The organism is Micromonospora sp. CNZ303 (assembly GCF_004345505.1).
The window spans coordinates 396142-451824 of the sequence record NZ_SLVT01000004.1; the positions used below are offsets into that span (position 1 = coordinate 396142).

A 55683-nucleotide genomic window follows, 5' to 3' on the forward strand; every position below is an offset into this window, starting at 1 on the left:
CCTCGGCGGCGGCGATGGCCAGGAAGTCCGCGGCGAAGCCGAGCGGCGCGCCGTGGAAGTTGCCGGTCGACTCGACGCGGCCGTCGGGCAGCACCACCGGGTTGTCCACCACCGAGACCAGCTCCCGCCCGGCCACCGTCCGGACGAAGTCCAGCGTGTCCCGGGCCGCCCCGGCGACCTGCGGCGCGCACCGCATCGAGTACGCGTCCTGCACCGCGTGCGCGAGGTCGTCGCGGTGCGAGTCCATCACCCGGGAGTCCTGGAGCAGCCGGTGGATGTTCGCCGCCGAGGCCGACTGCCCGGGGTGCGGCCGGATGGCGTGCAGCTCCGGCAGGAACGGCCGCTCCGAGCCGAGCATCGCCTCGATGGCAAGGGCGGCGGTGACGTCGGCCATCGTGAACAGGTGCGTGGCGTCGTGGATCGCCAGCAGCAGCATGCCGAGCATGCCGTCGGTGCCGTTGATCAGCGCCAGGCCCTCCTTGGCGGCCAGCTCGACCGGCGACAGCCCGGCCCGGCGCAGCGCGTCGGCGGCAGGCAGCCGCTCGCCGGCCGGGCCGAGCACCCAGCCCTCGCCGAGCAGCACCAGCGCGCAGTGCGCCAGCGGCGCCAGGTCGCCGGAGGCGCCCAGCGAGCCGTGCTCCGGCACCCACGGCGTCACGTCGTGGTTGAGCAGGTCGACCAGTGCCTCGGCGAGCAGGGGCCGGACCCCGGAGCGGCCGAGCGCCAGCGAGCGGACCCGCAGCAGCATCATGGCCCGCACCACCTCGCGCGGCATCGGCGCGCCCACCCCGGCGGCGTGCGAGCGGATCAGCGCGTGCTGGAGCTCGGCCCGCCGCTCGGGCGCGACGAAGGTGTTCGCCAGCGCGCCGAAGCCGGTGGAGACGCCGTAGACCGGGCGGCCGGCGGCCTCGATGCCGTCGACAATGGACCGGCTGGTGGTCATGGCGTCCACGGTGGCCGGGTCGAGGACGACCTTGGCGGAGCCGCGCGCCACGGCGAGCACGTCGGCGGGGGAGATCCCGGTGGGCAGGATGGTCACGGTCATTGCGGCACTCCGTTGCGCAGAACCTGGCGGATCAGTGGCACCCCCGGCCGGTAGGCCAGGTGCAGGTGGGACGGGGCGTCGAGGACGATCAGGTCGGCCCGCGCCCCCACGCCGAGCCGCCCGATGTCGTCGCGGCGCAGCGCCCGCGCGCCGCCGGCGGTCGCGGCCCAGACGGCCTCCGCCGGGGTCATCCGCATCTCGCGTACGGCGAGCGCCACGCAGAACGGCATCGACGACGTGTACGACGAACCGGGGTTGCAGTCCGTCGCCAGCGCCACGGTGACGCCGGCGTCGAGCAGCCGGCGGGCGTCCGGGTAGGGCGAGCGGGTGGAGAACTCGGCGCCGGGCAGCAGGGTCGCCACGGTGGTGGTGTGCCGGCCGTCAGCGCACATGCAGTCGAACCGGGCGGAGGCCAGCGCGTCGACGTCGGCGTCGGTGAGGTGGGTGCAGTGGTCGACGCTGGCGGCGCCCAGCTCCACACCGAGCTGGACGCCCGGCCCGGGGCCGAGCTGGTTGGCGTGCACCCGCACGCCCAGCCCGACGGCCTGCCCGCAGGCGAGGATCGCGCGGGCGTGGTCCACGTCGAACGCGCCCCGCTCGCAGAAGACGTCGATCCAGCGCGCGTGCGGCGCGGCGGCGGCCAGCATCGGCCCGCAGACCAGCCCCACGTAGTCGTCGGGGCGGTCGGCGTACTCGGCCGGGACCACGTGGGCGCCGAGGAAGGTGGTCTCCTCGCTGACCTCGGCGGCGATCCGTAGCGAGCGGGCCTCGTCGGCGACGGTGAGGCCGTACCCGCTCTTGATCTCCATGGTGGTGGTGCCCTGCCGCAGCGCCTCACCGTGCAGCCGCCGCACGGTGGCCCGCAGCTCGTCGTCGCCGGCCGCCCGGGTGGCGCCGACCGTGGTCCGGATGCCGCCGCCGGTGTACGGCTGCCCGGCCATCCGGGCGGCGAACTCGGCGGCCCGGTCCCCGGCGAAGACCAGGTGGGCGTGGCTGTCCACGAAGCCGGGCAGCACGGCGGCGCCCTGCGCGTCCAGGCGTCGGTCGGCGGCCGGCGCGTCGCGGGACGGCCCGATCCAGGCCACCCGCCCGTCCTCGACCAGCAGGGCGACGTCCCGCCGGATGCCCAGCGGTCCGCCCTCGCCCCCGGGCTCGTTGGTCACCAGCTCGCCGATGTCGTCGACCAGCAGACTGCTCATGCGGTCACCTCCTCGATCGCCGTGGTCAGTTCGGCCGGCACGTCGACCGTGAGGTGCCGGCCGTCGCGCACCACCGGCCGGCCGTCCACCACGACGTGCGTGACGTCGGCCGCGCCGGCCGCGAACCAGACCCCCACCGGCGGTACGCCGGCCGTGCGCGGGCTGTCCAGCCGTACGGTCACCAGGTCGGCGCGTGCCCCCACGGCGATCCGCCCGGCGTCGCGCCAGCCCAGCGCGGCGTGACCGCCCACGGTGGCCGCGTCGCGCAGCTCGGCGGGGGCGAAGTGGCCGCGCTGGCGGGTGCGCAGCCGCTCGTCCAGCTCCACCGCGCGGGCCTCCTCGAAGAGGTCGATCACGGCGTGGCTGTCGCTGCCCAGGCTGAGCGGCAGGCCGACGTCGGCCATCCGCCGGGCCGGGCCGATCCCGTCGGCCAGGTCCCGCTCGGTGGTCGGGCAGAGGCAGACGCCCGTGCCGGCGTCCCCGAGCAGCGTGAGGTCGCCGCCGGTCAGGTGGGTGGCGTGCACGGCCGTGGTGTTCGGGCCGAGCGCCCCCCGGTCGGCGAGCAGCCGGGCCGGGGTGCAGCCGTGCGTGGCCCGGCAGGCGTCGTTCTCCGCCGGCTGCTCGGAGAGGTGCACGTGCAGCGGCGCCCCACGCCGGTCGGCCCACCCGGCCACGGTGGCGAGCTGCCCGGCCGGCACCGCCCGCACCGAGTGGATCGCCGCACCGACCCGGACGTGGTCGTCGGTGGGCCGGAACGCGTCGACCCGCTCCGCCCAGCGCAGCGCGTCGCCGTCGCCGAAGCGCCGCTGCGGCCCGGCGAGCGGCTCCCCGTCGACCGTGGCGGTGAGGTAGCAGGTGTCCAGCAGGGTGATCCGGATCCCGGCGTGCGCGGCGGCCTCGACCAGCGCCGCACCCATCGCGTTCGCCTCGGCGTACGGGGTGCCGTCCGGGTCGTGGTGCACGTAGTGGAACTCGCCGACGCAGGTGACGCCGGCCAGCGCCATCTCGGCGTAGACCGCCCGGGCCAGGGCCAGGTACGAGTCCGGGTCCAGCCGCTGCGCCACCGCGTACATCCGGTCGCGCCAGGTCCAGAAGTCGCCACGCCCGCCGTGGGTGCGCCCGCGCAGCGCCCGGTGGAACGCGTGCGAGTGCGCGTTGGCCAGCCCGGGCAGGGTCAGCCCGGGCAGCCGCTCGACATCGGTCATGACCTCGACCCCGGCGGGCGGCGTGCTCCCGGCCGTCAGCGGGGTCACCCCGGTGATCCGCCCGTCGGTCGTCTCGATCAGCACGTCGGCGGTCGGCTCGGCGTGGCCGGGCAGCCAGGCGTACTCGGCCAGCCAGTGGGTCCCGGTCATGTCGTCTGCCCCCTGTCGAGCTGAATCGTCTGCGACATCAGTCGATCACCGCGGAGGCGAATCGTCTGCGACATCAGCTCGACAGGCCGCCGACGGACCTCCCGGGCCGCGGTCAGCGGCACGTCAGCTCCTCCAGCACCCAAGCCAGGGCGGTGACCCCGGCCGCGCAGTCGGCGTCGCTGGCCGACTCCGCCGGCGAGTGCGACACCCCCGTCGGGTTGCGCACGAAGAGCATCGCCGTGGGCAGGTGCGCGGCGAGCACGCCGGCGTCGTGCCCGGCCCCGGTCGGCAGCACCGGCGCGTCGAGCAGGGTCGCGAGCCGGTCGGCCAGGCCACCGTCGAAGGAGACCAGCGGGGTGGCCGACTCCTCCGTCAGCGCCACCTCCGTACCGTCGCGGCGGGCCCGCTCGGCGGCCTTCGCGCGTACCGCGTCGACCAGCCCCGTCAGCGTCTCCGGCTCGGCGGCCCGGGCGTCCAGCCAGCCGGTCACCTTCGACGGGATCGCGTTGGTGGCGTTCGGCTCCACCGCCACCCGGCCGACGGTGGCGTGGGCGCCGCGCAGCCGCGCCTCCTTGTTGGCCGCCAGCACCGTGAAGGCGTACGTCAGCATGGGGTCGCGGCGGTCGGCCATCCGGGTCGTACCGGCGTGGTTGCCCTCGCCGGTGAACTCGAAGCGCCAGCGGCCGTGCGGCCAGATCGCGCTCGCCACCCCGACCGGCGCGCCGGCGTCCACCATCGCGCGGCCCTGCTCGACGTGCAGCTCGACGAAGGCGGCGAAGCCGCCGAGCAGCTCGGGCCGGGCGCCCGCCGGCCGAGCGCCCAGCGCCTCGGCGAAGCTCACCCCGCCGGCGTCGCGCAACCCGGCCGCGCGCTCCACCGCGATCTCCCCGGCGAGCAGGCGCGACCCCAGGCACGGTACGCCGAAGCGCGCGCCCTCCTCCTCGACGAACGCGCCGAGCACCACGGGTCGGGTCGGCGCGACGCCGGCCGCGCGCAGCTCGTCGACGGCGAGGAACGCGCTGACGATGCCGAGCGGCCCGTCGTAGGCCCCGCCGTGCGGCACCGAGTCGAAGTGGCTGCCCGTCAGCACCGCGTCGCCGGCCTCCGGGTCACCCCACCGGGCGAACAGGTTGCCGTTGCCGTCGTCGGTGACCGGCATGCCCCGACGGTCGGCCTGCTCGCGGAACCACTCCCGCAGCCGCAGCTCCGGCTCGGTCAGCGCGTACCGCAGGTAGCCGCCGCTGCCCTCGTCGCGCCCGACCGGTGCGATCTCGTCCCACAGCGCCCGGAACCTGTAAGGAAGGGACCCTTCCTCTACCAAATCCGTTAACAAGGTGCCCTTCCTCACGCCTCGGCCATGGGGGTGCGGACGCCGGTGCGGGTCGCGACCTCGCGGGCGGCGTCGTAGCCGGCGTCGACGTGCCGGATGACGCCCATCGCCGGGTCGTTGGTCAGCACCCGCTCGATCTTCTGCCCGGCCAGCGCCGTGCCGTCGGCCACGCAGACCTGCCCGGCGTGGATGGACCGGCCGATGCCGACCCCGCCGCCGTGGTGGATCGACACCCAGGACGCCCCGCTGGCGGTGTTGACCAGCGCGTTGAGCAGCGGCCAGTCGGCCACGGCGTCGGAGCCGTCGGCCATCGCCTCGGTCTCCCGGTAGGGACTCGCCACGCTGCCGCAGTCCAGGTGGTCCCGCCCGATCACCACGGGCGCGGACAGCTCGCCGGAGGCGACCATCTCGTTGAACCGCACCCCCGCCCGGTCGCGCTCGCCGTAGCCGAGCCAGCAGATCCGCGCCGGCAGGCCCTGGAACGCGACCCGCTCGCCGGCCATCCGGATCCACCGCGCGAGGGACTCGTTCTCCGGGAACAGCTCCAGGAGCGCACGGTCGGTCGCGGCGATGTCGGCCGGATCGCCGGAGAGCGCCGCCCACCGGAACGGGCCCTTGCCCTCGCAGAACAGCGGCCGGATGTACGCGGGCACGAAGCCGGGGAAGTCGAAGGCCCGCTCGAACCCGCCGAGCTTCGCCTCGCCCCGGATCGAGTTGCCGTAGTCGAAGACCTCCGCGCCGGCGTCGAGGAACCCGACCATCGCCTCGACGTGCTTCGCCATCGACGCCCGCGCCCGGTCGGTGAACTCGGCGGGCTTCGCCGCCGCGTAGTCCCGGGCGTCGGCCAGCTCCACCCCCTCCGGCAGGTACGACAGCGGGTCGTGCGCGCTGGTCTGGTCGGTGACGACGTCGATGTCGACGCCCCGGCGCAGCAGCTCCGGGAAGACCGTGGCCGCGTTGCCGACCACGCCGACGCTCAGCGCCCGCCGGTCCCGCTTCGCGGCGAGCACCCGCTCGACGGCGTCGTCCAGGGAGTCGGCGACCTCGTCGAGGTAGCGGTCGTGCACCCGGCGGTCCAGGCGGGTCCGGTCCACGTCGACGATCAGGCAGACACCGCCGTTCATGGTGACCGCGAGGGGCTGCGCCCCGCCCATCCCGCCGCAGCCGGCGGTCAGCGTCAGCGTGCCCGCGAGCGTGCCGCCGAACTTCTTCGCGGCGACCGCGGCGAACGTCTCGTAGGTGCCCTGGAGGATGCCCTGGGTGCCGATGTAGATCCACGAGCCGGCGGTCATCTGCCCGTACATGGTGAGGCCGAGCTGTTCGAGGCGGCGGAACTCCGGCCAGGTGGCCCAGTCGCCCACCAGGTTCGAGTTGGCCAGCAGCACCCGGGGCGCCCACTCGTGGGTACGCATGACGCCCACCGGCCGGCCCGACTGCACCAGCATGGTCTCGTCGTCGCGCAGGTCGGTCAGGGTGCGCACCAGCGCGTGGTACGACGGCCAGTCCCGCGCCGCCTTCCCGGTGCCGCCGTAGACCACCAGGTCGTCGGGGCGCTCGGCCACCTGCGGGTCGAGGTTGTTCATCAGCATCCGCAGCGCGGCCTCCTGGGGCCACCCACGGGCGGTGCGTTCGGTGCCGCGTGCGGCGCGTACGGGCTGGGTCATCTCGGCTCTCCTCCGGGTCATCCGAGGAACAACTGGCGGCGGGCGGCGGAAGCCTCGAAGGCTTCCAGCCGGCGCTGGGTGTCGGTCGGGGTGGCGTCGCAGATGGCCTGGAGCAGCACCATGGCCAGGGTCATCGGCGCGGTGTGCAGGTCGAAGACGAGCTGCGCGCCGACCGCGGCGGGCAGCACCACGTCGGCGTGCTCGGTGGCCGGGCTGACCGGCGAGTCGGTGATGGCCACCACGGTGAGGCCGGCGGCCCGGGCCTCGCGCAGCGCGTCCAGGGTCTCCCGGGGATAGCGGGGCAGGACGAAGGCGAGCAGGGCGCCCGCCCCGGCCTCGGCGGCCTGTTCGAGGCGGTCGGTGAGCAGGCTGCCGCCGTCGTCGAGCACCCGCACGTCGGGGTGCACCTTGGCGGCGAAGTAGGCGAAGTAGGCGGCCAGCGGGGCGGCGGCGCGCAGGCCCAGCACCGGCAGGGGGCGGCTGGCGGCCAACAGCCTCCCGGTCTCGGCGATCCGGTCCCGGTCGGCGAGCTGTCCGGCGAGGCGGTCGAGGTTGCCGATCTCGGCGCGTACCGCCTGCTGGAGCTCGTTGCCGGTGTCGGTCGCGTCGCCCGGGGCGCCGGCGGACAGCTCGCGCAGCCGGCGGCGCAGCGCGGGGTAGCCGTCGTGGCCGAGCGCGACCGCGAACCGGGTGACCGACGGCTGGCTGACCCCCGCCAGCTCGGCGACCTCGGCCGCCGACAGGTACGCGGCGGCCGGCGCGTGCTGCACGAGGCAGTGCGCGATGCGGCGCTGGGTGGGGGTGAGCCGGACCCCCTGGAACAGGTCCAGCACCCGCTCGGTGGGCGCCACCACAGCTCCCTCATTCATGCCGCGACTCTATGCATGAAAACTTTCAGGGGCAACAGGGTGGCTGTGCCCGGCCGGCGACGGGTGGGCGGAAAGCCTGGCACCACCTCTGTAGGATCCGCACGGCGGTTGAGCAGAGGAGTTGGCATGCAGCCGGGTGGCCCCTACAGGTACACGCACATGCTTGGCCAGTGTCAGGTGGGTAAGGCCTGGGCCGCCGTCGACGCGCAGGGCCGGTTCGTCACGGTCGCCCTGCTGGACGGGCCGGTGGCCGCGGACCCACGGTGGCGTGAGGCGTTCGCCAACGCCGTGTACGCCCTGGCTGAGACGCCGGACGGGCACCGGTACGCCAATGTGGACTTCTCGTCGGCGAGCCCCTGGGCGGCGTACGGCCCCGAAGCGGGCAACGCGCCCCAACGACTCTTCGAGACCCTCGGCCAGGAGTACCGGCCCGGTCCCGCCGTCGCGTCAGCCCCGGTCGCGGCGTCCGCTCCGGTCAGCGGGGTGCCGACGCCAGCCCCGATGAGCTCGCCACCGGCGAACGCCGCGGAGTCGGTGTCCGGGGTGCCGTCCGCCGGCGCCGGCCCGGCGCAGCCGACCTCCGGCTCGCCGCAGTTGCCGTGGGCCGCGCAGTCTTGGTCGATGCCCGCGCAGCAGCCGGTGTCCGGCGTGCCCACGTCGGCCCCCGCCACGCCCACCTCGGCGGCGCCGGCGACCTCGTACGACCCCCTCGCCTCGTCCGGGCGGCGCATCGCGCCCGCACCGAAGGAGCGACGCCGGATGCCGTGGCTGTGGGTGGGGGTCGGCGCGCTGGTGCTGACGTTGCTCGCCGGCGGCGGCGGCTTCGCGCTGGCCAAGGCCGGTGCAGAGGAGGAGGGGCCGGCGGCGGCGCCGTCGAGCAGCCCTTCGCTCGCGCCGTACGAGGCGACGCAGTTCTCCATCAACAAGGCGAAGTTCGAGGGGGCGCTCGCGCCACTGGCGGAGCCCTGGATGGCCCGGATGGGCGGATGCGCGGCCGACACCGACGCCGGCGGGCCGAAGCTGCCGGCCGACGAGAAGCGCCACGTGTTCTGCCGGTACGGCGGCGCGTCCCTGCACTTCGCGCTCTACCGGGCCAAGGCGGAAAAGGACGCCGCGCGGGCCTACCGGCAGCAGCTCAACCTGGCCGGCGGCGCCCTGGCCCCCGGCCTGCGCGAGGCGACCCGGACGGCAGGTGGCGTGAGCGGTGCCGCCGGCAGTTACGTCGAGTACGCCTTGAAGGGTGACGATGGCCGGACCATCTGCGGCCTGTGGTGGGACCGCGACGACATCGACGCCGCGTTCTACGTCGAGACCCTCTGCGAAGCCGGTATCTCCGGCAACTGGGACGCGCTGCGGGATCTCTGGCGGCGTAACAGCTGACGGTCCGTCGGTACGACGCCCGGCGGGGCGCGTCGAGGGCAGGTGGAGAAGGGGCGGGAGAGCATGACGTCGGTGGACGACCGTGACCCCGTCACGCCGCCGGCCGCCCGGCCACCCCTGCTCGCCGACCGTAGCGTCGCGCTGGTCCACGAGTGGTTCGGCGCGACCGGGGGTTCGGAGAACGTCTTCCTCGCCATCGCCGATCTCCTGCCGCACGCCCGCCGTATCGTGCTCTGGGCGGACGAGGACGTCGAGGTCGACCGGCTGGGTCTGCGCGAGACGTGGCTGGCGCGGACGCCGTTGCGCCGGAGCAAGGCCCTGGCCCTCCCGCTGATGCCCCTCGCGTGGCGCACGGTCGGTGAGGGCCGGTACGACGTGGTCGTCTCGTCCAGCCACGCCTTCGCCCACACGGTCCGGCTCGGCTCGCCGGAGCGGACCCGACATCTGAGCTACGTGCACTCACCCGCCCGGTACGTCTGGAGCCCGGACTTCGACGGCCGCGGCTCGGGGGCGCTGCTGAGTGGGCCAAGGCGGGCCTTGCAGGCGGTCGACGTCCGGCTCAGCCGACACGTGCACGCCTACGCGGCCAATTCCCGCGAGGTCCAGGCGAGGATCCGGCGGTACTGGAAGCGCGACGCCGTCGTGATCCATCCGCCGGTCGACGTCGATTTCTTCGGCGGGGCCGACGTCTCGCGGGCACCGCGGGACTACCTGCTCGGCGTGGGTCGCTGGATCCCGTACAAGAACTTCGACCTGATGATCGAGGTCGCCGCCGAGGCGGGAATGCCGTTGACCATCGCGGGCTCCGGGCCGGAGGAGGAGCGGCTGCGGCGGGCGGCCGCCGCCGCCGGAGTGCCGGTGACGTTCGAGGTACGGCCGACCCGACAGCGGTTGCGTGAGCTCTACGCGGGCGCCCGGGCGTTGTTGTTCCCGGCCCACGAGGACTTCGGCATCATCCCCGTCGAGGCCCAGGCCTGCGGCACCCCGGTGATCGGCCTGAACAGCGGCGGCCTGCTGGAGACCGTGGTCGACGGCGAGACCGGCTTCCTGGTCGGCTCGATGCGGCCGGCCGACCACGCCGCCGCGGTGCGCCGGCTCGACGCGCTCTCCGAGACCCGCATCCGGGAGCACGCCACGATGTTCTCCCAGCAGCGGTTCGCCGTCCAGATGAGCGAGTGGATCGCGCATGAGTCCCGGTAGTCCCGTCACTGTCGTCGACTGCAGCGGGGTCGGCCCCGGCGGCATCACCCGGGTGCTCACCGAGGTCGTGCGGCACTGGCCGGCCGGGCAGCGCCTCCGGTTGGTCGCCGTGCCCCCGTCCTGGGAGCCGCCGGCGTCGACCGGTGCCGAGGTGCAGGTGATCAGCCGGCAGGTGTCCGATCGGGCCCGCGCCGTCGCGTCCGCCACCAGCACGCTGCGTCGGGTGACCGGCGCCGCTCGGGACGAGGCGCCGTCGGCCCGCGTCCTCTCGCTGAGCCCGTCGGTGGCGATCGTCGGTAGCCAACTGCCGGTGACCACGATCGTGCACGACCTCGCGTTCAAGCTGTGGCCGTACGGCCTGAGCACCGCGGTGCGGCAGTACCGCCGGGTCAGCTACGGCACGGCGATCAACCGCTCGGGCCGGCTGCTCTGCGTCAGCGCGCGCACCCGCCACGACCTGCTCGGGCTCTACGGCGTGCCGGAGCACCGCACCGACGTGTGGCAGCCGGGGAGCGACGTCGAGGTGGTCCCCGGGGAACTGCCCGAACGCCTGGCCGCCGTCGTCCGGGGCGGGCAGCCGTACCTGGTTGTTGCCGGGCACGCGGCGCACAAGGGGGTCGAGCTCGCCGTCGAGGCGCTGCCCGCCCTGCCGGGGTACGTCCTGGCCGTGCTGACCGGCGGGCAGCGGGTCGAACGGTTCGAGGCGGCGGTGGCGGCATCCCCCGCCGCCGACCGGGTGCTGCTGCTCGACCGGCTCTCCGACGCCGGCTACGCCGCGGCGGTCGCCGGCGCGGCGGTGTTCCTGATGCCGAGCCACTTCGAGGGTTACGGCCTGCCGGCCGCCGAGGCGCTGCGGTTGGGCACCCCGACGGTCGTCTCGCCCGATCCCGCCCTGCACGAGGCGACCGGTGGACGGGCCGTACGGATGACGACCTGGTCGGCTGCCGCGCTGGCCGAGGCGGTGACCGAGGCGTACGCGGCGCCCCGCCCACCGGCCGGGCGGACCGGCCGCTCGTGGCGGGAGGCGACGGACCACCTGGTCGCGCTGCTCGCCGCCGGCGACGACGTGCCGGGAACCAGGGGGGCCGCCTCGTCCACGACCTGGAAGGGCTGACCGTGCGCATCGCCATGGTGCACTCCTCGTTCGCCGTCCGCGGTGGCGCCGAGCAGTACGTCCGGGACCTCTCCGCCGCGCTCGCCGCGCGCGGGCACGAGGTCCGCATCTTCGCCCGGCCCTCCGCGCAGAGCGCGCCCGACGACGTCCCGGTCGGTACGCGGCTCGCCGCCCGGCTGGCGGGACGCGACCCGCGCGTGGGCAAGCTGCTCACCCACCTGGGCGACCTGATCGACCCCACCGGTCTCGCCGCGCGGACGTTGCGCGACTTCGCGCCCGACGTGGTGCACGTGCACAACTGGCAGGGCCTCGGGGTGCTCCCGGTGGCGAGGCTGGCGCGGGAGTGGCCGACCTGCCACACCGTCCACGACTACGCCATCTGCGACCCGAACAACTCGCTGGCGAACCAGGGCCGCTCCGGGCTGACGGACCGTCTGCTCCGGCTCCGCTCCGCCTGGCTGGTACGGCGGCTGCGGCGGGTGTCGCTGCTGTGGCCGGCAGCGCGTACGCGGGACATCTCGCGGCGCCACCTGCCGTCCGGGTCGAGGCTGGGCGGGCTCGTCGTGCCGCTCGCGGTGCCGCAGACGGGAGTTCCCGCCGACCTGCCGGCCGGTGATCCGAGGGTGTTTCTGTTCCTCGGCGCGCTCAGTGGCCACAAGGGGATCGACGTCCTGCTCGACGCGTGGCGCGAGGTCGCCGGGGAGTTGGACGCCACGCTGCTGGTGGGGGGCGACGGCGATCGCCGCAAGGTCGTCGGGGCGGCGGCCCGTGAGGTCCCCGGCGTCCAGCACCTCGGGTTCCTCGACGCCGTGGGGAAGGAGGCCGCGATGCGGCGCGCCGGGTGGCTCGTCTTCCCCAGCCAGTGGGCGGAGAACTTCCCGATCTCCTGCGTCGAGGCGCTGCGGGCCGGGCGCCCGATCGTTGCCAGCGCCGTCGCGCGCCCGCCGATGGCCTCGGACCCCTCGCTCCTGGTCTTCGGCTCGCCGACTGAGCTGGCCGATCTCCTCCGCCTCGCCGCCACCATGCCCGCCGACCGCTACGCCGCGATGGCCGCCTCGGCCTCGGCCGACGGTCGGCAGCTGAACTGGGACCGGCACGTCGACGCGGTGCTCGACGCCTATGCCGCGCTCGGCGGCGCCCGGGACCGTCCCCCGGCAGCGGTAGCCCGGCGATGACGTCCCGCACCGACGGTCGGCGTGAGCCAGTCCGGTGGCGGACCGTCAGGCTCCTGGCCGCCGTCGCGGTGGCCGTCCCGGTCGCCGCGGTGGCCTGCCTGCTCGTGGGGCTGTCCCCGCTGCTGCCCGTGTTGCTCGCCGCGCTCGGCTTCCTGGCCGTCCGCCGGACGCCCGGGCTGGCGTACGTGTTCGTCGTGCTCAACGCCCCGCTGGGGCTCCGGTTCGTCGGCGTGGAAGGGCTGGTCGGGGACGCCTTCGGAGGCCGCGACTACGCGTTGGGGCTCTCCGCCGTCGCCGTGGTCTGCTCGCTCACCCTGCTGACCGTGCTGCGCGGCGGATGGCGGCGCGGCCAGGTCGTCGCCGCCGTGGTGACGTTGCTCGTCCTGCTCGTGTGGGGCCTGATCGGAACGGTCCACCACGGCCCGGCCCAGACGCTGGTCGGCCTGCGGCTGACCGTGCTGCCGCTGCTGCTCCTGCTGGTGGTGGCCGCGTCGCCGCGGGTCACCGCCCTGGTCACCGTCGCGGCCTGGTTGATGGTGGCGAACGCGCTGGCGACCGCCGCCGAGCTGGTGGTCGGCCCGGCCCGGCTGGTGCAGTGGGGGTTCGAGGAGGGCCGGGCGGTCCGGTACATCGGCGACACCTTCCGGGCGCCCGGGCTGACCGAGTTCAACGCCGAACTGGGTATCCTCGCGGGTGCCTATCTGCTCGGGTACGTCGCGCTGTGGCTGACGCCCGGCGCCCGGCCGAACCGGCGGGCCTGGCACGTCGGGGCGTTCTCCGCCGTTCTCTGCCTCGCCCTGAGCACCAGCCGCTCGGGGGCGCTGCTGGTGGTCGGTGGGGTGGTGGCGGCAGCCGTGGCCAACCGCTCCGGCAGTGCCGGCGCCCGGCGCCGGGCTCGACTGGTCGGGCTCGGCGTGGTGGCTGCCGTGGCGGCGGGATTCGTGGCGGTGGGCGCCACCGGAGCCCGCAGCCTCTTCCAGCGCTTCGACGTCTGGTCCGGACTGCTCAGCGAGGATCTACCCCTCTGGGGCCGGGGCATCGGTGCCGTGGGCGCGGCCACCGTGTCCCGGGTGGCCGACGGTCAGCAGGTCTTCGTGGACAACTACTTCGTCAGCGTGGCGCTGCAGTACGGGCTGCCGATGATGGTGGCGTTGCTCGGCGGGATCGGGTTCCTGCTGGTGCGGCTCTGGCGACGCTCGGCGGAGCACCCCTCGGCTGTGCCGCTCGTCGCCGTGCTGGTCGGTCTCAGCGCCGCGTCGCTGGTGGTGGAGGCGTGGGAGTACCCGGGCGCGATGATGTGCCTGGCGATCTTCGCCGGCTTCGGGATCCGCCTCGACGCGGACGCCCAGGCTGCCGACGATCCGGGGTCCCGGCCGGTGTCCGGCGCCATCGTGCGGGCGCCCCTGCCGGCGGTGGACGCGGACACCATCGTGCTGCCGCCCGTCGGCGCTGCCTTCCGGCGCTCCGCAACGGCGCCGCCCGGCCGGCGCCCCCCAGTTGGTCCGGGCGCGGCGCGGCGCCCGTCGGTCGACGCCGACACGGTCGTGCTTCGACCGGCCGACCCCGACACCGTCGTACTGCCGTCGGCTGGTGCCGGCCGGCACCGGCTGTCGGAGCCCTCGCCCGGGTGGCGGCCGTCCGGCGGCGGCACGCCGACGCCGCGGCCACCGGCGGACGCCGAGACCGTCGTCATGCCCGCGGTCGATCCCGCCGTGCGGCCCGTCGACGACCCCCGGCGGTGGTGACGGATGCGACTCTTTACCAACGGCGTGGTCCGGGTGCAGCGGTCCCAGGTGTCTGTGCAGGCACTCAGCCGCCTGTGCAGCGTCTTCGTGTTCCTGCTGGCCTCCTGGGGCGACACCGATCGGCTGGCGCTGGTCGCCCTCCAAGGGGCGCTCCTGGCCATTCCGTACACGTTGATTGAGGCCCTCGTCGGCCGACCGCTCTCCGCAGGGGTGGTCCCCGCGCACTGGAACCTCGAAAGCTGGGCGAAACGGGTGGCGGCGGCCACGGTGCTGCCGGTCGGGGTGGTCGCCTTCCTCTCCGCCTCCGTCGCGCTGCCGCAGACCAGCGTCGCGGACCGACTCGTCATGATCGCGCCGGTGCTGCTGCAACTGCCGGTCGAGGCGATGTTCTGGAGCTGCGCCCGGACGCGCTCGCCGGCCCGGGCCAACCTGATCCCGCAACTGACCGCCCTCGGTACGCTGCTCGGCGCGACGCTCCTCGTCGCGGCGGATCTGCGCGTGGACATCGCCGCCGGGCCGGCGCAGGTCGTGGTCCTGGCCTGGGTGTTGCTGCGTCGGCCGTCGGCGGGGCACGGGCAGACGCGGCCCGGCCTGCGGGCGAGCCTCTCGGTCGGCTCGGTCTACTGCCTGGCGGCGGTCGTCGACCTCTCGTACGCCATCGCGCTGCCCTCGGTGGCGGGCGCCGCCGCCGGGCAGGGCGCCGTGGTGGTGCTGCGGGCACTGGATCTCGCCTTCGGCCCGTTCCACGTGGTGCTGTCGGCGAGCACCCGGGAGGACATCGTGGCCGGCCGGCGGGTCCGCTGGTTGACCGCCACCCGGGCGCTCACGGTCGCGGCGTGGCTCGGGGTCTCGGTGGTGGTGCTCGCCAGTGAACGGATCAGGGGGATCCTCGCCACCGAGTTGACCACCCTCGGCGCCGTGGCGCTCTTCGGGTACTGCGCCTACAAGCTGCTGCTCATGTTCTCCACCTGGGCCTCCACCCGGCACATGATCCATGCCCGGCCGCGGCGCTACCTCGCCTCCGCGATCGGGTCCCGGGTCATCGCCTTCGGCGGGGTGGCCGTCGCGCTCCTCTGGGCCGACCAGGTCGCGGACCTGATGCTCCAACTCCTGGTCTGTGAGGCGCTGGTCGCGGCATGGTTCGCGGCGCGGATGCGGCTGGGGCCGCGCGAAGCGGTAGCGGAGTTGGGCCCGGAAGGGCCCGCCGATCGCGTACCCGTCGACCCGCCGCCCGTAGCCCGTAGCCCCGTCTAGGCGGCCGGCCGGGCGCCGCGCGCTCACGGCTCGGTGGCCATCACCTGCACGGCACCACTGGGGAAGAGCGCGCACAGCTGGGTCCTGCCGTCCACGTCCCGGGCGAAGATGCGGACGTCGCCGTCCGCCGGACGCCCCGGGCTCGGCTGCGCACGCAGGTCGAAGGCCGGGCGGACGACCAGGTTCTTGCTCGGGTCACCGAGTCCCTGGGTGATCTCGACCTGGGTGGTCGGGGCGGGGCGGCCGATCCAGCCCAGCCCGGTCTCCGGGATGCGCCGCCCGTCCTCGCCGAGGGCACCCGGCTGGGAGAGGCTGATCCGGACCGTGGAGAGCCCCCGGTCCGCGCCGAAGTCGACGGCGGCCGTGCCACAGTTGACGACCTTGCTGTCGACCAGGCAACCGGAGGGCTCCTCCGGCTGGGTGCCCGGCACGAACTGCACGCCGATCTCCTGGTGCGGATGCGACTGGTTGTAGCCGAGGATGAAGCCCCCGATCCACCGGCAGTCGTTCCTGGAGATCCGTACGCCCACTCCGCCGTTCAGGTCGGCGTAGCAGTTCACGCACCCGATGCTCGTGGCCCCCAGGTCGAAGGAGACATTCTGTTTGATGCCCCAGGCGTGGCAGTTGACCATCTGGGTGCCCATCGAGTCGCCAGCCAGCCGGAAGCCGGCCCCGGCGTTCTCGAAGGTCACGCAGTTGAGGAACATCGAGTCGTGCGGGCCCTGGAAGTTGACACCGTGACCGTCGTTGCCGTGCGTACGCACGGCCGTCAGGCGCGCCTCCATCTGATGCGAGGGGGCGGGCAGCGCCGAGGCCGGGCCCCACTCGCTGAGGAGCCCGTCGCCCCGACAGTTGAAGACGATCACCTCGGTGATCTCGTAGCCGTACCCGTAGACACGCAGGCCGTGGCCGCCGTCGGGGTTCTGCCCCTTGTTCCCGTCGAGGGTGAGGTCGCGCACGCTGAAAAGGGTGATGCCGCCGTCGGAGCGGGTACCGCTGAGGCGGGTGAAGCCCTCCGACTCCAGGATGGCCGAATTCGCGCCGGCCTTGAGCCTGAGCGTGGTCGCGTCGCCGCCGGAGCCGCGCAGGTGCACCCGCGAGTGGAGGGTCAACCGGCGCGTCAGGTAGGTGCCGGGCGGCAGGAAGACGATGCCCCCGGTCGGTCGTACGCTGTCGATCGCCGCCTGGAGCGCTGCGGTGTCGTCCGCCGCCCCGTTCCCCTTGGCGCCGTGGTCACGGACGTTCACCACCGTGCCGTCGCCAGCCGACGAGAGGCCGTTCGCGACAGCCGTCCCGCCGATGCCGACGGTGCCCACACCCGCGGCGATCGCTCCGCCGCGGAGCAGCGCCGCACGTCGGCTGACAGCCCTGGACTCGGATCGTCCGTCGGCGCCGTCGTGGGTCATGGTCCGCCTCCCTGCCACGGTGGACGGCTGATGGTCCCACGACGTGCGGCGGAGACGACAGGCAGTGCCCGTAGCCGCCGGTCAGCGGCCGCCACCCCGGAAGACCTCCGCGACCGTACGTAGCATCACCTTAACGTCCAGCCACGGCGACCAGTTCTCGATGTAGTAGTTGTCGAACCGGGCCCGGTCCGAGATGGGCGTGTCGCCGCGCAGCCCACTGACCTGAGCGAGCCCGGTGAGCCCCACCGGCACCCGGTGCCGCATGGCGTAGTTCGGGTATTCCGCGGAGAACTTCTCGACGAAGTACGGTCGCTCGGGTCGGGGCCCCACCACACTCATGTCGCCGCGCAGGATGTTCCACAGTTGGGGGAGCTCGTCCAGCGAGGTGCGGCGCAGCAGCCGGCCGATCGGGCCCACCCGCCGGTCGTGCGCGATGGACCAGTTGGTCTGCGACTCGTGCTCGTCGACGGGCCACATCGACCGGAACTTGATGACGTCGAACGGTCGCCCGTGCCGACCGATCCGCTCCTGGCGGAAGAAGATGCCGGAGCCGCCCTCCAGGAACACCGCGACGGCGCAGAGCAGCAGTACGGGGCTGAGCACCACCAGCGCCGTGGCCGCGAAGAGCACGTCGATGAGGCGCTTCATCGCCCAGCGTGGGCCGGAGAGCGTGGTGTCACCGATCTTGACGATCGGGATCGCCCCGATGTGGTCCGGGTTGCCGGCCTGCGCGCGGGATCCCCAGAGCCGGGGTGCGGCCCACAGGTCGCATGAAGCGCTCAACGGTCGTCGGAGAAGGTCCATCAGGGTCGACTCCGGACAGGCGGGGTCGGCGATGATCAACACCTCGCACTCGACGAGGCGGACCAACTGCTCCAGCTCGTCGAGCGTGCCGATCAGCGGCGGCCCGGAACCGGCGGGCCGGGACCCGCCGTCCACGCAGCCGACGAAGCGCAGGCCGTACTGCGGGTAGCGGCGCAACAGGCGGCCCAGCTCGACCCCGATCGGCCCACCGCCGATAACGATCGCGTTGTGCTCCACCCACCGTCGCCGTCGCGCCGTGACGATGGCGGCGCGGGTGATGCCTCGACCGACGACCACCAGCGTCGCCGACAGCAGCACGCCGCGCATGAAGCCGCTGACGTACGCGGCCGATTCGTGTCGCATGGCGGCGATGATGGCCACGATCGCGGCGGTTACCAGCAGCCGCCCGGTGAGGGCGGGGAGCTCGTCGAGGATGCTCACGTGCCGCCGGGCCTTGTAGAGGCCGCCGGCGGCGAAGATGGCGACCGTCAGCCCGGCCATGGCCAGTGTGCCCCGCCAGTAGTGCTCGCTGAGCAGTAGCGGCGTCGACAACGCGGCCAGGTCGACCGGGAGCGTGAGCATCCACGCCCGGAGTCGGCGGGTACGGCCCGAGGTCCGTGAACTGGCGTAGGGCAGGACGGTGGTGGTGTCCAGGCCGGGACGGGTCACGCCGGCCGGGTCGGTCTCCGGGCCGCGCTGGCGCTGCGTCGGAACGTCCGGGTCCTCGTCGTCGGACTCGTCGGCTTCTGCCGGAGCACGGTGGGCCGGCTCCGGACCGTCACCGTGTGTGCCTGCGACGAGCCCGGTCGTCGATCGGCTCGACATGTTGGTGTCCTTCCCCCGCTTGGCCGCGGCGGCGCGAGGAGCCGCCTGGCGAACGGATGATACGACCCCGCCGGCCCTGTCGTCATACCCCGCAGGGGGCAGATGCCGTGCGTACGGGCGGTCAGGAGGCCGCCCCGGACTCCACGATCTCGGCGACGGAGTCCCGGCGCACGGCGTCGAAGAAGGAACGCGCCTTCGCGGTGTCCGCGAGCACCACGCTCTCGCTGCCGATCCGACCGGTCCCCTTTGTCGGACTCGTGTAGAAGCCGAGGTTTCCGCTGCGCAGGTGGCGCAGCTCCATCGCGAGATCGACGATCGACAGGGACTTGTCGACCGACACCGAGTCCGCAGTGGCCTTGATGAAGGCGTTCAGCTTGCCGGGGTTGGTCAGCACCCCGCCCGAGGACGCCTTGTCGAGGATCGCCTTGATGACCTGCTGCTGGTGGCGGATGCGACTGAAGTCCCCGTCGGCGAAGGCGTACCGCTCCCGCGCGTAGTCCAGGGCGGCGGCCCCGTCGATGGTCTGCCGGCCGGCCCGGAAGGTCCGGCGACCGTCGGGGTTCAGCGAGTGCGTCGAGGTGAAGCCCTTCTCGATGGTGATGTCGATCCCGCCCAGGGCGTCGACGATCTCCTTGAAGCCGGCGAAGTCCACCATCGCCACGTGGTCGACCCGGATCCCGGTGAACTTCTCCACGGTCTGCACCATCAACGGAACGCCACCCCACGCGTACGCTGCGTTGATCTTCGCGTCCCGGCCACCCTGTCCGCCGTCCTTCGACCGCGGCACCGACACCCAGGTGTCGCGGGGGATCGAGATGAGCTGCGCGCTCGACCGGTCCTTCGGCAGGTGGGCCAGGATGATGGTGTCCGTGCGCGAGCCGGCGTCGCGCCCCGGGTCCCGGGTGTCACTGCCGAGGACCAGAAGGTTCATCGCGCCCTTGGCGACCGCCGGTGGCCGGGCCTCCGCGGGCACGTCCGTGAAGGCGTCCACCCGCTCGATGTCCGACTCCACCGACCGCAGGTAGAGCCCGCCGGCGATCGTGGCGCCCCCACCGACCAGCGCCAACCCGAGCAGGCCGACAAGGACCACCCGCCGCCATCGCCGGGGTCGCCGGTGCTGCGGCTTCCCGGCCGGCTCCCGCTCGTCGGGGGCGTCGCTGACGGCCGCCGGCGCTGACTCGACGGAGTGCTGGGGCGAGGGCATGCGGCGATGCTACTAACCCGGGATGCGGGTGCTGAACGCTCGTGCCGGCATCCTGACCGACCGGTGCCGCCGACGCGACGGATGGATGGTCGAACTGCGGATCAATGGACAGCTTCCACTACACGGGTTCACCCGCGACTGGTAGAACCCTTTCGTGGACGCAACGAAGCTCCGACGGGCCATCGCCCGCACCCCCCTCGCCCCCGTCGCGGCCTTCCCCAAGCGCCTGGCCCGCGTCGTCCGCCACGACGCCAAGGTGCTGCGCACCTCGGCCCGCTGGCTGGTCACCTCGCGCGAGCACCACAACTACACGTACGAGCTGACCAAGCTGAGCCGCCACCACCTCGCCTGGTTCGTCAGCGTGGTCTGCGACGTGCCCGTCAAGCAGGTCCGCGCGTACTTCGCCGAGATCGAGTCGGACGACGTGCTGCGCCGGCACATCGAGTCCGCCACCGCCGGCGCCGCCCGCCGGGGCCTGGCCGACCGGCAGGTCCGCTACGCCCGCCGCATCGGCTGGTACGCCATCGTGCGCGCCACGAAGCCGGCGCACGTGGTCGAGACCGGCGTCGACAAGGGGCTCGGCAGTTGCGTGCTCGCCGCCGCGCTGTTGCGCAACGCCGCCGACGGGCAGCCCGGCCGGGTCACCTCGCTGGACATCAACCCGGAGGCCGGCTACCTCGCCCGCACCGCGCCCTGGTCGGAGGTGGTGGACCTGGTGATCGGCGACTCGATCGCCTCCATCGCCGCGCTGGACCGGCCGGTCGACCTCTTCCTGCACGACAGCGACCACAGCCGGGCCCACGAGAAGCGCGAGTTCGAGGCGGTCGAGGGCCGGCTGGCCCCGGGCGCGATCCTGCTCACCGACAACGTCACCGCCACCAACGTCCTCGCCGAGCACGCCGAGCGCACCGGCCGGCGCTTCCTCGCCTACCGGGAGACCCCCGCCAACCACTGGTACCCGGGGGACGGCATCGGCGTCGCCTGGTAGACAGTCGATCGCTGCCGCCCAAGGCGGGGATCGCAGCCGGCGGGCGCCTCGTGACTGATCGGAGACTGGCGTGGCATCAGAACACCGACTGGCCATGACGCTCATAGCCGCCGTGCACCAGTGTCAGCTTTCGGTCGCCGAGTACGGGCGCCACATCTGGCTCAAGTACGACTTCGGGGCGAACGCTGAGCACCTGCCCTATCTGACGACGGAGGTGGAGACCGAGAGATCGTCGGTGGACATCCGCAGCCGTCTCCAGGCGTCCTCGGCGGCGGACGCGGATCTGCCCAACGTCTTCGTCGTCCGCCTCGTGCTGACGTTCGAAGCGGACGAGGCGCGGGTCGAGTCCTTCGTCGAGGCTCACCTGGAGGACCAGTTGGGCGGGTTCGGGCCGGGTTCGCACGTGCTGTACGAGCGAAGGTCGGAAGGACTGGGCTTCGACGAGGCGATGACCGCCGCGGCGTCGCACGTCGATGCGCTGTACGACACCGACGACTACCCGCTCCGGTTGGGGATGACGGCGCGATGAACCTTCGCGGGGCACCCACCCCGGGTGGGTGCCCCGCGATCGTCCCTGGCCGTTCGACAACTGGCTGGTCGGGAATCCATCGTCATGACAGGGTTGCCGGATGCGGTTGAGCGCCATCCACACGTACCCCGTCAAGGGTTGTCGCCGGCTCGACCACGACGTCGCGGGCGTCGAGCCGTGGGGCCTGGCCGGCGACCGGCGCTGGATGATCGTCGACGCGGACGGCGTCGGCGTCACCCAGCGGGAGACCACGCGCCTGGTCGGCCTGCACGCCACGCCCCACGGCGGCGGCCTGCTGCTGCGCGCCGAGGGGCACGACGACCTGACCGTGCCCGAGCCGGCGGGCGGTGAACCCGTCGCGGTGCGGACCTTCCGCAACCGCAAGCTGCCGGTGCCGGCGCTCGCCGCCGGACCGGCCGCCGACGCCTGGATCGGCGCGCTGCTGGGCCGTGCCGTCCGGCTGGTCTGGCTCGCCCGACCGACCCGGCACATCCCGGCGGGGGACCGGGAGCACGACACCGGTGAGCAGGTCAGCTTCGCCGACGCCTACCCGCTGCTGCTGGCCACCGCCGCCTCGCTCGACGCACTCAACGGGTGGCTCGCCGAGGCCGGCGAGGAGCCCGTGCCGATGGCGCGGTTCCGCCCCAACCTGGTGGTGGAGGGTGCGCCGGCCTGGGCCGAGGACGGCTGGGCCGGCCGCCGGCTGCGCATCGGCGCCGTGCGTTTCCGCGCCGCCGGGCCGTGCGACCGCTGCGTGGTCACCACCACCGACCAGGAGACGGGGGTACGCGGGAAGGAACCGCTGCGCACCCTCGCCCGGCACCGCAAGGTCCGGCAGAAGCTCCTCTTCGGACTCCACCTCGTTCCGACGGCCACGGGTAGCGTCGCGCTCGACGACGAGCTGGTGGTGGAGGACTGACCGGCCCGGCGGGCCCGCTTCGCGTGCCGGCGGGCGGATCCTCGCGCGTGGCGGGCCTCGGCGCGGCGCCTCGGTCCGGCGGACTTGTCCGCCGCGGCGGCGGTACGGCAGCATCGACCGGCGTGACCGACGGTACCGCTCCCACGGCAGACCCGCACGGCCCCGGACGCCGCCGCGCGCCACGCTCCCGGGCTCCCCGCCGGCTCGCCGTCGGCGGTGTCGCGGCGCTCGCGGCGGTGCTCGGCCTCAGCCTGGCCCTGCGCTCCGGGTCCACCCCCGCCTGCGCCGCGTCGCTCGCCCTCGCCGCGCCGCCCGCTGCCGGCGTCGTCCACGAGGGACAGGCCACCTTCTACGACCCGAAGGGCGCCGGTGGGAACTGCTCCTACCCGGCCGCGCCCGCGAACCGGCTCTACGTCGCACTGGGCCCCGACGCGTACGCGGCCGGCGCGGCCTGCGGCGGCTACCTCGACGTGACCGGCCCGCAGGGCACCGTGCGGGTCCTCGTCATGGACCAGTGCCCGGAGTGCGCCGCCGGCCACCTCGACCTCTCCCGGGAGGCGTTCGTCCGGATCGCCAACCCCGCGGAGGGCGTCGTGCGGGTCAGCTACCGCGCAGTGGTCGACCCGCCGCTGACCGGCCCGCTCACCTTCCGGATGAAGGAGGGCGCGTCGCGGTGGTGGTTCGCCGTCCTGGTCGCCGGCCACGGCAACCCGCTGCGCGCCGTCGAGGTGCGGCCGGCCGGCGCCGGCGGCTGGCGCTCGGCGGCGCGGGAGGACTACAACTACTGGCTCGTCCCGTCCGGCGCCGGGCCCGGCCCGTACGAGATCCGGGTCACCGACACCCGGGGACACCGGGTCACCGCCACCGGCGTCCGGATGGCGCCGGGCGAGGTCCAACGCGGCACGGTCCGGATGTACGGCCGGGGCGGCGCCGCCGCGACCCGCCCACCGTCGCCCACGCGGTCCCCCTCGGCCCGGCCCGGCCCGACCGGCACGACCCGGGCGACTCCGTCGGCGGTACGGTCCACCGGCCGGCCGCTGGTGGGCGCGGCGGTCGAACGTTCCGCCCTCGGGTCGACGTCGACGCGCGGCTGCGGGGGCTGAGGGCGGGCCCGGCTCAGCGTTCGAGGGCCGGCGGGGCGGTCAGGTCCAGCCACATGAGGATCTCGTCGCGGTCGTCGCCGGGGGCGACCCGCAGCGCGCCGGGCAGCCGACCGATCTCCCGGTAACCGAGGCCCCGGTAGAACCGGTCGAGCCCCAGGCCGTCCCGGACGGTCACGTGCAGCGCCTCCCACCCCATCCCACGGCCGAGGCGCTCGGCCTCGCGCATCAGCGCGGCGCCGTACCCGTTGCCCTGGGTGTCCGGGTGGACCATCACCCGCTTCAGCACGCACCAGTGCGCCTTCAGGTCGAACCGGTTGTCGCAGAAGATCAGCGCGGCGACGGGCCGCTCGCCCGAATATCCCACGAGGAGGCGGTCCGGGCCCTCCGCGATGCCGGCGAAGGTGGGGTCCGCCGTGTGCCGGACGTCGGCGACGGTGACCGGCGGCACGAAGCCGACCGCCCCGCCGGCGTTGGTGACGTCGACCCAGAGGGCGACGATCCGTTCCCGCAACTCGTGGGTCAGCTCGGGATCGAGGACGAAGCGCAGGCTCACCCGGTAATCCTGACCGCGCGGGCCCCGCGCCGACCCGCGATCGTGACGCGCGCGACAGGGCGCTCGGTGCGGGAGGGGGGATTCGAACCCCCACGTCCTTTCGGACAATAGGACCTAAACCTACCGCGGCTGCCGTTACGCCACTCCCGCCGACCCGCTGAGTCTAGAGCGTCGCGCCGAACCGGTGGTGGGCTCGGTCCCGGCGCGGGCGGCGACCTCAGTCCAGCCCGAGATCCCGGCGCAGCTTGGCGACGTGGCCGGTGGCCTTCACGTTGTAGAGTGCGCGCTCGATCTTGCCGTCCGCGTCGATGACGAAGGTCGAGCGGATCACGCCGGTCACCGTCCTGCCGTACGACTGCTTCTCCCCGTACGCGCCGTAGGCGGTCAGCACGGCCTTGTCGGTGTCCGCGACCAGCGGGAAGGTGATGGCGTCGCGCTCGCGGAACTTCGCCAGCTTCTCCGGCTTGTCGGGCGAGATCCCGACGACCTCGTAGCCGGCGGCCTGGAGCGAGGCGAGCGAGTCGCGGAAGTCGCAGGCCTGCTTGGTGCAGCCGGGCGTCATGGCCGCCGGGTAGGCGTAGAGCACGACCTTGCGGCCGCGCAGGTCGGTGAGCGAGAGCGTCTCGCCGGTGTCGGTGGGGAGGCTGAACTCGGGCGCGGGGTCACCGGGGGAGAGGCGGTCGGGCGCGGTCATGGCACGACCCTACCGCCGGCCCCGGCCGTCCCCGGACGGCACGCCGGCCCGACCGGAACGCGTCCCGGCCGCCTCCGGGCGGCACGCCGGCCCGGTCGCAACGCCGCCCCGGCCGGCACGCCGGGCCGGTCGCAACGCCGCCCCGGTTGGCACGCAGAGCTGGCGGCCGACGCGCAATCGGGCGTACGCCAGTTGCCAACTCTTGGCAACAGCCAAGCTCGGGAAATAGGCTGACGTCAACGGCCAGGCCTGGCCGGGCGACGCGTGGGAGGTCGCGTGGAGAACCTGGCGATGCACATCTCGAACGGGATCATCGACGGTCCCGTCGCGGCGGTCTTCGCGGCGGTGGCGCTGGCCGCGATGGCGTTCTGCGTCCTGCGCGGCAGGCGTGACCTGGACGACCGGCTGGCCCCGATGGCCGGGCTCGTGGCGGCCTTCATCTTCGCCGTGCAGATGCTCAACTTTCCGATCTTCACCGCGGGCGTCAGCGGTCACCTGCTCGGCGGGGCGCTCGCCGCGATGCTGGTCGGTCCGTGGGTCGGCGCGCTCTGCGTGGCCGTGGTGCTGGTCGTGCAGGCGCTCGTCTTCGGCGACGGCGGCGTGGCCATGCTCGGGCTCAACATCACCAACATGGCCGTGCTCGGCACCGCCGCGGCGTACCTGCTGATCGCGCTGCTGCTCCGGGTGCTGCCGCGCACCCCGGCCGGCCTGGGCGTGACCGCCTTCGTCTCCGCGCTGGTCAGCGTGGTGGTCGCGTCGATGGGCTTCGTGCTCCAGTACCAGCTCGGCGGCACCACCGACCTCGGCGGCAACCTGGGCGGCCTGGCCGGCACGATGGCCGGCGTGCACCTGCTGATCGGCATCGGCGAGGGCCTGATCACCGCGACCACGGTGGTCACCGTCGCGAAGGTGCGGCCCGATCTCGTCTACGCGCTGCGCGGGCTGCGCGCGGCGCCCACGCCCGCCGTCCCGGCCGTCGGAGGTGCCCGGTGAGGAAGCGTTCCTGGGGATTCGTCGTCGGCGGACTGCTGGTGGCCCTGCTCCTCGCCGGGGTGGTCAGCAACTTCGCCTCGTCCCACCCCGACGGGCTGGACTCGTCGCTGCGCGAGGGCTGCACCTTCGACGCCGACGACAACATCACCGGCGGCAGCTGCCCCGCCCAGCGTGAGCGCGAACACGAGCTCGGCGGCCCGCTGGCCGACTACGGGGTGGCGGGGATCGACAACGAGTTCCTCTCCACCGGCCTGTCCGGCGTCCTCGGCGTGCTGCTCACCTTCGCGGTGGCCGGCGGGGCGTTCTGGCTGGTCCGCCGCCGCGGCCCCCGGGACGAGGACACGGCCGGGGGCGCCCGTACCCCGGTCGGGGCGTCGGGTCGGGAGTAGCGACCGGATGGGCGCCGGGCACGCGCACGTGCTGTACCGGGACGCCGCGTCACCGGTGCACCGGCTCCCGCCCGAGGCCAAGATCGCGGCGATGGTGGCGTTCACCCTCGCCGTGGTCGGCACCCCGCGCGAGGCCTTCTGGGCCTTCGGCGCGTACGCCCTGCTGGTCGCGGCGGTGTCGGCGCTGGCCCGGGTCGGGCCCGGCTGGCTGCTGCGCCGGTCGCTGATCGAGCTGCCGTTCGTGCTGTTCGCGGTGGCGCTGCCGTTCCTCGGTGCCGGCGAGCGGGTCGAGGTGCTCGGCCTGAGCCTGTCGTCCGACGGGCTGCTCGGGGCGTGGAACATCGTCGCCAAGGGCACCCTCGGCGTGCTCGCCTCGCTGCTGCTCGCCGCGACGACCACGACCCGGGACCTGATCGTCGGCCTGGACCGGCTGCGCTGCCCGCAGATCCTCACCCAGATCGCCACGTTCATGCTGCGCTACCTGGACGTGCTGGTCGGCGAGGCCCGCCGGATGCGGGTGGCGCGGATGTCCCGGGGCGATGATCCGCGCTTCCTGTGGCAGTTGCGCGGCTTCGCGACCGGCGTCGGCGCGCTCTTCCTGCGCGCGTTCGAACGCGGCGAGCGGGTCTACCTGGCGATGCTGTCGCGCGGCTACACCGGGCGGATGCCGGCGGTGTGGCAGGGCGCGGGTGCGGCGACCGCCGGGCAGTGGCTGGTCGCGGCCACCGTGCCGGTCCTGGCGGCCGGCATCGCCGCCACGGCCGTCGTGCTGACATGATCGGAGCCGTGCAGACCGCCCTCTCCCTGGACGTTCGTGGTGTCCGCTACGCGTACCCGGACGGGCACGTCGCCCTGCACGGGGTGGACCTGACCGTGCCGCGCGGCGACCGGGTGGCGCTGCTCGGCCCCAACGGCGCCGGGAAGACCACGCTGGTGCTGCACCTCAACGGCATCCTCACCCCGGCTGAGGGGAGCGTGAGCGTCGGCGGGCTGACCGTCAGCCAGGACCGGGCCACGCTCGCCGAGGTGCGCCGCCGGGTGGGCATCGTCTTCCAGGACCCGGACGACCAGCTCTTCCTGCCCACGGTCGCCGAGGACGTGGCGTTCGGGCCGGCCAACCTGGGCCTGCGCGGGGCGGAGCTGTCCGCCCGGGTGGACGAGGCCCTCGCCGCGGTCGGGATGGGCGAGCACCGGGACCGCGCGCCGCACCACCTCTCCTTCGGGCAGCGGCGCCGCGTGGCGGTGGCCACCGTGCTCGCCATGCACCCGGAGATCCTGGTCCTCGACGAACCGTCGTCCAACCTCGACCCGGCGGCCCGCCGCGAGCTGGCCGGCATCCTGCGTGCCCTGCCGGTGACGCTGCTGATGGTCACCCACGACCTGCCGTACGCCCTGGAGCTCTGCGATCGCTCGGTCATCCTGGACGCCGGCCGTATCGTCGCCGACGCCCCCACGGCCGACCTCCTGTCGGACGCCGACCTCCTCGCCGGCCACCGCCTCGAACTCCCCCAAGGCTTCACCCCCACCCCCACCCCCCGCTAACCCCCCGGGCACCCCACCCCCGAGGCGTCGATCATGCACTTATGGTGCCCGATCCGGCCTCTTCTGCTCCGGTTCGTCCCCCGCCACAACTCCATGATCGACGCGCGGGGCGGGGGTGGGAGGGGGAGTGGGGGTGGGGGGAGGAGCGGGGGTGGGGCGGGCGGCGTGGAGGCGGAGGGCGCCGGCTGCCGTGGCGCCGGCGCCGGCGACGAGGATCAGGGCGACCAGGATCCGGGCCGTCGTCGCCGGCCAGGGCACGGGGGCGACGGCGCGGGCGAAGACGGCGGCGTTGGCCACTCCGGCGAAGAGCGCCAGGCAGGCCCCGGCCAGCGCCAGCGCGAAGTCGGCGGCCGGCCGGCGGGCCAGCGCGAAGACCCCGGCGGCGACGGCGCCGAGCCCGGTCAGCAGCGCCCAGACCTGCCCGCCGAGCAGGCCGGTCAGCACCCCACCCACGCCCCGCGCGCCGGCGTCGACCTCCCGGCCCACGGTGAACACCACCGCGGCCACCCCGCCGACGACCAGCAGCCCGCCGAGCCCGGCCAGCGCCCGCGCGCCCGGCCCGGAGCGGGCCGGCAGCAACCCGAGAGCCCCCACGGCCAGCAGCCCGACCGTGGCGAGCACCCACCAGACGTACGCGTCCGGCGGCGGCACCCAGTCGAGGGTGCCGCGGATCTCCCCCGTCCCGGTGTCGGTGCGCAGCGGCACCGTCCAGTCCCGCACCCGGTGCTCCCGGTCCGGGGCGGCGCGCACCTGCGGCGGCGGTGCCGACTCCCGCCAGAGGGCCCGCTGGTCGTGCCAGCGCACCGTGGCGGAGTCGTCGACGCGCCGCCAGTCCGGTGCGGCGGCGGGGTTCGCCTCGGCCGGCAGCCGGGTGTCCCCGGCGATGGTCCGGTTCAGGTACGTCGCGGGGGATCGGACGTTCTCGTACACGCCGTCGGGGCCGACCCGCAGGTAGGGCTCGCCGGAGTAGCCGAGCACCTCGACGGCGCGGTCGCCGGTGTTGGTCAGCTCCAGCCGCGCGCCCGCCTCGATCACCCGTACGCTCAGCCCGGGGCGGGCCGGGGCGACGGCGGTCACCTCGGTGCGGTAGTCGGTGCCGTCGGGAGCGTCCGCGCCGTGCGCGGCGGCCGGGGCGGCGAACGCGACCGTCGCCGTCAGCGTGCCGGCGAGCACCAGGCCGGCGCGGGTCACCAGGTCGCGGATCACCTGCCGGCCGCCTCCACCGCCGACCTGATCCCCTCCGGGCTGCGGTCGGCGATCTCCTCGCCGTCGACCAGGATCGTCGGGGTGCTGGTGATGTTGGCCTTGCTGGCCTCCTGCGTCACGTGCTCGGTCCACGGCTTGAAGGTGCCCTCCCGCAGGCAGGAGGCGAAGCCGTCCCGGTCGAGGCCGGCGCCCGCCGCGATGTCGGCCAGTTCCCCGTCGCTGAGCCCCGCGCCGCCCTCCGGCGGCTGCCGGTCGAACAGCGCCTTGGCGTACTCCCGGTAGCGGCCGCCCTCCGCCGCGCAGCCGGAGGCGGCCGAGGAACGGGTCGAGTACTGGGTGCTGGAGAAGCGGTTCAGGTACGCCACCGGGTGGTAGACGACCCGCACCTTGCCCTCGCTGATGAGCTGGTCGAGGGTCGGGCCGCTGGCCTGCTCGAACTGCTTGCAGGCCGGGCAGAGGAAGTCCTCGTAGACGTCGATGGTGACCGGGCCCGAGCCGGCGACGACCCCGGTGCCGTCCTCGGTCGAGCCGGTCGGCGCGGTGAAGTCGTCGGAGCGCTGGCTGGAGTAGACGCTCCAGCCGATCAGGCCGGCGACGACCAGGACGGCCACGGCGGCCACGGAGACCCAGAGCGTCCGCTTGCGCCGCCGCTCCCGGGCCAACTGCTCGCGGACCACCCGGGCGGAGCCCTTCTGCCCCTTGCGACTACTCATCCTCGTCCTCCACGGATGCGTCCCCCGCCAGCCAGCCGTCCACCGAGACGGGGGTGCGGGGCCAGATCAGCAGAAACCCGGCCAGCGCCAGGAATCCCAGGTCCCGGAGGATCTCCGGGAGATAGCTCGGGGTCTGGCCCTCGGCGAGCTCCCCGCCGGCGCCGAAGCAGCCGCAGTCGATGGCGAGGCCCCGGCTCCAGGCCGACACGATGCCGACGATGAAGACCACCAGCAGCGCCGCGGACACCCCGGCGGAGAGCCGGGTGGCCAGGCCGAGGAGCAGCAGCAGGCCCAGCGCCAGCTCGACGAAGGGCAGCGCCGCACCGATCACCGTGGCGAGGTCGTACGGCATGACCTGGTAGGCGTTGACGGCGCGGCCGGAGGCGGCCAGGTCACCGACCTTGCTGCCGCCGGCGACGAGCCACACGGCGGCCAGGCCCAGCCGGACGGCGACCCCGATCCAGGGGCGAACGGCGGGCCAGCGGGCGACCCGGGTGTGCGGTGCGGTCACGATCATTGGTCGTCCCGTCCCCGGCGGAAGTTCCCGCCTCATCCGGCGAGGGCGTCGCCGACCGCCTCGACGAGGTCGTTGCGGGCCCGGGCCACCCGTGAGCGGATGGTGCCCACGGGCACCCCCTCCACGGCGGCGGCCTCGGCGTACGACAGGCCGAGAAGTTGGGTGAGCACGAACGCCGCGCGGCGCTCGGCGGGCAGTCGGCGGACCAGGTCGGCGGCGCCGAGCTGGCCGGCGGGGTCCGGGTGCGGCCGGTCTGTCCAGGCGTCGGCGGCGAGCCGCTCGCCGAGCCGCCGGCGACGCACGACGGTGCGCAGGTGGTCGGCGCAGGCCCGGCGGGCGATGCCCAGCAGCCAGGTGCGCGCGCTGGAGCGGCCCTCGAACGCCGGCAGCGCCCGGAACGCCCGCAGGTAGGTGTCCTGGGTCAGGTCGTCGGCGCTGTCCGGATCGACAAGCGCGGCGGTGAAGCGCCACACCTCGGCCTGGGTCAGCCGGACGAAGGCGGCCTGGGCGACGGGGTCCCCGTCGCGGGCGGCCAGCGCCCACTCGGTCGCCGACTCCCGCGCAGCGACGCCCGCGTCACCGGTCGGACTGGCGGCGGAGGTCTCGCGCGGGGCGGGGATCACGACAGTCCAGGTTACGCGGCGGGGCCGGGCCGGGGAGGGTCCTTCGACCCTTCCATGGCCTGCGCCACCCCGGGAACTAAACCGGTGCGTCGCACGACTATCCCCACATGACATGCGACGACGTACGCGCGGCGCTGTCGGCGCGGCTGGACGGCGAGGACCCGCTGGCGGCGCCGGCGGTGCTGGACGCGCACGCGGCGAGCTGCCCCGGCTGCCGGGCCTGGCTGACCCGCGCCGAGCAGGTCACCCGGCTGGCCCGGGTGCAGGCGGTGGCGGTGCCCGACCTGACCGCGTCGGTGCTGGCGGCGGTCGCCGCCGACTCGCTGGCGGCCGGCCGCACCCGGGCGGCGGCCAGGGCGGCCCGCCGTCAGGTGCTGCGGGTGGCGGTCGCGGTGGCCGCGGTCGCCCAGCTGGCGATCGCCCTGCCGGTGCTGCTGGCCGGGCTGGGCGTGACCGTCGACCCGCACACGAGCCGCGAGATGGCCTCCTTCGACGTGGCGCTGGCCGTCGGGTTCGCGTTGGCCGCGTGGCGACCCGAGCGGGCCCGGGCGTTCGTGCCGGTGGCGCTGGTGCTGGCGGTCTGCCTGGCCGGCACCAGCGCGGTGGACATCGCCAACTCGACGACCGCGCTGGTGCACGAGGTCGGGCACCTGGCCGCCGTGGTGCAGGCGGGGCTGCTGTGGGCGCTGGGACGGGTCAGCGACGAGCCGGACCGCCGGCCGTCGACCGCACTCCTGGCCCGTCATGGCTGACGCCGCCCCGGGCGGGCCGGTCCGGCCGGTCCCGGCGGCCTCGGGGGTGGTCGGAGTCGTCCCGGGCGGGCGGGTTCCGGCGGCGCGGGGCATGGTCGGAGTCGCGCCGGGCCGGTCGGATTCGAGAGCATTGCCGGCATGAGTGTCGCCATCCGCCGCCCGATCGCCCGGCTGCTCGCCGTCGCCGGCCTGCTGGTCACCGTCGTCGCCCTGCTGATCGCCCCCGCCGGCCCCGCCAGCGCCCACGCGGTCCTGGTGAGCAGCAGTCCCATCGCCTCGGCCGTGGTGTCGAACGCGCCGGCGGAGGTCGTGCTCACGTTCAGCGAGACCGTCCGCAAGGTGACCGGCAAGATCCGGGTGATCGCACCGGACGGCTCCCGCGCCGACCGCGGCGAACCGACCTTCGAGGGCACCGTCGTCACTGTGCCGGTCGACCCCGCCGGGGCGCGCGGCACCTACCTGGTCAGCTACCGGGTGATCTCCTCCGACAGCCACCCCGTCTCGGGCGCGTTCACCTACTCCGTCGGCGCGCCCTCGACGCCCCCGGTCGACAGCGGGGACGACAGCCGGGCCGACCCGGTCGTCGGCAACGCGGTCAAGGTCGCCAAGTACGCCGGCTACGCCGGCCTGCTGCTGCTCGTCGGACCGACGCTGGTGCTCGCCGCGCTCTGGCCCCGGCGGCTGCCCCGGCGCGGACCGGCCCGCCTGGCCTGGGCCGGGCTCGGCCTGCTGGCGGTCTCCACGGTGGCGAACCTCCTGCTCCAGGTGCCCTACACCGCCGGCGGCGGCGTGTTCGACGTCACCGGCGAGGGGCTGAGCGACGTGCTGGGCAGCTCCTTCGGCGCCGCGCACCTGGTCCGGCTGGGCCTGTTGGCCGCGGCGGCGTTCCTGCTCCGGCCCCTGATGGCGGGGCCGGTCGAGCGGAGCGATCTGGTCATCCTCGGCGTGCTCGGGGCGGCGGCGCTGGTGACCTGGCCGCTGGCCGGGCACCCGGCGGCCTCGCCCGCCCCGGCGGTCTCCGTGGTCGTCGACGCCGTCCACCTGGGCGGCATGGCGGTCTGGATGGGCGGGCTGGTGATGCTCGCCGTCTTCCTGCTGACCCGGGCCGACGAGCGGGAGCTGGGCGCGATCCTGCCGATCTGGTCGCGCTGGGCGGCGCTGGCCGTCTCGGCGTTGCTGCTCGCCGGCACCGTTCAGGCGCTGATCGAGGTGGCCACCCCCCGCGCGCTTGTCGACACCACCTACGGCCGGCTGGTGCTGGGCAAGATCGGGCTCTTCGCGCTGGTGATCGCGGTGGCCGCGTACTCCCGGCAGCTGGTGCGCCGGCGCACCGCGGCCGGCCGGCCGACGTCGATGCGGCGGGCGGTCTGGGCGGAGCTGGCGATCACGGCGGTGGTCCTCGGCCTGTCCGCCGTCCTGGTGCAGACCACCCCGGCCCGCACCGCCGGCGCCGACGTGGCCGGCTCGACGGGTGGCTTCTTCTCCACGACGCTGTCCAGCCCGAACTACGACCTTCAGATCGAGCTGGACCCGGCCGAGCGGGGCAACAACACCGTGCACTTCTACGCGTACACGAAGGACAACCGTCCCCAGCCGGTGGTGGAGTGGCGCGCCACGGTCGCCCTGCCGGCGGCGGGGATCGAAGCGATCCAGGTTCCGCTGCTGCCGTTGACCGACAACCACGCCACCGGCGAGATCAACTTCCCGGCTGCGGGTGAGTGGCAGTTGCGGATCACGGTCCGCACCTCGGACATCGACCAGGCCACGGTGACCACCACCGTGCCGATCAGGTAACAGGAAGGCTCGCACCATGATCCGTCATCGGCGTACCGCAAGCGCCGCCGCCGCACTGGCGCTCGGCGCCGTCGCCACCGCCGTCCTCGGCTTCGCGGCGCCCGCCTCGGCCCACGTCACGGTCAACCCGCAGGAGGCGACCCAGGGCGGCTACAGCCGGTTCGCCTTCCGGGTGCCGAACGAGAGCGACACGGCCTCCACCACGAAGCTGGAGGTCGTGCTGCCGGAGAACGCGCCCGTCGGCTCCGTGTCGACCATGCCGGTGCCCGGCTGGACGGTGGCGGTGGAGAAGCGCAAGGTGGACCCGCCGGTCGAGGTGCACGGCAGCCAGCTCAGCGAGGTCGTCTCCAAGCTCACCTGGACGGCCACCGGGAGCGCGGCGGTCAAGCCCGGCCAGTTCCAGGAGTTCCCGGTGTCGATGGGGCCGCTGCCGCAGGTCGAGACGATGGTCTTCAAGACCTTGCAGACCTACTCCGACGGCAACGTGCAGCGGTGGATCGAGGAGCCGCTCCCCGGCGGCGAGGAGCCGGAGAGCCCCGCCCCGGTGCTGACCCTCACGGCGGCCGCGCCGTCGACCGCCCCCACCGGCACCGCCGCGCCGCAGGCCGCCGGCGACGACGACGATGACGACGCCGGGAGCGACGACGTGGCCACCGGGCTCGCGGTCGCCGGCCTGGTAGCCGGCGTGGGTGGCCTGCTGCTCGGCGGGCTCGCGTTCTCGCGTACGCGGCGGGCGCCGACGTCGCAGGAGTGACCCGGCCCGTACCGCCCGCCGGCCCGTCGGACCATCCGGCGGGCCGGCTGCTTTCCGGGCCCCGTGCCGTGGATATCCGCTGCTGGTTCGCCCCACGTCGGTAAGGTCGGCCGGGTATCCGGCTACGGAGGGGGACGAGGCGAATGCGGATCGTGCAGGTGCTCGCCGCCATGCTGCTGCTGACGATCGGGATCACGGGGCTGCTCGCCGGTGGGGCGCTCACGCTGCTCGCCCGGCAGGCCGACCCGGGTGGCGCCTTCAGCGCCCGGTTCGAGACCGTGCAGACCCCGGGTCACGCGATGGTCGTCCGGGACGTCGACGAGCTGCTGCGGGCCGAGGCGCCGTTCACCCGCGCCGGGCAGGCCCGGCTCCGGCTGGACGCGCGGACGCCCGACGGCCCGGCCTTCGTCGGGCTGGCTCCCGCCGACGAGGTGCGGCGCTGGCTCGAGCCGGTTGCGCATGCCGACGTGCGCCGGGTGGCGCTGGCCCGGGGGCCGCTGCCGGTCCGGTTGCAGCCCGCCGGTCCCGCGCCGTCCGCCGGTCGCGCGCCGTCGGTCACGCCGATCGGCCAGCCCTTCTGGGTACGCGAGGGGATCGGCGCGCTGGAGTGGACCCCGGCGGAGCTGGCCGACCGGCGGCTGAGCCTGGTGGTGATGCGTCCCGACGGGCGGGCCGACCTGAGCCTGGAACTGCGCGCGGGGCTGCGCGCCGGCTGGACCGCCCCGGCGACCGCCGGACTGCTGGCCGGCGGGGTGCTGGCGGTGGCGCTGGCCCTGCTCCTGCTGCGCCCGGTGCGGCCCCGCGAGGTGGTCTTCGTGGTCGAGCCGGACCAGGTGCCGGTGCTCGCCGGCCGCCTCGGGGTGACCTCGCTCACCGGCCTCGGCGCGCAGCCGACCCGGGACAGCGACCGGTCGCGCGTCGCCGGGCGTCAGCTCGCCTCGGTCGGCGCCGCTCCCACGGGGGCCCGGCCGGCGATCGGGCCGGTGCCCGCCCGCCGCCCCGCGACGCTCGCCGACCTCGCCGGAGGCGACCCGGCGCTGCGGCCGCCCGAGGTGAACCTCACCCTGGCCTGGCCACCCGCTGCCCCCGAGGAGACGGCCGACCCGGTCGCCGCAGCGGACCGCCCCCGCCCCGCCGCTTCCGGCGCCGGCCGGCAGTCGCCCGACGATCCGCACTGACCTGCATCCGGCCCCTGCCCCGTGCCGGCATCCCACGCGGGGGCCCGGACGGCGGGCGGCCCTCCGCGCTGCCGACGTGGAGGGCCGCCCTCACCGGGGGATCGGTGCTACCCGAGAGACGTCTGAGGTAGTTGCGACCAGATTAGCCATCAAGAGTGCTAGTTGGAAAGACTGTCCGCTTCCTGCGACCTGCGGCCCTCCCGCCGTACCGGCAGGGTCACCAGCAGCAGCAGGCTCAGCAGCACGTACGTGTTGCGCACCAGGAACTCGCCCGGCGAGTCCGTACGCACCGGGGCGATGCCCCAGTCGTGGAAGGTCACCACCCCGTACACGATGAGGGCGGAGGTGCCGACGGCGAGCGCCGCCAGCCGACGTCGCCGACGGGCGCCCTCGGCGGTCGTGGCGTCGGCGCTCAGCGCCGCGTCCGTCAGCACCACCACCGCCGGGATGAACCAGTAGATGTGGTGGGTCCAGGTGATGGGGCTGACCAGCGAGCCGACCAGTCCGGTCAGGGCGAGGCCGGTGAGCGTGTCCCCGGCGCGGGCGGCCCGCGCGGCGCGCCACAGCCCGTACCCGGCGACGGCCGCCACCAGCAGCAGCCAGAGCAGTTGGTGGGGCTTCTCCGGCGCGGTGATGCGGCTGAGCAGGCCGAACAGCGACTGGTTGCCGGTGTAGTCGGTGCGGCCGACCCGGTCGGTCGCCCACAGCTCGTGGGTCCAGAACCGCCACGAGTCGCGCGGCGCGACCGCGGCGGCGAGCAGGGTCGCGGCGGCGGCCGTCGCGCTCGCCACCGCCGCCGCCCGCCACCGGCGGGTGGCCAGCAGGTAGACGATGAAGATGCCCGGGAAGAGCTTGAGCGCCGTCGCCAGCCCGACGCCCACGCCGGCCCACCGGCTCGCCCGGGGTACGGCGAAGAGCAGGTCCGCCAGGATCAGCACGACCAGCAGCATGTTGATCTGACCGAAGGTGATCGTCTCGCGGGTGCTCTCGACGGCCAGCACCAGCAGGACCGCCACGGTGAGGCTGAACACACGTGGCAGCCCGTGCCGGGCGATCACCGGCGCGAGCAGCCACCGGGTCGTGACCACCACCGCCAGGCCCGTCAGGACCGTGAAGATCGCCACGGTGGCGCCCAGCGGCAGCAGCGCGAACGGGCGCAGCAGCAGCGCGCTGAACGGCGGATAGGTGAAGTAGAGCTCGCCCTGCACCCGGTCGGGCTGCACGTAGTCGTAGAGCGGGTTCCCGGCCGCCCACCAGTCCATCGCCCGCATGTAGATCTTCAGGTCGAAGAAGTCGTGCACCATGCCGGGCAGGTAGAGCGCCGGGAGCACGGCGGCCAACGCCAGCAGGGCGACGAGCCGACGGACCGTACGGCCACCGGGATCGTCGCCGGTGACGGCGGGCGGTGCGGCGGGTTCGGCTGGCACGGAGGAAACCCTAGCGGTCACCGCGCGCCCCGGTGCGCGGGCGCGCGGCCGGGTGGGCTGCGCGTAGGCTGTCCCGGTGGCTGATCTTCTCGTCTGGATCGACTGTGAGATGACCGGGTTGGACCTCGGCAGGGACAAGCTGATCGAGGTCGCCGCGCTCGTCACGGATCCCGACCTCAACGTGCTCGGGGACGGCGTCGACGTGGTGATCCACGCCGACGAGGCGGCGCTGGAGGCGATGCCCGAGATCGTAACGACGATGCACGCCAAGTCGGGGCTCACCGAGGAGGTCCGGCGCTCCACGGTGACCCTCGCCGAGGCCGAGGACATGGTCCTGGACTACGTGGCCAGCCACGTGAAGGATCCGCGTACGGCACCGCTGTGCGGCAACTCGATCGCGACCGACCGGGGCTTCATCACCCGGGACATGCCCCGCCTCGACGCGCACCTGCACTACCGGATGATCGACGTCTCGTCGATCAAGGAGCTGTGTCGCCGCTGGTACCCCCGGGTGTACTTCGGCCAGCCCCAGAAGGGGCTCGCGCACCGGGCTCTGGCCGACATCCGGGAGAGCATCCGGGAGCTGGAGTACTACCGGCGGACCGTCTTCGTGCCCCTGCCCGGGCCGGACGTGGAGACCGCCAAGGCAATAGCAGCCGGACTCTGAGCGGCCGGGCACAACCCGCTCGGCGGAACCCGCTGGACGCGGCGGGCGGGGGTGGGGCTATTATTGGTCCGCACCCCGCCCGGGGAGATCGACCGGGCGTGGATCCATCGGGTGTGAACGGCATGGTGGCTGTAGCTCAGTTGGCAGAGCACCGGGTTGTGGTCCCGGTTGTCGTGGGTTCAATTCCCATCAGTCACCCGGTGACCGAAGGCCCCCTCCTCGCGGAGGGGGCCTTCGGCGTTGCGGGGCTCAGGCGGTCGGGGTGGCCGTGGGCTCGCCGCTCTCCTCCGGGGCGGCCTCGGTCGGCGGCTCGTACGGCAGGGCGCTGCCCTTGACGTACTGCTCCCAGCTCATGTTCCAGTCGGTCCAGCCGTTGCCGTTCTGGAGCTTGCGTTCCGTGCCCTTGACGGTGATCGGGTCGCCGACGCGGGTGTTGGCGAACAGCCAGGCGCCGTTGGCCATCGAGACGTTCACGCAGCCGTGTGAGACGTTCACCCGGCCCTGCTGCCCCTCCGACCAGGGCGCGGCGTGGATGAACTCGCCGCCCCAGGTCAGCCGCTGGGCGTAGTCGATCTTGGTGCGGTAGCCCTCCTCGGGGCCCAGCTCCTCGAAGGTGTCGAAGACCGTCTTGCGCAGCTTCTCGATGACCACCATCGTGCCGCTGGAGGACGGGGTGCTCTTCTTGCCGAGGCTGACCGGGATGGTCTTGATCACAGAGCCGTCCTTCGTGACGGTCATCCGCTTGGTCTTGTTGTCCACCGTCATGACCACCGCCGGGCCGACCTTGATGCCGACGCTGAGGTCCGCCCGGCCGTACCAGCCGTCGCCCAGCGGCAGGCCCCCGGCCTGGACCCGGTAGGAGACGGTGCTGTTCGCCTTCCAGAACTCCTTCGGGCGGTAGCGGATCTCGGTCGGGCTGACCCAGTGCCAGATGCCCTCCTGCGCCGGTACGGAGGTGACCGTCATCCGGCTCTGCACGTCGTCGCGGTAGTCCTCCGGGACGGCCCGGCTGAACTTCACGATCAGCGGCATGCCGACGCCGACGACCTGGTCGTCACCCAGGAAGCTGCTGATCCGGACCTGCTTGCCGGGTTTCGCCATGGTGGTGAAGGTGCTGGTCGCCGTCGCCGGTCGGCCGTCGTCGCCGGTCGCGGTCACCGTCGCGGTGTAGGTCTCGCCGTACTTCAGCGCGCCGGCGGGCAGCCAACTCTTGCCGTCGGCCGCCAGCTCGCCCTCGACGGCCCCGCCGGCGGAGTCCTTCAGCTCGACGCTGGTCTGCTCCGCCTCCGTCGCCGTGAAGGTGATGCCGGTGGACGCGGGCACGTCCTTCGCGTCGGCCTTGGGCTCGACGATGGTGGCCGCCGCCTTCGGCGCGGCGGGCTGGTCGTCGCCGTTCTGCCAGCCGCCCGAGGGCTTGCCCCCGCCGCCGTCGGTGCAGGCGGAGGCCAGCGCGAGCGTCACGGCGAGCACCGCCGCCGCGAACCCTCGGCGTCGTCGACCCCGCCGGTCGTCCCCGTGCCGGATCAGCTGGTCCTGGACAGCTCGCATGATTCCCTCACAGTCGTGGTCCCCGGTTGCCCATCGTCCCTCACTGACGCACCGGGACAGGTACCCGTTCCGCAAGGTGAATCGAAACACGCCGTACGAGATGTCCGGGTGTTGATAAGATTCGAGGCTTTGCCGAGGCTCGCTCGCATTCCCGGCCCGCCGTACGCGCCGGCAGCGCGGGCGCGGGCTCCCGGGGCATCGCCCGCGTCGCTGGCACGGACGGCATCGCGGCAGGGCCACGAAGACGGCGACCGGCCCGCGGGTGCGGGCCGGTCGCCGGGTCGTCGGTGGGCGTGCCTCAGAAGGCCGACCCCTCGCCGGCCTCCGGCACCGGCACCGCGCTGCCCTTGACGAACTCGGACCAGCTCTGGCTCCACGCCGTCCAGCCGTTGCCCGGCGCCAGCTTGCGCTCGGTGCCCTTGATGGTGATCGGGTCGCCCACCTTGGTCTTCCCGAACAGCCAGCGGGCGTTCGCCATGGAGACGTTGACGCAGCCGTGCGAGACGTTCTGCCGGCCCTGCACGTGCTCCGACCAGGGCGCCGCGTGGATGTACTCGCCGCCCCAGGTGAGCCGCTGGGCGAAGTCGATCTCCGTCACGTAGCGGTTCGCCGGGTCCGGATCGTCGCGGGTGTCGAAGACCGTGGACTCCTTCTTCTCCATCACGACCATCGTGCCGCTGGAGGAGGGGGTCTTCTTCTTGCCCAGGCTCACCGGCAGGGTGCGGACCACCTGGCCGTCCTCGTACACCGTCATCTGCTTGTTGGCGTTGTCCACCTTCATCTCGAACGCCCGGCCGATCTTGGCGGTCGCCGTACGGTCGACGTTGCCGTAGCGGCCGTTGCTCAGCGGGATGCCGGCCAGGGCGATCCGGACGGTGAGCGTGGTGCCGGGCTTCCAGTACTCCGGCGCGCGGTAGTAGGCCTGGGTGCCGTTCTCCACCCAGTGCCAGGCGCCCGGCTGCGGCGGATCGGTCTGCACGAACATGCGCTTCTGCACCGCCGCCCGGTCCTTCTTCGGGATCCCCGGGTGGAACTCGGTGACCACCGGCATCGCCACGCCGTAGGTCTTGTCGTCGAAGAGGTAGAGGCCGGAGCTGATCACCGACTTGGGCTTCGCCATCGTCGTGAAGGTGCTCTTGCCCTGGCTGGTCGTCCCGTCGGGGCCGGTGGCGGTGACCGTGGCCGTGTAACGGGTGCCGTACTTCAGCGGCTTCGACGGCACCCAGGACGAGCCGTCGGCGCGCAGGCGCCCCTCGACCTGGCCGCCGTTGGCGGCGGCCAGCGTGACGCTGGACACCTTCCCGCCGCCGGGCACCTCGGCGCTGATCTCGGAGCTGACCGGCCGGTTCTTCCCCCCGTCGGCCGGGCTCACCGTCAGCGGCGGACCGCTCGGCGCGGCCGGGGTGCCCGGCTCGGCCGCCGTGCCCGCCGCACCCGGTGTGGCGGACGTGGCCGGCGCGGTGCCGCCGACGAACTCCGCCTGCTTCTTCTGCTCCGCGCCGCAGCCCGTCAGAGCCAGCGACGCCACCAGGCCGAGGGCGCCCACCATCGCCCCGGCCCGCGCGAACATGCCCATCCCCACCTCTGTTCTCGCGTACCTGGCGCACATCGTGCCGCATGGTCGCCGCTTGTCCGCCCCCTGTCCTCGCCCGCCCGGCCGATTCGTCCACGAATGCCCGGTAAGCTCGGCCGAAGGGGGGAGCCGGGGATCGGATTGGAACCCCCGTCGGGAGGCATGCTAATCTTCTCCCCGTTGCCAACGAGCGCCGCTAGCTCAACTGGCAGAGCAGCGGACTCTTAATCCGCGGGTTCGGGGTTCGAGTCCCTGGCGGCGCACCAGCAATAAAGGCCCTGACCCGGTGGTTCACACCGGGTCAGGGCCACTCTTTTTATTCCCGGCCTTCGATGGTGCTCCGTGGGTGTGCTCGGTAGCCGTAGGACCGGTTGCTGTTCGCCGGGACACGGGGCGGTGCTCGTGGACGTTGGTGACTGCCGCGCGGTGCACCTGATGAGAGCTCGCCGTGGAGCGCCGCTGAGGGCAGCGGGCGTTGTGGGGTGGGCAGGAATCGTCGTTCGTCTGGTATCGATGCATGCGGTCCGGACGTAGGATGCGCGCGTGTTGTCGATCGACAAGAAGAAGTTCGCAGCCGGTGTCCGGTGGTGGCAGACGAAGACGAATTGGCCGAACGACTTCCACAACAGCGACTACGAGGTACTGGCCGCCCAGAACCCGGATGGAGATTTCCGGGACAACTGGTGGGCGGGCTTCCTGCCTCGGTTGACCGCGTGGAAGGCGTTGCGGCCGCTCTCCCAAGCCGACGTGACCGATCAGTTGCACGAACATCGGGACGACCTGACCCGGACCTGGCATCAAGCGTGCGCGCCGATAAAGGACCTGGACATCACCGGCGTGACCTGGGATCAAGTGCGGACGTTCCCCGAGGTGGCCGCGCGGATCAAGCCGACGAAGTCGGGGTCCGCGGTGTTTCCGTCGAAGTTCTGCCACTTCCTGCTTCCCCGGATTTTCCCAGTCTTCGACAACGCGGCGGTCGGTGGTTCTCGCACCTTTGAGGCGTACTTTAATTTGATCAAAACCACCTGGGAGGCCACGCCCGCTGCGCTTCAAGCCGAGCTGGTCGCGGAGCTATCCCAGCTCATCGAGGACCATGGGCGGAGTCCTCTGTACGAGGGCTTCCCGATGGCAACCAAGATCACCGAGCTTGCGCTCATCGGATCTCGCCACTCGTGACGTTCGCCGCTCGTGACGTCATCTGAGGGTTGTACTGCACAACCTCGTCAGGGCATCGAGGCGGGCACAGTGTCCCAGGACCTCTTGGTCGACTCTGTCGAGCTGGCCGTATTCATCGAGAAAGCTCCTGCTGAGAAAAGGGTGGCAGGGCCACATGCGAGTGGCGAGGCGTACGAGATCGCGCGCGGCCAGGTCGTAACGGCTGTGCTCGAAGTCGATCAGCCGGACGATGCCTTCGTCACCACGAATCAGGTTGCGGGGCATGAAGTCGAGATGGCACGGGACGGCTGGTAGGGGTGCAAGGTCCTGCAGGGCTCGCATGTGAGCGCGTACCTCAGCTCGGTAGCTGGGCGTGATTCGATCTCCGGCATGGGGGATCCAGTACTCGGCGCGTTCGGCGAGCCAGGCCGTCCAGTCCGGTTCGAGGCGGGAAGGTCCGGCGGCGTGCAACGTCCTGAGTAGCTGTCCTGCCTGCCGGTACGCGTCCTGCTCGGCCGCGGGGTCGAGCTGCCGCTGGCTGAGTGGGACGCCCGTTACGGCGGTGATGACGATGGCCGGTGGGTCATCGGTCGTTGCGAGCAGTCGGGGTGCCCCGGCTCCGAGGGCGGGTACCCAGGTGCGGTAAGCGTGGACTTCCTGAACGTGGCGTGCGGGCCTGCGGTGGATTTTGACGATCACCTCACCCTGCGCGGTCGTCGAGGCGCGTAGGGCGCGAGTGCCGCCGTGGCCGGGGTGCCAGCTCACGGGCTTGGCGTCGGTGTCGAGGAGACGTTGGCAGAGTGCGAGGTGAACGTTGAGGTCAGTCATGGCGGGGTCGAAGGTGTCGGGTGTCGTTGTGGGTGACGAGCTGCCAGATGGTGCGGCCGAAGCGGTTGGTTGGCCGCTGCCACTGGGCGACGGAGGCATGGTCGGTGACAAAGCCGAGCCGCAGGCAGGCGTTCCGGGGGAGGCCGAGGAGTAGGGTGTGCGCCGCTTCGACGGTTTCGCCGTGAGCGGCGAGGATGATGCGTTCACCGTCGTGGCGGCCGAGGATCTTCTGTAGTGCTGCGGTGGCTCGATCGAGGTATTCGTTCCAGGTTTCCGAGTCGGGGACGTACTGGCGGTCAGGGTTGTGCTGGGGCGGCCCTTGGAAAGAAGTCTTGACGTCTGCCCAGGGTCGGCCGTCGGCGCCGCCGTGGTCAGGGCCGCGGAGGTGGTGCAGCTCGGCGTACCGTTTCAAGTCGGCCGACCTGCAGATCTGAGGCGCGACGGCGACGCGGTAGGCGCGCAGACAGCGAGTGATCGATTGGTCAGCGAGGCGGCCGTAGGTCATGGATGCGGTGACCAGGAGGCCAGCCAGGTCGTAGCCGAAGGGCGCGAGTGTCAGGTCGTCGAAGTCGACGACGGCGATCTCGTTGCCGTTCGCAAGATAGTTCCGGATGTTCGGGTCCTTGAAGAACGTCACGGACTCCCCGGCTCTGTCGAGTACGGCGTTGATGACCGATCCGTGGATGCCCGCCGCGGCTGCGGCGTGGTGTAGCGCCGCCTGACGCGGGCTGGCGAAGTCGGGGATCACGAGTCCGGTCGAGGTGATGTGGGGTTGATCGAGACGGGCGGTCCGAAGTTCATCTCGGTGCGCGGCAGCGTGGAGCCGGCCGAGTGCTGCGGCGGCCCACGGAAGATCATCCACTTTCGGTGTGTGCCCCGAAAGCCGCTCGAAGATCAGATGCCGGCGGCCCCGCGCGACCAGCGCAGGTAGGCGTACGCCGGAGCCCAGGCCGGCCAGCCAGGCGTGGTGGGCGGCGGCGGCGGTGCAGCGTTCCGGGTCGTCGTACCGCTTGACGAAGGGGTCGCCACTCATGGCTGCACGGCCACGGCGTAGCTGACGGTGGATCGGGGTCGTGTAGGGCGGTGGGGCCAGCCGCTGCTGCAGGGCCGCTGCGAGGGCGGGGATCCCGCCGGTCAGGGTGATCCGGAATCTGGGTGTGGTGGTGAGGTAGCGGGCGAGGTGCGTGGCGTCCGCGAAGTGGAAGATGTGTTCCTCGTGCTGGACGTCGAGGACGGTCAGGTTGGTGGCGGCGATGGTGCGCAGGTTGCCGCTGTGGAAGCTCTCGTAGAGGCTCGGTCGGCTGATGGCGTGCGGGTCGAGGCCTGCGGCGTGGACCAGATGGTCGAGTTCGGCGTAGCTGTCCAGCGACTTGGTGACCAGGACGGCTGTACCGCCGGGGCGTAGGCAGCGGGCGATTTCGGCGATGGCCCCGGCCGGCGTCGGCGAGTGGTACAGGCAGAAGGCGGCGACTGCGGCGTCAGCCACTTTGTCGGGTAGGGGTAGGTGGTGGAAGTCGGCGCAGATCATGAAGCCTCGCGCGCTGGCGTGGCCGAGGCGGTCGCGGGTGGTGTCAAGCAGTGCGGTCGAGGCGTCCACGGCGACGAGCTGCCGGGGACGGAGCCGGTCGGCCAAGCGCAGGGTTGTGGTGCCGCGCCCGCAACCGATGTCGAGCACGGCCGCCCCGGGTGGGACCCGGGTGGCGAGTAGGTCGGTGATCGTGTCGGCGACGTCGCTTCCGCTGATCTTGGCGCGATGCAGCGCGTGGGTGCGGTCGGCAAGCCGGCCGTTGCCCCGGTAGAGGTCGCCGTGGACCAGCGTGGGGTCAAGGAACGGGTTGGCCGACATCCGGCGCCTCCCGTTCCGCTGCCGTCAGGTCTCGGGCTGGTGCTCGTCGTGGACGCGTTTGATCAGTTGAGTGGCCTGGTGACGGCTGGTGAGGGTGATCAAGCGGACGTGGGGCCCGTGCTCGCGGAGTAAGTTCAGGACTCGCGGGCGCATGGTGCGCCGGTAGCCGAGGATGTAGCGGACGAAGTTCCAGGTGATGCGGTCGTAGACGCCGTCCCGTTGGTGTTGCCCGCCCCGGTAGCGCCAGCGGCGCTGGACGATGCCCCATAGGCAGGTCCGGGCCGGTATGTCGAGGAGATCACGGTGTCGGCGGCGGCGAGCCGGATCGGCAGGGTGCCGGCATAGTTGCCCTCGATGATCCATCGTTCGCCAGCGACGAGTTTCTCCTGCTGGGCGGCGAACTCAACCTGCGGTAAGGGGTTCCAGTGCTCGTCGTAGTAGGTCGCGTCGAGGTGCGTCAACGGCGCGTCGAGGATCCGGGCCAGCTGGCGTGCGACGGTGGACTTGCCGCTGCCGCCGCAGCCGATGATGGCGATCCTGTCCATGGTGCTCCAGCGTAGAGGTGTAGTGCGCTCGTCCGGTGGTGACACGGTGGGTCATGACGGCACCGACTCCGGGTGATGTAGCAGGTAGGTGAGAACCTCAAGCTGGGTCGAGAGCCGAAACGGGTCGAGGCGCCGTAGACACCCCGCGATCAGGCTGGCGTGGTCACCGGTGCCGGCGATCTCGCTGAGCCAGCCGATGCGATGCCGCACGTCCGTGGCGTCGCGGACGATCAGCGACGAGGGAACAAGGGCATCGGCGCCGCGGACGTCACGAGGCAGCAGGGGCACGCAGCCAGCAAGGACGGCCTCGAAGATTCGTTGGGTCATCTGCCCTGCTTCGGCGTACCAAGCGGGCAGCAGCAGGACAGTGGCGAGCGCGTCGGCGTAGATCGCGGACACCCTGGGGAACGGAACGCGGCCGATGAAATTCAGATCCGGCCAGCGTCTGGTGTCGGCCCACTTGCCCGCGATCGGGTGAGGCAGTTGGGCGGCTGCCGGCGCGAAGTAGGTGTCGAACACGTGGTCACGGTCGTACTGGTTGCCGACGTAGACCAGCGGGGTGCGGCCTGGCGACCTGGTACGCCCGGCTGACGGTGCCCCGGGTCGATCCGATGACCTCCGCGGACCCGATGACGCGGCTGCTGGTGCGGTGGCTGGAGCGCACCACCGGCAGCCGGCTGCACGTCTTCGACATCACCATGCCGGAGGGGATCCCGGCCCTGTGGCTGATGCTCGTCGACGAGGAAGGTCGGCCGGGTCAGCCCAAGGCGTTCTGCGGTGCCGGCGCCCACCTCGACCCCGAGCGGGCCCTCTGGGCAGGGCTCGTCGAGCTGGCCAGCGTCGCCGACGCCACCCGGGACATGGTCGCCGAGGACACCACGGCGCCGAGCCTGGTCGCCGACCCGGACCTCGTGGAGCGGATGGAGGACCACATGCTGGTGGCCGCCGCACCGGAGAGCTGGCACCGCTTCGGCTTCCTCTACCAGCGCGACGAGATCCTGCCGATGGCGCGGGCGTTCCCCGCCGCCGAGCGCTACCAACCGGCCGACGACCTGCTCGACGACCTGACCGGGGTGGTCGACCGCTACCTCCGCGACGGCCTCGACGTGGTGGTGGTGGACCAGACCGCCGTCGAGCAGGCCACGGTGGACCTGACCTGCGTCAAGGTCATCGTTCCGGGGCTGCTGCCGATGGCGTTCGGGCACCGCAACCGCCGTGTCGACCTGCCCCGGCTACGTGACCTGCCGGTGCGACTCGGCTACCGGGACACCCCGCTGGAGATCGAGGAGATCAACCCACACCCGCATCCGTTCCCGTAGCCTCTGCCACGCTCCGACGGCCCACCTCACGGGCGGGAGGCGGCAGGATCATCCCCGCCCGTTTGACGGAACGCAGGGCGACGGCCACGTCCGCGTGCTGGAGGCCGGGGAGCTGGCCGATGGTGCCGGACAGGAACTCGTAGAGCGCGGCGTCGACGATCAGCGATATGCGGCCGCCTGCAGGCTGAAGCACTCGGCGTACATCCCGTTGAGCGCCAGAAGCTCGTCGTGGCTGCCGGACTCTGCGATCCGCCCGTCCGACACGACCAGGATCAAGTCAGCCATCCGGACGGTCGAGAACCGGTGTGACACGAAGACCGTGACGCCGCCGGTACGGATCCCCACGTCACGCGCCGCGTCGGAGTACCGATCGAACAAGGCATGCTCGGTCAGCGGGTCCAAGGCGGCGGCGGGCTCGTCGAGCAACAGCAGCAGCGGATCGTCGCGCATCATCGACCGGCTCAACGCGATGCGCTGCCACTGCCCGCCCGACAGTTCAGCGCCGTTGTCGTAGGACTTGCCCAGGTAGGTCTCCAGGCCGATCGGCAGCCGGTCGATCACCTCCTGCGCGTCTGCTCGCCGGACCGCCCGCTCCACCACGCCTGGTTCGTCGAGTCGAGGCAGGTCGCCGAGGCCGACGCTGCTTCTGGCCCGCAGCTCCAGCCGGATGTAGTCCTGGAAGCTGGCGGAGATCCGTCGGCGCCATCCCAGCGGGTCGAGCCGCCGCAGGTCGGCGCCATCTATGGTGATCTCGCCTGCGGTCGGCCGGTAGAACTGGCAGAGCAGCTTGACCAGGGTGGACTTGCCGGCACCGTTGTCGCCGACGATGGCCACGATCGTGCCGGAAGGGATGCGCAGGCTGAGGCCTTGCAGCACGTCGGTATTGGTGCCCGGGTAGCGGAACGCGACGTCACGCAGCTCGATGCCGTCGGTGAGGACGGCGGGCGGTGTCTGGTCAGCCGGCGGGCCGGGTTCCGGCGGCGTGGCGTCGCGGATCCAGCTCAACCAGCCGAAGGCGCGGGCGTTGCGTTGCAGCGCCTGGGCGAGCGCGACGGCGCCGGCAGCTTGCGCGTTAGTTTGCACAGCCAGCGTGATGGCGAGGACAACGTCGCCGACGGTGCGCTCGCCGCTGATAGCGGCGCGGACGACCAGGACGATGGAGCCGATGTACCCGAGCGCAAAGATCAGCTGACCGGTGAACCGCAGGGCCGCGCCGGCACATTCAGCCCGGCGCAATCGGCTGTCCACCTCGCGGCGGACCACCCCATGGCGGCGGCGGAGCTCTCCGCCGAGCCCGAAGAGCCGAATCTCCTTGGCAGCGATCGAGCTGAGGGCCAGATCGAACAGGTGCCAGCTCATGCGGGTCGACTCGGCGGTCACGAGTTCGGCACGTTCCAGCCGTTTCTCGGCCAGCCGCCCGGCGATCAGCGGGGGGGCACCGAAGACCGGCAGCAGGAGCAGCCACGGCTCGATGCGGGCGAGCAGCACAGCGGTCAGGGTGATCTGGGTGAGTAGCACCCCGATCGTCAGGACGGTCTGCACGCTCTGACTCAGCGTCCACGACTGCTGTCGGAGCAGCTCGAAGCGATCTGCGGCGTCCCGCCGTTCGTGCAGCGCCAGCCCGACCGGCCCGTGCGCCAGGTCGCCGAGCTGACGTTCGGTATCCTGCTTGTGTAGATCACCAAGCTCGAAGAAGAAGATGTGGGCGAAGTGCTCCATCGTCAAGCTGAGCAGGACACTCACGGCGGCGGCCGCCGATGTCCAGACCGCGACATCGGTCCGCCGGTCGAGGGCCGCGTCGACTGCCACACTCAGAAAGAGCGCCAGCAGGGGTCCACTCACGGCGCCGAGCATCATCAACAGGGCGGCGGTGATCAGCCTTCCCGGGCTGAGCCGCCACGCCGAGGCCAGCGTCGCGCCGACACTGCGCAGCATTCTATTCACCGCCTTCTCCCTCTTCCTCGGTGAACCGCGCCGCCTGAAGCCGAAACAGCTCCGCGTAGCGACCGTTGAGGGCGAGCAGCTCTTCGTGGGTGCCTTCCTCGACGACGCGACCGTGTTCCAGCACGACGATCCGGTCGGCACGGCGCACCGTGGAGAACCGGTGCGAGATGACCACGCTGGTGACTCCCCGTGTCAGGTCGAGGAACCGCTCGAAGAACGCCACCTCCGACCGCACGTCCAGGTTGGCGGTCGGCTCGTCGAGGACGAGAATGCTGGCGCCACCCTCGACGGCGACGAGAGCGCGGGCGATCGCGATCCGCTGCCACTGCCCGCCGGACAGTTCGGCGCCGCCGGCGTATCGCCGTGACAGTGGAGTATCCAGGCCACAGGGGAGATGATTGACGAAATCCGCCGCGCCGGCCTTCTCCAGGGCAGCCCGGACCACCTTGTCGGCACGCTCCGGCTCGGTGAGCATCTCGATCGCGCCGAAGGCGACGTTGTCGCGCACTGGCAACTCGAAGTGGGTGAAGTCCTGGAAGATCGCCGCAACCCGGCGCTGCCACGCCGTGGCCGGGAAGGTCCGGATGTCGACGCCGTCAGCGGTGATCGCCCCGGCCGTCGGTTCGTAGAGCCGGGCCAACAGTTTCACGAGGGTGGTCTTGCCAGCGCCGTTGAGGCCGACGATCGCCAGCGACCGGCCGGCCTCGATGGTGAGGTCGAGGTCGTTCAGCACCGGTAGCCCGCCCGGGTAGGCGAAGGACACCTTGTCGAATCTCAGCACCGTTCTGGGCAGTCCAGCCGGATCGCCCTTGCCGCTCTCGGTGGCGCGGGCGTCGGCTTCGCTCATCCTCTCGATCCGCTCCACCGACCGGTAGGCATTGAGGCCCTGCTCGGTCGCCACATCGGACTCGGCGATGAACCCGCCGATCCTCATGGCGGCCAGGGACGCCTGGAATACGAGTATTAACCCGCCCAAGCCGAGCAGTCCGGCTGCCGTTGCCTGAGCCGCTCCCGTCAGCAGCGCGCCCAGCAGCACGAAAGCGACAAGAACATAGAGAACGTAGGGGCCGTAGAACAGCCGACGCCGGGCCCGCCAGACCGGGAGCGCGGCGTCCGTGGCGGCCGACGTGTACTCCTGCTGCAACCAAGGTAGAAGGCCGAAGACCCGCAACTCCTTCGCCGCCGCGGGCTGGAGCAGCATGGTACGGAGATATTCGCTGCGGCGCCGCAGCCGGGCGGTGCTCCGGAAGACCTCCGTGAACACCGACAGGCCGAGGCGGTAGCCGAAGCGGATCGTCAGGGCCGCGACGAGCAGAGCTGGCCCGGCCCACCACACGAAGGCGACCGACGTGATCCCAGCGGCGAGCACGGTCTGTAGGTACCGCGAGATCAGCGCGATCTGACCGGCGCCCGCGGCACCCGGCGACCACATTTCGGTTCGCAGCCGGTCCTTGGCGTCGGCGACGTGATCGAGCAGCTCTGGATCCTCCATGACGGCCACGCCGCCGCTCGCTTGGGAGGCCGCCATCAACCGGTCACGGACGAGATCGTCGAGGCGACGGCGGATCAGGTTGCCGAGCAGTTCCTGTACCGGCAGCAGCAGCTGCACTCCGAAGAACGCGGCCGCCGCGAGGATCAAGTTGGTCCGAAGATCGCTCCAGGCTACCGATCCGAGCCCGCCGGCTACCGCGTCCGGCACTCGGGCGACCACGGCTGAGGTGGCGAGGATGAACGCGACCGGCAGGATCCCTGCGGCGATCTGGATCATCACGGCGGACGAAACCAGCGGCCAGCCGGCATTGGGCACCAGGTGCAAGATTCTCATTCGCCCGTCAAGGCGCGACCTGTGGCCGTGAACAAATTCCGCCCACACAGACCTCTCGTGCATCGTCACCACCAGGCGCCTCCCATGCGGCTGTGAACCCTATCGGCGCATGGCAGAGCCCTGCACGTGACGTGCCGACCGAGGCCGGCAACATCGACGACTTCGGCTTGCACAAGATGTTTCATCAATCTCAATTGAATGAATTAGTGACGTAGGGAGATGTAGGCGTAGTTGTTCATAGATGCGTTTCGGAATCGTCCCCCAGTTCTGCCTACGCGACAGGAGCAGGAAATTCGCCGACCTCAACCTCAACACGTGACCCAGGAAAGGCTGCGGGGGTCGACCTTGCGCACATCTCGAACTGCTCGTAGAGATCGGTCCAGTTGGCACCGACCGCAGGGTTGAAGATTGGCGCAAGCATGGCCTGCAGGATCACCTCGGGAGCTTCCTTGTGTAGCGCGATGAATAGGCTCAAGTTCTTCAGCCAGTCCTCGTAGAAAGGCTTATTGGGGCTCAGGGGCGGCCCTTGATGGTAGGCGAAGCTTTCTTCGTCGAAGACGATCTGCGTGCCGGAGCGCCCCAGCCTGTACCCCAACTCGGAATCCTCCAGGCCCCATCCCCGAAATTCCTCGTTGAACCCACCGACGCGCTTGTAGTCGACGCTCGGAACAGAGACGTTGCACGTGAAGAACAGATGCCACGATGTCTTCAGATCGCCACCTAGATCGCTCAGGCGACTCAGCAGGTCCAGTCTGATGTCGCTCTTGATCAAGCTGCCAAGGAATTCCTCGGCGCCGTCCTTGATGAAGCGATCGTCGAACGCATCCGGAGCCCGCAGGTATTTTCTGAAGCCGATGACGGCCTTCTTCTCGGGCGTGACGCGGTAGTGGCGAAGATGCCGATCGGTGAAGGTGGGCGGAACCAGTTGATCGCCATCGACAAAAATCAGGATGTCGCCGGTCGCCTCTTCTGCACCGCGATTTCTTGCGGCACTTCTGGACGACGTCGCGGAACGAGGAAGATGCAGGTAGCGGAACCGGGAGTCAGCTATCATATGACGCTGCACCGTTTCTGCTGTCGGGTCGGTCGATCCATCATCGACGATGAGTACTTCGAGGGAATCGGAGGCAGCCAGCTTCTGTGCACGGAACGTGCGAAGGCATCTGTCCAGCAGCACGGACGAGTTGAATGTCGGCACAATGACTGATGCCTTCATCGGCGGTCTCCATTCCAGTTCAGAAGCCGGAATTCCCGACGTGGGAAGCCGAGCATCAAGTTGCTAAAAGTTCGATGTCGAACCGCCGGCCCGACATTCGACGACCGACGGCGCTGCTGTCGGTCTAATCTACGGTTCCGCCGCGGTCAGGTGACCCGGTCGCGCCGTCCCCTGAAGCGTGACGGGATTCCGCGCGCCAGGTGCATCCGTCGCCTGACTGTTCGCACGACACAGTGACGTCCGATTCGACGTAGCGGGCGGCGATGGCGGTGTTGAGTTCCTGACAGTACGGACATGGTGATGCGAAAGTCAGTTTGACGCCGGCGCCGGCGGCCTGTTTGCGGTACCGCAGGATCCCACACTCGGCGTTGCGCAGGACGGTGCCAGAGGGCTGGGGCTCGCTGGTCACTGCCGAGTCGTAGAGCAGCAGTTGGCGCTGCAGCCGGGTCATGAAATGGATGGTGGCAGACTCTCCGGCGGGCCGCTGCGATTGCAGTAGGTCTGCAGTGATGCGCGAGTTCGCCTGGATCCACGCGGACACGCCCTCATCGCCGTGCACGCCGAGGATGAACTCTTCGGCGGCCGCCTGGGCCTCGAAGAACCGCTGGCGCCAGAGATCGACCTTGACGGCGGGGTCGAGGGGAGCAGGGTCACTGGTCATGGTCGGTGTCCTTGCCAGCGTCGAGCTCGGCGAATACCTCTTGGGCGATGCGCAGCCCGTTGTTGGCGACCGGCCAGCCTCCGTAGTAGGCGAGCTGGATGATGATTTCGACGATCTTCTCTCGTGGCATCCCGAGGTGCAGGGCGGCGCCGATGTGGCCGCGCAGCTCCCAGTCGGTCCGGGCCAGGGTGACCGCGGTCAGCGCAATCAACTCGCGCTCCTCGATGCTCAGGTGCGGGCGGGTCCAGATCTCACCGAACAAGTGATCGATGGTGAGCTGGAGGAAGTCGGGGTAGGAGCCTGGGCGGGGTTCACGGCCGAAAACGTGCTTGAACATGGCCTCACCCCGCTCATGTCGGGCAAGCGACTGGTCCATCGATCACTCCTTCGTGTTGCCAGGTGGCCTGTCGGACAGTGGTGAATTCCTACGACGCCACGAAGGCGACGAGCAGCGGTACGGCGCAGCCAGAACTAGACCCAACACTGCGCCAAGGCTGTGTGGAGGGCCGTGTCCCTGCCAGGTCTCAGAGGATGACGCTGAGCTTTCCGTGTTCGTAAAGACTCTCGTGGTCGAGCACCACGAGACGTCTCCGGACCCGGAACGACTCGCCCTCGACGGCGAGTTCGAGCCGACATTTTCCGACGTAGGAGTCAGAGCGCCCGTGCCCGAACCGGTACACGACGACATTCGCCGTCACATCGAGGTGCTTGCCCCGATCAGCCAGGATCTCCACGTTGCTGATCATCCGATTCGTCCGCGACCGGGGATTCTCGCACCACACCTCGCCGTTGAGGAGTTGCTCGATCCGCTGGCGCAGCCGGGCGGCGTTGTCGTCGATGAGCCCGAGCGCATCGGTCGACTCGCCCCGGACGTCGGTAGCCGGCACCAGGTAGCGGATGTCGTCGGTCAGCATCTCGTCGTACCACTCGTGCAGGCGCCACTCGTCGAGCAGCCGCGCCTCACGGAAGAGGAACTGGCTCACCCGGTGCCACAGCCGCATCTGGGCCGTCTCGTCGACCGCCGGCTCGGTGTTGATCGCGTCGGTGGTCATCGCCGTTGCGCCCCTTGCCTCTCGGCCCGCTGAGTGACGTGGTGAGCTTCCTCGTGGTCGTCGTCGCCGTCGTGCATCAGCCGGTCCCACTGCCGCCAGAACTCGCGGGCCGGGAGTTCATCGGTGGTCTCGGGGACATCCTTGGCCATTCCGCGTGACAGGTCGGAGTAGCGGAGCGTGCGATTGAGGTAGCCCCGTTGACAGGACTCGATGATCTCGATGTCGTCGGGGGTGGCGAAGCCGGCGGGACCGAGGAAGGTCAGATAGTGACTCTTTCGCAGCTCCCGGATGTCCGGATCCTCGTCCTTGGGGGCCAGCGCGACTGAGGTAATGGACATCTGGCCGGCGCCGGCCGGGTCGATCTTGCGGATGGTGATCCCAATCGCGTCGATGATCATCAGATTCGGGAAGATCATCAACGCCCGATTGGCGCCGGTGATCCGTTGAGCGCGTTCGGCGCCGAACCGTTCGACGAACCGTGCGGCCGTCGCCTCCATCCGTGACCTGACCTCGGGGGGGAACATCGGCGTCCAGTAGGCGAGCGGTCGGGCTGCCGCCGGTACCAACTCATTGGCGCCATGCCCCCGTCCGAGAGCGCGGGCGAAGCCGCCTCGTCGTCGCGGTGCCGTTGTCCCAAGCGACTCGATGTAGCTCACGTAACGCTTGTGCAGGGCGCGGAAGTGGTAGATGTCGACGCTGTTCTCCATCATGAGCTTCCAGTTGGCCCGAGCCCCGTGCAATTGCGCACCTTGGATCACCTCCATTCCCACTTCGGACTGGTCGGCGATCAGATCAAGGTACTCCGTCGCGCCCGCCAAATGCTCGGTCAAGGTGCGTGGCTGCTCGGGATCGAAGGTCGCGAACACGAAACCCCGGTAACTGTCGCTACGGTGCCGCGACAGGCCGAAGTCGGACTTGCGGAAGCCTGGGCCGTACCCGTCCGGGAGCGGAACTCCGACCAGGTCACCCCGGTTGGAGAATGTCCAGTCGTGGTACGGGCACCGGAACGATCTGGCCTGCCCGGCTGACTGCGAGCAGATCAGAGCCCCGCGGTGCGGGCAGCTGTTGGCGAACACCCGAATCACCCCGTCGGAGCCGTGCGCCATGACCACCGGGCGCCCTCCGACGTCACGTGACACGTAGGAGCCCGGCGCGGGCACCTCCGATTCGTGCCCTACGTACAACCAGCAGCGATCGAAGATCTTGGTCATCTCCTGTGCGGCCACGTCGTCGTCTGTATAGGCCCGGCGGTCCACCCGGAATGAGAATCTCTCAAGATCATCGAAGACGATCCGATCGCCCACCGGCCGCTGCAGTTCTATCGTCACTGCTCCCCCTTTCGCTGTAGCTTCTCGCCCATGCTGATGACCAGTTCTGCCGTGCGCGCGGCGGAGTCGCCGCACTCGGGCTGCGCCGCGCGCAGCCGCGCCCGGTAGTCCCGGCCGGGATCAAGCAGATTGGTGACAGCGTCAGCGACCGCCTGTTCTGTGACGTCGGCCGGCTCCAATGCCGTCCCGAAGCCCGCGGTTTCTACGAAGTGCGCCTGGATAGGCTGATCCACGGCCAGCGGGATCACCAGCATCGGTGTCGCCGCCCGGATCGACTCCGCCACCGAGTTGTAGCCGCCATGGGTGATGAACGCATCGGCGAGCTCAAGCACCTCACGTTGTGGCACGTACGGGGCGGTAAGCACGTCAGCGGGCAGCGCGAGTTCCTCAGCGATATCTCCCACTGAGGCGATCACCTGCGCACCGGTCTTCACCGCCCCCATGATCACCGTGCGGAGGAGGTCGGGCCGCCTGAAAAAGATCGTGCCGAAGGAGACGAACACCAGCGGCCGACCGGGGTCGATCTCCTCCAGGCCGGGAAAGGCGACCTCGTCGCCGCGCTTGCCTGCCGCACCCGGCAACCCGACCAGCTGCACACCGTCGTCGGTGACCGCCTCATCCCCGACGAGCGAGGGAATCGTCGGCATGAGATTGAGAATCGGCGAACGCGCCGAATGAGTCCGGGTCGACCACAACACTCCGCGCCTGGTCAGATAGTCGCCAACCTGTTCGTCGTACAGCCAGCGACCTTGCCGGCGCTCCCTTGGACATACTCCGCCCAGATTTGCCCATATCATCCCGTACCGCACATCGGATGCCTGCGCCCCGGCCATCGCTGCCGCCAGTACCGGCAGCGAATCGAGCAGCGTGAAGTCCGGCGCCGTCGCCCGCAGCGCATCAGCCACCTGGCCCGCCACCGGTGACGACTCGAGCATCGGACCGATCTTTGCCGGATCGTCGCTCCACGGCGCCATCTGGACCTCCCCGACCATGTGGACCTCCGCCGCGCCCAGGGCCTGGCGACGCTGCTCACCGAGCGCGCCGCCGTCCGCAGACAGCAGCAGCAGCACAACCTCATTGCCGGCGGCTTGGAGCGCATTGACCACCGGAATGTACGGGTTGAGGTGACCATGCTGAGTCGTGGTGAGGAAGGCGATGCGCACTAGATCTCCGATTCATGGAAAAATGAACGGGTGAACTCACGATCTGGGCCTGGATCAACCGCCTCGGCCGCGAATACGACACCCGGCCTTCAGAGGCGAGTCGAGACCGCTACGCACGATTGGCAGAACTCTGCCACGCAGTCGCGCAGGCACGCGAAAGCGCCCGGCAGGCGACTGACCCACCGACGACCAGATACTCATACAAGGTTTTACGCATTCTCACGATCATTGTGAGGACGCGGCCCAATCTATGTATCCTGCTCGAAACACGCTTGCTACAAGGGGCTCACCGTCTGCGCTGAGGCGACTGCGGAAAGTGTGCCCTAAAGCTTGATCAGTGTCAATGCTCCGAAGTTGTCGGTACGCCCGCAACGCCGCTGACTGCGACCGGACTCCGCCTCGACCCGCGGGCCGCGGGTCCGGTTCCTCCGCAGCGAAGGCGTGGAGGTCGTGGGCTTACAGACCTTCCGGCCGAGTCGCCGGATTTCATGCAATTCCCTTACCCTTGTGATGTGGTGGCCAGAACTTGAGGGATAGGGGTTCATGGCGGAGAAGAGACGCCGGTTTGATCCGAATTTCCTGCGGCTGCGGTCGGGATCGTGCGTGAGACCGGGAAGTCGATTGCGCAGGTAGCGCGTGATCTAGGGATCAACAGCGGCACCCTGGCCAACTGGTGCAGCCCGATCGTGCCGCTCGTGGCGAGGCCGCTGCCGGGCAGTTGGCCGAGGACGAGCGGGCGGAGCTGGCGCGGTTGCGGCGGGAGAACGCCG

At 71.9% G+C, this 55683-nt stretch carries 52 protein-coding genes and 3 tRNA genes (2 of these 55 cut by a window edge); 24 read left to right on the forward strand and 31 right to left on the reverse strand.

What is annotated here, in order from left to right:
• From hutH to EV374_RS10150, 6 genes are all read right to left on the reverse strand, one after another.
• On the reverse strand, window positions 1–1045 hold the 5' portion of the coding sequence (gene hutH / locus EV374_RS10125; RefSeq protein WP_132233866.1) for a histidine ammonia-lyase. It extends 491 nt beyond the left edge of the window; only the first 1045 of its 1536 coding nucleotides appear in the window; it begins with the start codon at window positions 1043–1045; the stop codon falls past the left edge of the window.
• Entirely contained in the window at window positions 1042–2244 is a 1203-nt protein-coding gene (hutI, locus tag EV374_RS10130) for an imidazolonepropionase (protein WP_132233868.1), read from the reverse strand. The genes hutH and hutI overlap by 4 nt, the downstream gene beginning before the upstream one ends.
• Complete coding sequence (locus tag EV374_RS10135; protein ID WP_132233870.1) at window positions 2241–3599, reverse strand: formimidoylglutamate deiminase; 1359 nt, start codon at window positions 3597–3599, stop codon at window positions 2241–2243. Before EV374_RS10135 ends, hutI begins: the two co-directional genes overlap by 4 nt.
• A 112-nt stretch (window positions 3600–3711) precedes the next feature.
• Entirely contained in the window at window positions 3712–4932 is a 1221-nt protein-coding gene (locus tag EV374_RS10140) for an allantoate amidohydrolase (protein WP_132233872.1), read from the reverse strand.
• An 11-nt stretch (window positions 4933–4943) separates the two neighbouring features.
• A complete protein-coding gene (gene hutU / locus EV374_RS10145) occupies window positions 4944–6593 on the reverse strand; it encodes a urocanate hydratase (protein WP_486485665.1) in 1650 nt (549 codons plus the stop codon).
• Between the two features lie 17 nt (window positions 6594–6610).
• Window positions 6611–7462 carry a MurR/RpiR family transcriptional regulator gene (locus EV374_RS10150; protein ID WP_132233876.1) on the reverse strand — a complete coding sequence of 284 codons (852 nt, stop codon included), beginning with the start codon at window positions 7460–7462 and terminating at the stop codon, window positions 6611–6613.
• 159 nt (window positions 7463–7621) lie between these two features.
• Here EV374_RS10150 and EV374_RS10155 point away from each other — a divergent pair, with 159 nt between their 5' ends.
• The 6 genes from EV374_RS10155 (at window position 7622) to EV374_RS10180 (ending at window position 15330) form a co-directional block, all read left to right on the forward strand.
• Window positions 7622–8842, forward strand: a complete 1221-nt coding sequence (locus EV374_RS10155; RefSeq protein WP_486485666.1) for a hypothetical protein — start codon at window positions 7622–7624, stop codon at window positions 8840–8842.
• A gap of 72 nt (window positions 8843–8914) precedes the next feature.
• Window positions 8915–10042: a glycosyltransferase gene (locus EV374_RS10160; protein ID WP_486485667.1), complete on the forward strand. Its 1128-nt coding sequence runs from the start codon at window positions 8915–8917 to the stop codon at window positions 10040–10042.
• Window positions 10029–11156 (forward strand): glycosyltransferase, encoded by a 1128-nt coding sequence (locus tag EV374_RS10165; protein ID WP_132233882.1) that lies wholly within the window; start codon window positions 10029–10031, stop codon window positions 11154–11156. Before EV374_RS10160 ends, EV374_RS10165 begins: the two co-directional genes overlap by 14 nt.
• Window positions 11157–11158: 2 nt before the next feature.
• The gene (locus EV374_RS10170) at window positions 11159–12331 is read left to right on the forward strand and encodes a glycosyltransferase (RefSeq protein ID WP_486485668.1); all 1173 of its coding nucleotides are present in this window, start codon (window positions 11159–11161) and stop codon (window positions 12329–12331) included.
• The gene (locus tag EV374_RS10175) at window positions 12328–14076 is read left to right on the forward strand and encodes a YML083C domain-containing protein (RefSeq protein WP_207913982.1); all 1749 of its coding nucleotides are present in this window, start codon (window positions 12328–12330) and stop codon (window positions 14074–14076) included. The genes EV374_RS10170 and EV374_RS10175 overlap by 4 nt, the downstream gene beginning before the upstream one ends.
• A gap of 3 nt (window positions 14077–14079) precedes the next feature.
• Window positions 14080–15330, forward strand: a complete 1251-nt coding sequence (locus EV374_RS10180; RefSeq protein WP_132233884.1) for a hypothetical protein — start codon at window positions 14080–14082, stop codon at window positions 15328–15330.
• Between the two features lie 23 nt (window positions 15331–15353).
• Here EV374_RS10180 and EV374_RS10185 read toward each other — a convergent pair whose 3' ends face one another.
• From EV374_RS10185 to EV374_RS10195, 3 genes are all read right to left on the reverse strand, one after another.
• Window positions 15354–16736, reverse strand: a complete 1383-nt coding sequence (locus EV374_RS10185) for a glycosyl hydrolase family 28-related protein (protein WP_132233886.1) — start codon at window positions 16734–16736, stop codon at window positions 15354–15356.
• 81 nt (window positions 16737–16817) lie between these two features.
• Window positions 16818–18365 carry a sugar transferase gene (locus EV374_RS10190; protein WP_132233888.1) on the reverse strand — a complete coding sequence of 516 codons (1548 nt, stop codon included), beginning with the start codon at window positions 18363–18365 and terminating at the stop codon, window positions 16818–16820.
• Window positions 18366–18486: 121 nt separating this feature from the next.
• A complete protein-coding gene (locus EV374_RS10195; protein WP_132233890.1) occupies window positions 18487–19569 on the reverse strand; it encodes an LCP family protein in 1083 nt (360 codons plus the stop codon).
• A 154-nt stretch (window positions 19570–19723) separates the two neighbouring features.
• Between EV374_RS10195 and EV374_RS10200 the strand changes: the two genes are divergently transcribed.
• The 4 genes from EV374_RS10200 to EV374_RS10215 all read left to right on the forward strand — a co-directional run bounded on the left by EV374_RS10200 (window position 19724) and on the right by EV374_RS10215 (window position 23108).
• Window positions 19724–20557, forward strand: coding sequence for a class I SAM-dependent methyltransferase (locus tag EV374_RS10200; protein ID WP_132233892.1), 834 nt, complete (start codon window positions 19724–19726; stop codon window positions 20555–20557).
• Between the two features lie 94 nt (window positions 20558–20651).
• Window positions 20652–21086: a hypothetical protein gene (locus tag EV374_RS10205; RefSeq protein WP_132233894.1), complete on the forward strand. Its 435-nt coding sequence runs from the start codon at window positions 20652–20654 to the stop codon at window positions 21084–21086.
• A 100-nt stretch (window positions 21087–21186) separates the two neighbouring features.
• Window positions 21187–22005, forward strand: coding sequence for an MOSC domain-containing protein (locus EV374_RS10210; protein WP_132233896.1), 819 nt, complete (start codon window positions 21187–21189; stop codon window positions 22003–22005).
• 122 nt (window positions 22006–22127) lie between these two features.
• Window positions 22128–23108 (forward strand): expansin EXLX1 family cellulose-binding protein, encoded by a 981-nt coding sequence (locus tag EV374_RS10215; RefSeq protein ID WP_132233898.1) that lies wholly within the window; start codon window positions 22128–22130, stop codon window positions 23106–23108.
• Window positions 23109–23121: 13 nt separating this feature from the next.
• Here EV374_RS10215 and EV374_RS10220 read toward each other — a convergent pair whose 3' ends face one another.
• The 3 genes from EV374_RS10220 to bcp form a co-directional block, all read right to left on the reverse strand.
• On the reverse strand, window positions 23122–23661 hold the full coding sequence (locus tag EV374_RS10220) for a GNAT family N-acetyltransferase (RefSeq protein ID WP_132233900.1): 540 nt from the start codon (window positions 23659–23661) through the stop codon (window positions 23122–23124).
• A 67-nt stretch (window positions 23662–23728) separates the two neighbouring features.
• A tRNA-Leu gene (locus tag EV374_RS10225) sits at window positions 23729–23811 on the reverse strand.
• Window positions 23812–23878: 67 nt separating this feature from the next.
• A complete protein-coding gene (gene bcp / locus EV374_RS10230; protein WP_132233902.1) occupies window positions 23879–24355 on the reverse strand; it encodes a thioredoxin-dependent thiol peroxidase in 477 nt (158 codons plus the stop codon).
• Between the two features lie 276 nt (window positions 24356–24631).
• Between bcp and EV374_RS10235 the strand changes: the two genes are divergently transcribed.
• Genes EV374_RS10235 through EV374_RS10250 form a run of 4 tightly spaced genes read left to right on the forward strand, consistent with a single transcriptional unit; the run spans window position 24632 to window position 27279 of the window.
• Window positions 24632–25348: an energy-coupling factor ABC transporter permease gene (locus EV374_RS10235; protein WP_132233904.1), complete on the forward strand. Its 717-nt coding sequence runs from the start codon at window positions 24632–24634 to the stop codon at window positions 25346–25348.
• The gene (locus tag EV374_RS10240) at window positions 25345–25737 is read left to right on the forward strand and encodes a PDGLE domain-containing protein (protein ID WP_132233906.1); all 393 of its coding nucleotides are present in this window, start codon (window positions 25345–25347) and stop codon (window positions 25735–25737) included. Before EV374_RS10235 ends, EV374_RS10240 begins: the two co-directional genes overlap by 4 nt.
• A gap of 7 nt (window positions 25738–25744) precedes the next feature.
• Complete coding sequence (gene cbiQ, locus EV374_RS10245) at window positions 25745–26515, forward strand: cobalt ECF transporter T component CbiQ (protein WP_132233908.1); 771 nt, start codon at window positions 25745–25747, stop codon at window positions 26513–26515.
• Window positions 26512–27279, forward strand: a complete 768-nt coding sequence (locus EV374_RS10250; protein ID WP_132233910.1) for an ABC transporter ATP-binding protein — start codon at window positions 26512–26514, stop codon at window positions 27277–27279. Before cbiQ ends, EV374_RS10250 begins: the two co-directional genes overlap by 4 nt.
• A gap of 39 nt (window positions 27280–27318) precedes the next feature.
• On the opposite strand, the gene EV374_RS10255 is transcribed toward EV374_RS10250, so the two are convergent.
• From EV374_RS10255 to EV374_RS10270, 4 genes are read right to left on the reverse strand one after another with little or no spacing between them, the layout of a single operon-like run.
• The gene (locus EV374_RS10255; RefSeq protein ID WP_486485669.1) at window positions 27319–28485 is read right to left on the reverse strand and encodes a hypothetical protein; all 1167 of its coding nucleotides are present in this window, start codon (window positions 28483–28485) and stop codon (window positions 27319–27321) included.
• The gene (locus EV374_RS10260; RefSeq protein WP_132233912.1) at window positions 28482–29198 is read right to left on the reverse strand and encodes a thioredoxin domain-containing protein; all 717 of its coding nucleotides are present in this window, start codon (window positions 29196–29198) and stop codon (window positions 28482–28484) included. Before EV374_RS10260 ends, EV374_RS10255 begins: the two co-directional genes overlap by 4 nt.
• Window positions 29191–29715: a MauE/DoxX family redox-associated membrane protein gene (locus tag EV374_RS10265; protein ID WP_132233914.1), complete on the reverse strand. Its 525-nt coding sequence runs from the start codon at window positions 29713–29715 to the stop codon at window positions 29191–29193. The genes EV374_RS10260 and EV374_RS10265 overlap by 8 nt, the downstream gene beginning before the upstream one ends.
• 32 nt (window positions 29716–29747) lie before the next feature.
• Entirely contained in the window at window positions 29748–30338 is a 591-nt protein-coding gene (locus tag EV374_RS10270) for a sigma-70 family RNA polymerase sigma factor (protein WP_132233916.1), read from the reverse strand.
• Window positions 30339–30445: 107 nt separating this feature from the next.
• Between EV374_RS10270 and EV374_RS10275 the strand changes: the two genes are divergently transcribed.
• From EV374_RS10275 to EV374_RS10290, 4 genes are all read left to right on the forward strand, one after another.
• Entirely contained in the window at window positions 30446–31090 is a 645-nt protein-coding gene (locus EV374_RS10275; RefSeq protein ID WP_132233918.1) for a zf-HC2 domain-containing protein, read from the forward strand.
• Between the two features lie 129 nt (window positions 31091–31219).
• Entirely contained in the window at window positions 31220–32884 is a 1665-nt protein-coding gene (locus tag EV374_RS10280) for a copper resistance protein CopC (RefSeq protein WP_207914004.1), read from the forward strand.
• 16 nt (window positions 32885–32900) lie between these two features.
• Window positions 32901–33638, forward strand: coding sequence for a YcnI family protein (locus EV374_RS10285; protein ID WP_132233922.1), 738 nt, complete (start codon window positions 32901–32903; stop codon window positions 33636–33638).
• A 143-nt stretch (window positions 33639–33781) separates the two neighbouring features.
• The gene (locus EV374_RS10290; RefSeq protein ID WP_486485670.1) at window positions 33782–34816 is read left to right on the forward strand and encodes a hypothetical protein; all 1035 of its coding nucleotides are present in this window, start codon (window positions 33782–33784) and stop codon (window positions 34814–34816) included.
• A 158-nt stretch (window positions 34817–34974) separates the two neighbouring features.
• On the opposite strand, the gene EV374_RS10295 is transcribed toward EV374_RS10290, so the two are convergent.
• Window positions 34975–36243, reverse strand: a complete 1269-nt coding sequence (locus EV374_RS10295) for a glycosyltransferase family 87 protein (RefSeq protein WP_132233924.1) — start codon at window positions 36241–36243, stop codon at window positions 34975–34977.
• Window positions 36244–36319: 76 nt separating this feature from the next.
• On the opposite strand from EV374_RS10295, the gene orn reads away from it, so the two are divergent.
• Window positions 36320–36910 (forward strand): oligoribonuclease, encoded by a 591-nt coding sequence (gene orn / locus EV374_RS10300; protein ID WP_132233926.1) that lies wholly within the window; start codon window positions 36320–36322, stop codon window positions 36908–36910.
• A 125-nt stretch (window positions 36911–37035) separates the two neighbouring features.
• Window positions 37036–37108, forward strand: a tRNA-His gene (locus tag EV374_RS10305).
• A gap of 51 nt (window positions 37109–37159) precedes the next feature.
• Here EV374_RS10305 and EV374_RS10310 read toward each other — a convergent pair.
• Both EV374_RS10310 and EV374_RS10315 read right to left on the reverse strand, forming a co-directional pair.
• A complete protein-coding gene (locus tag EV374_RS10310; RefSeq protein WP_132233928.1) occupies window positions 37160–38458 on the reverse strand; it encodes an Ig-like domain-containing protein in 1299 nt (432 codons plus the stop codon).
• Window positions 38459–38756: 298 nt separating this feature from the next.
• On the reverse strand, window positions 38757–40034 hold the full coding sequence (locus EV374_RS10315) for an Ig-like domain-containing protein (protein WP_132233930.1): 1278 nt from the start codon (window positions 40032–40034) through the stop codon (window positions 38757–38759).
• 187 nt (window positions 40035–40221) lie between these two features.
• On the opposite strand from EV374_RS10315, the gene EV374_RS10320 reads away from it, so the two are divergent.
• Both EV374_RS10320 and EV374_RS10325 read left to right on the forward strand, forming a co-directional pair.
• A tRNA-Lys gene (locus EV374_RS10320) sits at window positions 40222–40297 on the forward strand.
• Between the two features lie 277 nt (window positions 40298–40574).
• A complete protein-coding gene (locus EV374_RS10325) occupies window positions 40575–41207 on the forward strand; it encodes a hypothetical protein (RefSeq protein ID WP_132233932.1) in 633 nt (210 codons plus the stop codon).
• A gap of 18 nt (window positions 41208–41225) precedes the next feature.
• On the opposite strand, the gene EV374_RS10330 is transcribed toward EV374_RS10325, so the two are convergent.
• The 4 genes from EV374_RS10330 to EV374_RS10350 all read right to left on the reverse strand — a co-directional run bounded on the left by EV374_RS10330 (window position 41226) and on the right by EV374_RS10350 (window position 44924).
• A complete protein-coding gene (locus tag EV374_RS10330) occupies window positions 41226–42014 on the reverse strand; it encodes an aminoglycoside phosphotransferase family protein (RefSeq protein WP_132233934.1) in 789 nt (262 codons plus the stop codon).
• The gene (locus tag EV374_RS33315; RefSeq protein ID WP_486485671.1) at window positions 42007–43860 is read right to left on the reverse strand and encodes a methyltransferase domain-containing protein; all 1854 of its coding nucleotides are present in this window, start codon (window positions 43858–43860) and stop codon (window positions 42007–42009) included. Before EV374_RS33315 ends, EV374_RS10330 begins: the two co-directional genes overlap by 8 nt.
• A 134-nt stretch (window positions 43861–43994) precedes the next feature.
• Window positions 43995–44405: a GTPase domain-containing protein gene (locus EV374_RS10345; protein WP_486485672.1), complete on the reverse strand. Its 411-nt coding sequence runs from the start codon at window positions 44403–44405 to the stop codon at window positions 43995–43997.
• A gap of 51 nt (window positions 44406–44456) precedes the next feature.
• Window positions 44457–44924, reverse strand: coding sequence for a hypothetical protein (locus EV374_RS10350; RefSeq protein ID WP_132233938.1), 468 nt, complete (start codon window positions 44922–44924; stop codon window positions 44457–44459).
• 47 nt (window positions 44925–44971) lie between these two features.
• Between EV374_RS10350 and EV374_RS10355 the strand changes: the two genes are divergently transcribed.
• Window positions 44972–45724 (forward strand): YcaO-like family protein, encoded by a 753-nt coding sequence (locus EV374_RS10355; protein ID WP_486485684.1) that lies wholly within the window; start codon window positions 44972–44974, stop codon window positions 45722–45724.
• 159 nt (window positions 45725–45883) lie between these two features.
• On the opposite strand, the gene EV374_RS10360 is transcribed toward EV374_RS10355, so the two are convergent.
• The 8 genes from EV374_RS10360 to EV374_RS10395 all read right to left on the reverse strand — a co-directional run bounded on the left by EV374_RS10360 (window position 45884) and on the right by EV374_RS10395 (window position 54913).
• Window positions 45884–47659: an ABC transporter ATP-binding protein gene (locus EV374_RS10360; RefSeq protein WP_486485685.1), complete on the reverse strand. Its 1776-nt coding sequence runs from the start codon at window positions 47657–47659 to the stop codon at window positions 45884–45886.
• Between the two features lies 1 nt (window position 47660).
• Window positions 47661–49475, reverse strand: a complete 1815-nt coding sequence (locus EV374_RS10365) for an ABC transporter ATP-binding protein (RefSeq protein ID WP_165947738.1) — start codon at window positions 49473–49475, stop codon at window positions 47661–47663.
• Between the two features lie 289 nt (window positions 49476–49764).
• The gene (locus EV374_RS10370) at window positions 49765–50709 is read right to left on the reverse strand and encodes a glycosyltransferase (RefSeq protein WP_132233946.1); all 945 of its coding nucleotides are present in this window, start codon (window positions 50707–50709) and stop codon (window positions 49765–49767) included.
• 124 nt (window positions 50710–50833) lie between these two features.
• Window positions 50834–51370: a hypothetical protein gene (locus EV374_RS10375; protein ID WP_132233948.1), complete on the reverse strand. Its 537-nt coding sequence runs from the start codon at window positions 51368–51370 to the stop codon at window positions 50834–50836.
• Window positions 51360–51746: a carboxymuconolactone decarboxylase family protein gene (locus EV374_RS10380; RefSeq protein WP_132233950.1), complete on the reverse strand. Its 387-nt coding sequence runs from the start codon at window positions 51744–51746 to the stop codon at window positions 51360–51362. Before EV374_RS10380 ends, EV374_RS10375 begins: the two co-directional genes overlap by 11 nt.
• A 148-nt stretch (window positions 51747–51894) precedes the next feature.
• On the reverse strand, window positions 51895–52422 hold the full coding sequence (locus EV374_RS10385) for an aromatic-ring-hydroxylating dioxygenase subunit beta (protein WP_132233952.1): 528 nt from the start codon (window positions 52420–52422) through the stop codon (window positions 51895–51897).
• Window positions 52419–53750: an aromatic ring-hydroxylating dioxygenase subunit alpha gene (locus EV374_RS10390; RefSeq protein WP_486485673.1), complete on the reverse strand. Its 1332-nt coding sequence runs from the start codon at window positions 53748–53750 to the stop codon at window positions 52419–52421. The genes EV374_RS10385 and EV374_RS10390 overlap by 4 nt, the downstream gene beginning before the upstream one ends.
• A complete protein-coding gene (locus EV374_RS10395; RefSeq protein WP_132233954.1) occupies window positions 53747–54913 on the reverse strand; it encodes a glycosyltransferase in 1167 nt (388 codons plus the stop codon). Before EV374_RS10395 ends, EV374_RS10390 begins: the two co-directional genes overlap by 4 nt.
• A 673-nt stretch (window positions 54914–55586) precedes the next feature.
• On the opposite strand from EV374_RS10395, the gene EV374_RS32470 reads away from it, so the two are divergent.
• A protein-coding gene (locus tag EV374_RS32470) for a hypothetical protein (protein WP_207914010.1) crosses the window boundary here: on the forward strand, window positions 55587–55683 show its 5' portion. 71 nt of this gene lie beyond the right edge of the window; 97 of the gene's 168 nt are visible here — the first part of the coding sequence; the start codon lies at window positions 55587–55589; its stop codon lies beyond the right edge, outside the window.

What these genes read in the sequence shown, in the direction of transcription:
- EV374_RS33315 (WP_486485671.1), bottom strand. Translation starts at nt 43,860, where the DNA reads ATGTCGGCCAACCCGTTCCTTGACCCCACGCTGGTCCACGGCGACCTC.
- EV374_RS10330 (WP_132233934.1), bottom strand. Translation starts at nt 42,014, where the DNA reads ATGACTGACCTCAACGTTCACCTCGCACTCTGCCAACGTCTCCTCGAC.
- EV374_RS10260 (WP_132233912.1), bottom strand. Translation starts at nt 29,198, where the DNA reads ATGAGTAGTCGCAAGGGGCAGAAGGGCTCCGCCCGGGTGGTCCGCGAG.
- EV374_RS10210 (WP_132233896.1), top strand. Translation starts at nt 21,187, where the DNA reads ATGCGGTTGAGCGCCATCCACACGTACCCCGTCAAGGGTTGTCGCCGG.
- EV374_RS10375 (WP_132233948.1), bottom strand. Translation starts at nt 51,370, where the DNA reads ATGACCAGTGACCCTGCTCCCCTCGACCCCGCCGTCAAGGTCGATCTC.
- EV374_RS10175 (WP_207913982.1), top strand. Translation starts at nt 12,328, where the DNA reads ATGACGTCCCGCACCGACGGTCGGCGTGAGCCAGTCCGGTGGCGGACC.
- EV374_RS10310 (WP_132233928.1), bottom strand. Translation starts at nt 38,458, where the DNA reads ATGCGAGCTGTCCAGGACCAGCTGATCCGGCACGGGGACGACCGGCGG.
- EV374_RS10190 (WP_132233888.1), bottom strand. Translation starts at nt 18,365, where the DNA reads ATGTCGAGCCGATCGACGACCGGGCTCGTCGCAGGCACACACGGTGAC.
- EV374_RS10205 (WP_132233894.1), top strand. Translation starts at nt 20,652, where the DNA reads ATGACGCTCATAGCCGCCGTGCACCAGTGTCAGCTTTCGGTCGCCGAG.
- EV374_RS10290 (WP_486485670.1), top strand. Translation starts at nt 33,782, where the DNA reads ATGCGGATCGTGCAGGTGCTCGCCGCCATGCTGCTGCTGACGATCGGG.
- EV374_RS10135 (WP_132233870.1), bottom strand. Translation starts at nt 3,599, where the DNA reads ATGACCGGGACCCACTGGCTGGCCGAGTACGCCTGGCTGCCCGGCCAC.
- EV374_RS10185 (WP_132233886.1), bottom strand. Translation starts at nt 16,736, where the DNA reads ATGACCCACGACGGCGCCGACGGACGATCCGAGTCCAGGGCTGTCAGC.
- EV374_RS10385 (WP_132233952.1), bottom strand. Translation starts at nt 52,422, where the DNA reads ATGACCACCGACGCGATCAACACCGAGCCGGCGGTCGACGAGACGGCC.
- bcp (WP_132233902.1), bottom strand. Translation starts at nt 24,355, where the DNA reads ATGACCGCGCCCGACCGCCTCTCCCCCGGTGACCCCGCGCCCGAGTTC.
- EV374_RS10250 (WP_132233910.1), top strand. Translation starts at nt 26,512, where the DNA reads ATGATCGGAGCCGTGCAGACCGCCCTCTCCCTGGACGTTCGTGGTGTC.
- EV374_RS10345 (WP_486485672.1), bottom strand. Translation starts at nt 44,405, where the DNA reads ATGGACAGGATCGCCATCATCGGCTGCGGCGGCAGCGGCAAGTCCACC.
- cbiQ (WP_132233908.1), top strand. Translation starts at nt 25,745, where the DNA reads ATGGGCGCCGGGCACGCGCACGTGCTGTACCGGGACGCCGCGTCACCG.
- EV374_RS10285 (WP_132233922.1), top strand. Translation starts at nt 32,901, where the DNA reads ATGATCCGTCATCGGCGTACCGCAAGCGCCGCCGCCGCACTGGCGCTC.
- EV374_RS10360 (WP_486485685.1), bottom strand. Translation starts at nt 47,659, where the DNA reads ATGCTGCGCAGTGTCGGCGCGACGCTGGCCTCGGCGTGGCGGCTCAGC.
- EV374_RS10155 (WP_486485666.1), top strand. Translation starts at nt 7,622, where the DNA reads ATGCTTGGCCAGTGTCAGGTGGGTAAGGCCTGGGCCGCCGTCGACGCG.
- EV374_RS10275 (WP_132233918.1), top strand. Translation starts at nt 30,446, where the DNA reads ATGACATGCGACGACGTACGCGCGGCGCTGTCGGCGCGGCTGGACGGC.
- EV374_RS10165 (WP_132233882.1), top strand. Translation starts at nt 10,029, where the DNA reads ATGAGTCCCGGTAGTCCCGTCACTGTCGTCGACTGCAGCGGGGTCGGC.
- EV374_RS10195 (WP_132233890.1), bottom strand. Translation starts at nt 19,569, where the DNA reads ATGCCCTCGCCCCAGCACTCCGTCGAGTCAGCGCCGGCGGCCGTCAGC.
- EV374_RS10150 (WP_132233876.1), bottom strand. Translation starts at nt 7,462, where the DNA reads ATGAATGAGGGAGCTGTGGTGGCGCCCACCGAGCGGGTGCTGGACCTG.
- EV374_RS10315 (WP_132233930.1), bottom strand. Translation starts at nt 40,034, where the DNA reads ATGGGCATGTTCGCGCGGGCCGGGGCGATGGTGGGCGCCCTCGGCCTG.
- EV374_RS10265 (WP_132233914.1), bottom strand. Translation starts at nt 29,715, where the DNA reads ATGATCGTGACCGCACCGCACACCCGGGTCGCCCGCTGGCCCGCCGTT.
- EV374_RS10380 (WP_132233950.1), bottom strand. Translation starts at nt 51,746, where the DNA reads ATGGACCAGTCGCTTGCCCGACATGAGCGGGGTGAGGCCATGTTCAAG.
- EV374_RS10180 (WP_132233884.1), top strand. Translation starts at nt 14,080, where the DNA reads ATGCGACTCTTTACCAACGGCGTGGTCCGGGTGCAGCGGTCCCAGGTG.
- hutI (WP_132233868.1), bottom strand. Translation starts at nt 2,244, where the DNA reads ATGAGCAGTCTGCTGGTCGACGACATCGGCGAGCTGGTGACCAACGAG.
- EV374_RS10370 (WP_132233946.1), bottom strand. Translation starts at nt 50,709, where the DNA reads ATGAAGGCATCAGTCATTGTGCCGACATTCAACTCGTCCGTGCTGCTG.
- hutU (WP_486485665.1), bottom strand. Translation starts at nt 6,593, where the DNA reads ATGACCCAGCCCGTACGCGCCGCACGCGGCACCGAACGCACCGCCCGT.